This is a genomic window from Rhodoferax sp. P2_H8_2, assembly GCF_056403235.1.
Window position 1 is genome coordinate 1 of the sequence record NZ_JBFUFW010000012.1, and the last position, 55,396, is coordinate 55,396.

56 protein-coding genes and 1 tRNA gene (1 of these 57 cut by a window edge) are annotated in these 55,396 nt (G+C 59.5%); 23 read left to right on the forward strand and 34 right to left on the reverse strand.

Translation table 11 applies throughout. The features are described 5' to 3' along the window. Positions 1–244: hypothetical protein (locus tag AC1DV6_RS17005; protein ID WP_477979520.1), on the forward strand; the 244-nt coding region annotated here is incomplete at its 5' end. Positions 245–539: 295 nt separating this feature from the next. Here the strand turns inward: AC1DV6_RS17005 and AC1DV6_RS17010 are convergent. Next, the gene (locus AC1DV6_RS17010; protein ID WP_477979522.1) at positions 540–1,859 is read right to left on the reverse strand and encodes a serine hydrolase domain-containing protein; all 1,320 of its coding nucleotides are present in this window, start codon (positions 1,857–1,859) and stop codon (positions 540–542) included. A gap of 250 nt (positions 1,860–2,109) precedes the next feature. On the opposite strand from AC1DV6_RS17010, the gene AC1DV6_RS17015 reads away from it, so the two are divergent. Next, positions 2,110–2,868, forward strand: coding sequence for a substrate-binding periplasmic protein (locus tag AC1DV6_RS17015; protein ID WP_477979524.1), 759 nt, complete (start codon positions 2,110–2,112; stop codon positions 2,866–2,868). Between the two features lie 62 nt (positions 2,869–2,930). Here AC1DV6_RS17015 and AC1DV6_RS17020 read toward each other — a convergent pair whose 3' ends face one another. From AC1DV6_RS17020 to AC1DV6_RS17030, 3 genes are all read right to left on the reverse strand, one after another. Beyond that, positions 2,931–3,488, reverse strand: a complete 558-nt coding sequence (locus tag AC1DV6_RS17020) for a pseudouridine synthase (protein ID WP_477979526.1) — start codon at positions 3,486–3,488, stop codon at positions 2,931–2,933. 228 nt (positions 3,489–3,716) lie between these two features. Further along, positions 3,717–4,196: a hypothetical protein gene (locus AC1DV6_RS17025; protein WP_477979528.1), complete on the reverse strand. Its 480-nt coding sequence runs from the start codon at positions 4,194–4,196 to the stop codon at positions 3,717–3,719. A gap of 213 nt (positions 4,197–4,409) precedes the next feature. Beyond that, positions 4,410–4,643: a hypothetical protein gene (locus tag AC1DV6_RS17030; protein ID WP_477979530.1), complete on the reverse strand. Its 234-nt coding sequence runs from the start codon at positions 4,641–4,643 to the stop codon at positions 4,410–4,412. A 411-nt stretch (positions 4,644–5,054) separates the two neighbouring features. Between AC1DV6_RS17030 and AC1DV6_RS17035 the strand changes: the two genes are divergently transcribed. Next, positions 5,055–5,213 carry a DUF3309 family protein gene (locus tag AC1DV6_RS17035; RefSeq protein WP_477979532.1) on the forward strand — a complete coding sequence of 53 codons (159 nt, stop codon included), beginning with the start codon at positions 5,055–5,057 and terminating at the stop codon, positions 5,211–5,213. A 431-nt stretch (positions 5,214–5,644) separates the two neighbouring features. Here the strand turns inward: AC1DV6_RS17035 and AC1DV6_RS17040 are convergent, their stop codons facing one another. Both AC1DV6_RS17040 and queG read right to left on the reverse strand, forming a co-directional pair. Then, positions 5,645–6,445: a cysteine hydrolase family protein gene (locus AC1DV6_RS17040; protein ID WP_477979534.1), complete on the reverse strand. Its 801-nt coding sequence runs from the start codon at positions 6,443–6,445 to the stop codon at positions 5,645–5,647. Between the two features lie 21 nt (positions 6,446–6,466). Further along, complete coding sequence (queG, locus tag AC1DV6_RS17045; RefSeq protein WP_477979743.1) at positions 6,467–7,552, reverse strand: tRNA epoxyqueuosine(34) reductase QueG; 1,086 nt, start codon at positions 7,550–7,552, stop codon at positions 6,467–6,469. Between the two features lie 36 nt (positions 7,553–7,588). Here queG and tsaE point away from each other — a divergent pair, with 36 nt between their 5' ends. From tsaE to AC1DV6_RS17060, 3 genes are read left to right on the forward strand one after another with little or no spacing between them, the layout of a single operon-like run. Continuing rightward, positions 7,589–8,074, forward strand: a complete 486-nt coding sequence (gene tsaE / locus AC1DV6_RS17050; protein ID WP_477979536.1) for a tRNA (adenosine(37)-N6)-threonylcarbamoyltransferase complex ATPase subunit type 1 TsaE — start codon at positions 7,589–7,591, stop codon at positions 8,072–8,074. Further along, positions 8,071–9,438, forward strand: coding sequence for an N-acetylmuramoyl-L-alanine amidase (locus AC1DV6_RS17055; RefSeq protein WP_477979538.1), 1,368 nt, complete (start codon positions 8,071–8,073; stop codon positions 9,436–9,438). The genes tsaE and AC1DV6_RS17055 overlap by 4 nt, the downstream gene beginning before the upstream one ends. Positions 9,439–9,461: 23 nt before the next feature. Beyond that, complete coding sequence (locus AC1DV6_RS17060) at positions 9,462–10,478, forward strand: CE1 family esterase (RefSeq protein WP_477979540.1); 1,017 nt, start codon at positions 9,462–9,464, stop codon at positions 10,476–10,478. Between the two features lie 2 nt (positions 10,479–10,480). Here the strand turns inward: AC1DV6_RS17060 and AC1DV6_RS17065 are convergent, their stop codons facing one another. From AC1DV6_RS17065 to AC1DV6_RS17075, 3 genes are all read right to left on the reverse strand, one after another. Beyond that, positions 10,481–12,442, reverse strand: a complete 1,962-nt coding sequence (locus AC1DV6_RS17065) for a TonB-dependent receptor plug domain-containing protein (RefSeq protein WP_477979542.1) — start codon at positions 12,440–12,442, stop codon at positions 10,481–10,483. Continuing rightward, positions 12,439–13,086, reverse strand: a complete 648-nt coding sequence (locus AC1DV6_RS17070) for a VTT domain-containing protein (protein ID WP_477979544.1) — start codon at positions 13,084–13,086, stop codon at positions 12,439–12,441. The genes AC1DV6_RS17065 and AC1DV6_RS17070 overlap by 4 nt, the downstream gene beginning before the upstream one ends. 86 nt (positions 13,087–13,172) lie before the next feature. Then, complete coding sequence (locus AC1DV6_RS17075) at positions 13,173–14,087, reverse strand: LysR family transcriptional regulator (RefSeq protein WP_477979546.1); 915 nt, start codon at positions 14,085–14,087, stop codon at positions 13,173–13,175. 110 nt (positions 14,088–14,197) lie between these two features. On the opposite strand from AC1DV6_RS17075, the gene AC1DV6_RS17080 reads away from it, so the two are divergent. Genes AC1DV6_RS17080 through AC1DV6_RS17090 form a run of 3 tightly spaced genes read left to right on the forward strand, consistent with a single transcriptional unit; the run spans position 14,198 to position 18,393 of the window. Beyond that, entirely contained in the window at positions 14,198–15,796 is a 1,599-nt protein-coding gene (locus tag AC1DV6_RS17080) for a GMC family oxidoreductase (protein WP_477979745.1), read from the forward strand. A gap of 29 nt (positions 15,797–15,825) precedes the next feature. Next, positions 15,826–17,793, forward strand: coding sequence for an alkyl/aryl-sulfatase (locus tag AC1DV6_RS17085; protein WP_477979548.1), 1,968 nt, complete (start codon positions 15,826–15,828; stop codon positions 17,791–17,793). 15 nt (positions 17,794–17,808) lie between these two features. Then, positions 17,809–18,393 (forward strand): chalcone isomerase family protein, encoded by a 585-nt coding sequence (locus tag AC1DV6_RS17090; protein ID WP_477979550.1) that lies wholly within the window; start codon positions 17,809–17,811, stop codon positions 18,391–18,393. On the opposite strand, the gene AC1DV6_RS17095 is transcribed toward AC1DV6_RS17090, so the two are convergent. After that, on the reverse strand, positions 18,394–18,822 hold the full coding sequence (locus AC1DV6_RS17095; protein WP_477979552.1) for a hypothetical protein: 429 nt from the start codon (positions 18,820–18,822) through the stop codon (positions 18,394–18,396). Between the two features lie 118 nt (positions 18,823–18,940). Between AC1DV6_RS17095 and mutL the strand changes: the two genes are divergently transcribed. From mutL to lepB, 7 genes are all read left to right on the forward strand, one after another. Continuing rightward, a complete protein-coding gene (mutL, locus tag AC1DV6_RS17100) occupies positions 18,941–20,923 on the forward strand; it encodes a DNA mismatch repair endonuclease MutL (protein WP_477979554.1) in 1,983 nt (660 codons plus the stop codon). Between the two features lie 67 nt (positions 20,924–20,990). Beyond that, positions 20,991–22,184, forward strand: a complete 1,194-nt coding sequence (locus AC1DV6_RS17105; protein WP_477979556.1) for a multidrug effflux MFS transporter — start codon at positions 20,991–20,993, stop codon at positions 22,182–22,184. 156 nt (positions 22,185–22,340) lie between these two features. After that, complete coding sequence (locus tag AC1DV6_RS17110; RefSeq protein WP_477979558.1) at positions 22,341–23,495, forward strand: hypothetical protein; 1,155 nt, start codon at positions 22,341–22,343, stop codon at positions 23,493–23,495. A gap of 41 nt (positions 23,496–23,536) precedes the next feature. Beyond that, positions 23,537–24,952: an MATE family efflux transporter gene (locus tag AC1DV6_RS17115; protein ID WP_477979560.1), complete on the forward strand. Its 1,416-nt coding sequence runs from the start codon at positions 23,537–23,539 to the stop codon at positions 24,950–24,952. Further along, positions 24,949–25,920 carry a tRNA (adenosine(37)-N6)-dimethylallyltransferase MiaA gene (gene miaA, locus AC1DV6_RS17120; RefSeq protein ID WP_477979562.1) on the forward strand — a complete coding sequence of 324 codons (972 nt, stop codon included), beginning with the start codon at positions 24,949–24,951 and terminating at the stop codon, positions 25,918–25,920. Before AC1DV6_RS17115 ends, miaA begins: the two co-directional genes overlap by 4 nt. A 164-nt stretch (positions 25,921–26,084) precedes the next feature. Next, positions 26,085–26,423: a PspC domain-containing protein gene (locus AC1DV6_RS17125; RefSeq protein WP_477979564.1), complete on the forward strand. Its 339-nt coding sequence runs from the start codon at positions 26,085–26,087 to the stop codon at positions 26,421–26,423. Then, positions 26,420–27,103, forward strand: coding sequence for a signal peptidase I (gene lepB / locus AC1DV6_RS17130; RefSeq protein WP_477979566.1), 684 nt, complete (start codon positions 26,420–26,422; stop codon positions 27,101–27,103). Before AC1DV6_RS17125 ends, lepB begins: the two co-directional genes overlap by 4 nt. Positions 27,104–27,110: 7 nt before the next feature. Here the strand turns inward: lepB and AC1DV6_RS17135 are convergent, their stop codons facing one another. Further along, the gene (locus AC1DV6_RS17135; RefSeq protein ID WP_477979568.1) at positions 27,111–27,404 is read right to left on the reverse strand and encodes a DUF2917 domain-containing protein; all 294 of its coding nucleotides are present in this window, start codon (positions 27,402–27,404) and stop codon (positions 27,111–27,113) included. Positions 27,405–27,512: 108 nt separating this feature from the next. Here AC1DV6_RS17135 and AC1DV6_RS17140 point away from each other — a divergent pair, with 108 nt between their 5' ends. The 3 genes from AC1DV6_RS17140 (at position 27,513) to AC1DV6_RS17150 (ending at position 30,213) form a co-directional block, all read left to right on the forward strand. Then, positions 27,513–28,484, forward strand: coding sequence for a LysR substrate-binding domain-containing protein (locus AC1DV6_RS17140; RefSeq protein ID WP_477979570.1), 972 nt, complete (start codon positions 27,513–27,515; stop codon positions 28,482–28,484). A 170-nt stretch (positions 28,485–28,654) separates the two neighbouring features. After that, positions 28,655–29,257: an SH3 domain-containing protein gene (locus tag AC1DV6_RS17145; protein WP_477979572.1), complete on the forward strand. Its 603-nt coding sequence runs from the start codon at positions 28,655–28,657 to the stop codon at positions 29,255–29,257. Next, a complete protein-coding gene (locus AC1DV6_RS17150) occupies positions 29,254–30,213 on the forward strand; it encodes a M48 family metalloprotease (RefSeq protein WP_477979574.1) in 960 nt (319 codons plus the stop codon). Before AC1DV6_RS17145 ends, AC1DV6_RS17150 begins: the two co-directional genes overlap by 4 nt. Before the next feature lie 46 nt (positions 30,214–30,259). Here AC1DV6_RS17150 and AC1DV6_RS17155 read toward each other — a convergent pair whose 3' ends face one another. From AC1DV6_RS17155 to AC1DV6_RS17165, 3 genes are read right to left on the reverse strand one after another with little or no spacing between them, the layout of a single operon-like run. Next, complete coding sequence (locus tag AC1DV6_RS17155; RefSeq protein ID WP_477979576.1) at positions 30,260–30,787, reverse strand: DNA-deoxyinosine glycosylase; 528 nt, start codon at positions 30,785–30,787, stop codon at positions 30,260–30,262. Then, positions 30,784–31,440 (reverse strand): glutathione S-transferase family protein, encoded by a 657-nt coding sequence (locus AC1DV6_RS17160; protein WP_477979578.1) that lies wholly within the window; start codon positions 31,438–31,440, stop codon positions 30,784–30,786. The genes AC1DV6_RS17155 and AC1DV6_RS17160 overlap by 4 nt, the downstream gene beginning before the upstream one ends. Position 31,441: 1 nt before the next feature. Beyond that, positions 31,442–31,819 carry an MAPEG family protein gene (locus AC1DV6_RS17165; protein WP_477979580.1) on the reverse strand — a complete coding sequence of 126 codons (378 nt, stop codon included), beginning with the start codon at positions 31,817–31,819 and terminating at the stop codon, positions 31,442–31,444. 260 nt (positions 31,820–32,079) lie between these two features. Here AC1DV6_RS17165 and AC1DV6_RS17170 point away from each other — a divergent pair, with 260 nt between their 5' ends. The 4 genes from AC1DV6_RS17170 (at position 32,080) to AC1DV6_RS17185 (ending at position 36,020) form a co-directional block, all read left to right on the forward strand. Next, the gene (locus tag AC1DV6_RS17170; protein WP_477979582.1) at positions 32,080–33,855 is read left to right on the forward strand and encodes an ABC transporter transmembrane domain-containing protein; all 1,776 of its coding nucleotides are present in this window, start codon (positions 32,080–32,082) and stop codon (positions 33,853–33,855) included. 54 nt (positions 33,856–33,909) lie between these two features. After that, entirely contained in the window at positions 33,910–34,119 is a 210-nt protein-coding gene (locus AC1DV6_RS17175; protein ID WP_477979584.1) for a hypothetical protein, read from the forward strand. A 27-nt stretch (positions 34,120–34,146) separates the two neighbouring features. After that, positions 34,147–34,563, forward strand: a complete 417-nt coding sequence (locus AC1DV6_RS17180; RefSeq protein WP_477979586.1) for a hypothetical protein — start codon at positions 34,147–34,149, stop codon at positions 34,561–34,563. Between the two features lie 137 nt (positions 34,564–34,700). Continuing rightward, the gene (locus AC1DV6_RS17185) at positions 34,701–36,020 is read left to right on the forward strand and encodes a Glu/Leu/Phe/Val family dehydrogenase (protein WP_477979588.1); all 1,320 of its coding nucleotides are present in this window, start codon (positions 34,701–34,703) and stop codon (positions 36,018–36,020) included. Between the two features lie 85 nt (positions 36,021–36,105). Here the strand turns inward: AC1DV6_RS17185 and AC1DV6_RS17190 are convergent, their stop codons facing one another. The 20 genes from AC1DV6_RS17190 to pnp all read right to left on the reverse strand — a co-directional run. After that, the gene (locus AC1DV6_RS17190; RefSeq protein WP_477979590.1) at positions 36,106–36,693 is read right to left on the reverse strand and encodes an NUDIX domain-containing protein; all 588 of its coding nucleotides are present in this window, start codon (positions 36,691–36,693) and stop codon (positions 36,106–36,108) included. A gap of 34 nt (positions 36,694–36,727) precedes the next feature. Further along, complete coding sequence (gene nuoN, locus AC1DV6_RS17195) at positions 36,728–38,215, reverse strand: NADH-quinone oxidoreductase subunit NuoN (protein WP_477979592.1); 1,488 nt, start codon at positions 38,213–38,215, stop codon at positions 36,728–36,730. A 29-nt stretch (positions 38,216–38,244) separates the two neighbouring features. Then, a complete protein-coding gene (locus tag AC1DV6_RS17200; RefSeq protein WP_477979594.1) occupies positions 38,245–39,723 on the reverse strand; it encodes an NADH-quinone oxidoreductase subunit M in 1,479 nt (492 codons plus the stop codon). Positions 39,724–39,735: 12 nt separating this feature from the next. Beyond that, positions 39,736–41,769 (reverse strand): NADH-quinone oxidoreductase subunit L, encoded by a 2,034-nt coding sequence (nuoL, locus tag AC1DV6_RS17205; protein WP_477979596.1) that lies wholly within the window; start codon positions 41,767–41,769, stop codon positions 39,736–39,738. Between the two features lie 4 nt (positions 41,770–41,773). Next, positions 41,774–42,082, reverse strand: a complete 309-nt coding sequence (gene nuoK, locus AC1DV6_RS17210) for an NADH-quinone oxidoreductase subunit NuoK (RefSeq protein WP_477979598.1) — start codon at positions 42,080–42,082, stop codon at positions 41,774–41,776. Continuing rightward, a complete protein-coding gene (locus tag AC1DV6_RS17215) occupies positions 42,079–42,720 on the reverse strand; it encodes an NADH-quinone oxidoreductase subunit J (protein WP_477979600.1) in 642 nt (213 codons plus the stop codon). Before AC1DV6_RS17215 ends, nuoK begins: the two co-directional genes overlap by 4 nt. Positions 42,721–42,746: 26 nt before the next feature. Continuing rightward, positions 42,747–43,265, reverse strand: a complete 519-nt coding sequence (nuoI, locus tag AC1DV6_RS17220; RefSeq protein WP_477979602.1) for an NADH-quinone oxidoreductase subunit NuoI — start codon at positions 43,263–43,265, stop codon at positions 42,747–42,749. Between the two features lie 13 nt (positions 43,266–43,278). Next, positions 43,279–44,355, reverse strand: a complete 1,077-nt coding sequence (gene nuoH, locus AC1DV6_RS17225) for an NADH-quinone oxidoreductase subunit NuoH (RefSeq protein ID WP_477979604.1) — start codon at positions 44,353–44,355, stop codon at positions 43,279–43,281. Continuing rightward, positions 44,352–46,478, reverse strand: coding sequence for an NADH-quinone oxidoreductase subunit NuoG (nuoG, locus tag AC1DV6_RS17230; protein ID WP_477979606.1), 2,127 nt, complete (start codon positions 46,476–46,478; stop codon positions 44,352–44,354). The genes nuoH and nuoG overlap by 4 nt, the downstream gene beginning before the upstream one ends. 2 nt (positions 46,479–46,480) lie before the next feature. Continuing rightward, a complete protein-coding gene (gene nuoF, locus AC1DV6_RS17235) occupies positions 46,481–47,860 on the reverse strand; it encodes an NADH-quinone oxidoreductase subunit NuoF (protein WP_477979608.1) in 1,380 nt (459 codons plus the stop codon). After that, the gene (locus AC1DV6_RS17240) at positions 47,860–48,381 is read right to left on the reverse strand and encodes an NADH-quinone oxidoreductase subunit NuoE family protein (protein WP_477979610.1); all 522 of its coding nucleotides are present in this window, start codon (positions 48,379–48,381) and stop codon (positions 47,860–47,862) included. Before AC1DV6_RS17240 ends, nuoF begins: the two co-directional genes overlap by 1 nt. Beyond that, positions 48,378–49,631 carry an NADH-quinone oxidoreductase subunit D gene (locus tag AC1DV6_RS17245; RefSeq protein WP_477979612.1) on the reverse strand — a complete coding sequence of 418 codons (1,254 nt, stop codon included), beginning with the start codon at positions 49,629–49,631 and terminating at the stop codon, positions 48,378–48,380. Before AC1DV6_RS17245 ends, AC1DV6_RS17240 begins: the two co-directional genes overlap by 4 nt. 13 nt (positions 49,632–49,644) lie before the next feature. Continuing rightward, complete coding sequence (locus AC1DV6_RS17250) at positions 49,645–50,256, reverse strand: NADH-quinone oxidoreductase subunit C (protein WP_477979614.1); 612 nt, start codon at positions 50,254–50,256, stop codon at positions 49,645–49,647. Between the two features lie 21 nt (positions 50,257–50,277). Then, entirely contained in the window at positions 50,278–50,757 is a 480-nt protein-coding gene (locus AC1DV6_RS17255) for a NuoB/complex I 20 kDa subunit family protein (RefSeq protein WP_029708562.1), read from the reverse strand. A gap of 4 nt (positions 50,758–50,761) precedes the next feature. After that, entirely contained in the window at positions 50,762–51,121 is a 360-nt protein-coding gene (locus tag AC1DV6_RS17260; protein WP_477979617.1) for an NADH-quinone oxidoreductase subunit A, read from the reverse strand. A gap of 31 nt (positions 51,122–51,152) precedes the next feature. Continuing rightward, positions 51,153–51,237: transfer RNA gene (locus tag AC1DV6_RS17265), tRNA-Leu, on the reverse strand. Between the two features lie 119 nt (positions 51,238–51,356). Then, positions 51,357–51,713: a preprotein translocase subunit SecG gene (secG, locus tag AC1DV6_RS17270; protein ID WP_477979619.1), complete on the reverse strand. Its 357-nt coding sequence runs from the start codon at positions 51,711–51,713 to the stop codon at positions 51,357–51,359. Positions 51,714–51,750: 37 nt separating this feature from the next. After that, entirely contained in the window at positions 51,751–52,494 is a 744-nt protein-coding gene (gene tpiA / locus AC1DV6_RS17275; protein WP_477979621.1) for a triose-phosphate isomerase, read from the reverse strand. Then, on the reverse strand, positions 52,491–53,486 hold the full coding sequence (locus tag AC1DV6_RS17280) for an NAD(P)H-quinone oxidoreductase (RefSeq protein WP_477979747.1): 996 nt from the start codon (positions 53,484–53,486) through the stop codon (positions 52,491–52,493). Before AC1DV6_RS17280 ends, tpiA begins: the two co-directional genes overlap by 4 nt. Positions 53,487–53,555: 69 nt before the next feature. Beyond that, positions 53,556–55,396: the 3' portion of a polyribonucleotide nucleotidyltransferase gene (gene pnp, locus AC1DV6_RS17285; protein ID WP_477979623.1), read on the reverse strand. It continues 277 nt past the right edge of the window; 1,841 of the gene's 2,118 nt are visible here — the last part of the coding sequence; the start codon falls outside the window, past its right edge; it ends in the stop codon at positions 53,556–53,558.

The following is a 55,396-nucleotide window of genomic DNA, read 5'->3' on the forward strand; positions in this document are numbered from 1 at the left end:
GATTGACGTCATTTTCGGGACGCAAGAAATCAGTGTCTACGAACTGACTCAAGCGGGATTGAAGCCCAGCGAATTCAGTATAGGTAAACCAATCTACTCGCGTGGTATTTGGCTTGCAGGGAATCTGGCAATGCCCGATGCTGAGATTGCCCAGTGGCGCCGCGCCTTTGATCAGGTCTCTCAAGATGGCACTTATAGAAAAACTTTGCGTAAGTACCAAATCACTGAACGAACGTGTCAGTAAAGCCGCCCATCTGATACTCGCACTTTGATGTCAGCTCAGGGGCTATCCGCCGGAGCAACCGCTAGACAGCTTTGTCTCGATAGCGGCATAGGGTCATCTTTGAGATTGGTAGATGACCGGTTCGGAGATGTCAATTTAGTCTATGTCAACTTGCCAGCCAACTGACGTTCAGTGAAGTCTTTTTCCGCGCCCTGAGCTGGCATTGACCAGGCCAAGACTAAATAGGCACTGCCAACACAATGCAGACCTTCACGAAGTTGCCAGAGACTGGCCTGAGTAACCCTAGGGCTATTGCCTAGTTCTTGCGGTATTGCGCAGTGATGGCATCGATCAGGGCTTGTCGGATCCGGGCCGACTGAGGGTCAGTAGCGCCCGGCCAGGCGCTTTGCGTGACCACGACGATACTGAGCTCGGGATCGATCCACATGCCCTGACCAAAGATACCAGCGGCTCGGTAGGCCTTGCCGCGTGTCGTCCACCACTGCAGGCCATAGCCGCCGCGTCCCTGCATGCCCTCGGTGGCTTCGGGTGTAGTGGTGGTGGCCTGTTCCACCCAACCGTCCGGCACCACGGATTGCCCGTTTGGCAGGCGGGCACCGCGCATGAAGAACTCCGCGAAGCGGCCATAGTCACGCAGCGTGGCCGACAAGCAGCAGCCGGCGATTTCACCGCCGGAGCGGTCGATCATCCAGTAAGCGTCGCCCTCCATGCCCAATGGCTGCCATATCTTCTCGGACAGGTAATCGGACAGTGTCTTGCCGGTCGCCGCCCGCACCAGCGAGCCAACCAGGTTGGTCTCGCCGGTCTTGTAGACCCACTTGGTGCCAGGCGCGGCTTCACGCGGCAGGCGTGCCATGTACGTCACGACCGGATCCGAACCGTTGATCGAGGGCTCGTTGCCAAAGCGAGCGACGTCGGAGTTGGGGTCTGCATAGTCTTCGTTCCAGCGCACTCCCGACGTCATGTTGAGCACCTGCCGAATGGTGACGCCCTCGTAACCGGAGTTCTTGAGTCCCGGCAGGTAGGTGGTGATGGGGTCTTCAAGACTGCGAATCCGTCCGTCCTTGATGGCGGCGCCGACGAGAGTCGACGAAAAGGATTTGGCGACCGAAAAGCTGGTCCAGCGCATCTGCGGCGTCTGGCCCAGGCCGTAGCGCTCCAGCACCACTTGGCCATCCTTCAATACCAGCAGGCCTGCGGTGCGGTTACGCGTCATGTAGTCGTCGACGGTCCAGGTCTGGTCTCCGACCTTGAAAGTCACATCCAGTGGTTTGACGGCCACTGGCAGCGGCGTGGCCGTCGCGCCGCGCTTGATGAGGCGGGATGGGCGCAGGTCCTCCATGTGGGGGTATCCGGCCTTCTGCTGCTCGAAAGACCAGAACAATATCGCGCCGGCGGAGGGCGCAGCTGCCTGCGGAACATCAGCTTCGGCGGATTTTGCCGGTGGGAAAATCGACAGCAGTAACACAGCGCTGAAGGCCGCCCGCAAACACAGGAGCAAGGAACGCGCCTCAAAGGCCAGAAGGAGCCGCGTGGTAATGATTTTCTTCATGGTGTTGATCTCGTGTTCACACTGGGTGTACTTGGGCGAGCGCTGACGAGCCTGTGATGTCATGTCTGTCTTCAGGGCTGCGGTCGGCGAGTATATGCATTCGGAACGTGTCCGATATTCGAATAACCAAGTCTGGACAGATTCTTACGATCTTGCGAAGGTGACTGCGGCAATCGGCGAATGTCGGTTTACAGCATTGAAATCTACAGACATTAAGACCGCTTCGTCTCGGTAGTAGTTTCAGCTTGCTTTCATCTTTCCGTGCAACGAAAAGCAGTAACCTGTAACAAGGCCCTCGTGCTAAGCTGAAACGATGTTGGATAAAAAGCACTGGGTTCGCAGGCGCTTGCTGGCGATGGCGATGGCGGTTTACTTGGTTGCGCCTGCAGCATGGGCGCAGCAATCGCTACGCTTCGCGGCCCTGAGTACTTGGACCATGCCGTACGGCGAAGTGAAAGACAATCAGCTGGTCGGCGGCATCATGTTTGACTTGGCGCAGGCCCTGCAGAAACCGCTTGGCATGCCGGTGTCTATCGTCGTGCTTCCGCGCAAACGCATCGATCGGGCGTCGCTGGCTGGAGATATCGATCTGCGCTGTTACTTGACCCCAAAGTGGACAGACAGCCCGGACCAGTTTGTGTGGACCGGGCGGCTATTCGAGATGTCCGAGGTGCTGTTTGGCACCAACACCACTGAATTCGTCAAGAACCTTTCTGAGGTGACGGCGGGCGCGACCGTCAGCACCGTACTGGGCTATGTTTATCCCGTGCTAGATCCATTCTTTTCCGGCGGAATATTGATCCGAGAGGATACGGTAGACCAAGAGAAAGTGATGCGCAAGTTGAGCGTCGGACGTACGCGCTATGGCGTCAGTGACACGCTGGCGCTGCGCTGGTACCAGCGCAATACGCCGCAGCACCAACTGTCTGCGTGGAATGTGGTTATTTCTCGCAATGACTTCCAGTGCGGCATACCCAAGACGGGGCGTGTAACGCCTTCACGGATATTGGCGGCGTTGAAGGAGTTGAGGAAGTCGGGGCAGATAGAGGAGATTTTGCGGAAGTATCGATAACGACGATATCCGCTTTTGGATGGGGCGATATCTGCTGCGCGATGTCTTTGCGCGCAAAGGACTCAGGGAGCCGCGTCGAGCCAAGTACCCGGCGCCAGCCCTTCAAGGTTGTAGGGGCCAATGGCCGCGCGAATCAGCCTCAAGGTTGGGTGGCCAACGGCGGCGGTCATGCGTCGCACCTGACGATTGCGTCCTTCGTGGATCACCAGTTCAAGCCATGATGTCTGGATATTTTGTCGCACTCGAATTGGGGGTACCCGGTCCCACAATGCTGGCGCATCCACAAGCCCGCGTACCTGGGCCGGTCGCGTCAGGCCGTCGTTCAGTTGCACGCCCAGTCGCAAGGCCAATAGTGCTTCTTCTTCGGGTGTGCCTTCCACCTGAACCCAATAGGTCTTGGCCATCTTGAAACGCGGATCGGCAATGTGGGCCTGCAGCTTTCCATCATTGGTCAGCAGCAACAGTCCTTCGCTGTCGGCGTCCAGACGCCCGGCAGCGTAGACATCGGGCAAGTCGATAAATTCCTTCAGACCGCGCCAACGGCCTTCGGCCTGGAATTGGCTGAGCACGCCATAGGGCTTGTTGAATCGGATTAAACGCGGGGGACGGGAACGGCTCATGGTCGCCAAAGCATAGCAAACGAACGCGCCATATCTGAGGGTATCGGGATGTCCGGTTTAGGCATTGCAACCTGCGCAATGGCACTTCCGCTTCGTCTCGATTGCCGTAGCGTGCCAGTAACAGACATCTGGCTCGGGTGGTCGGCGCGCACATAAAAAAGGACAGGTCAAGACCTGTCCTTTTCTCGATGTGTTTGCAGGCGTGGCCTACAAACCATTGCATGCAAATTACTTGCTGCCGGCTGCTTTCACATCGGCCTTGGCTTCTGCCTTGACCGCGTTGGTTTCGACTTTGGCGACACTCTTGTCGGCAGCAGCGTTGGCCTTCACGGTCTCCACCTTAGCGTCTGCCTTGATCGCGGTCTTGTCGGATTTAGCATCAGCATTGGCGCTGGCTTTTTCAGCTTTGGCTGTGACTTTGGCTTTGTCTTCGGGGTCGGCTTTGGCAACTTTGGCTTTGGCCTTGGTTTTGATGTCCGCGGACTTGGTCACAGCCTTGGTTTTTTCTTCAGTGGCTTTGAGTTCTGCTTTTTCAACTTTGGCGTCGGCCTTTGCGTCAACTTTGGCTTCGCTTTTCACTGCAGTAGCGACCGCCTTTTCGGCTTTGACTTCTGCCTTCACCACAGCTGGAGTGGCCGGGGCTGAGGCTTGCGCGAAAGCAGCGCCAGTAAGCAAGGTGGCGATCAGAGTGGCGAGTAACTTATTCATGGAAGTCCTTTGAGTAAACGTGGTGTCATCAAACAAAAGTTTGGTGATCCGTTCTACAACGCACTTCGCAACTATTCAGTTGACACGCAAATTTTTCGAACCGACCCACGCGTCGTAGATCTCAATAGTTGCACAACTACCTTTTGATGCAGCCCCGCTCTTGGGTCGGGCGAGCGCCAATGCAGAAGGAGTCAGGCTCGATGCGGCACATGTTCAGTTCCCAGTTGGAAAGACGATTTGAAATTCCTCGTCGACTTTTCTTTGTACAGATGCTGCCAAGTCCAAAAAAACAAAGGGTTCGAACCACGCCACGTCAACACTCGTGAACTGTGAGCTGCTGTTTGGGTTGAGGTAGAAGCGCATTCCGGGTCTGAACTTTTCTTCGCGCTGCAGAACTTCGTTGAGTTGTGCAATGTATTCAGCCGGTGCTAATGTTGTCTTGGTCACATAGTTGCCTTGAGATTCGCATCCGCTACCTATCAACGCAAGACCGAAACCCTGCCAACAACGTCGATGCTAGAGAGCCTCCGATGTTGACTCGAACATGTCGACGACAAACGGGGTTTTGTCCTAGGACTTCATCCAATTGATGCGCATAGAAACCATCTGTTCGATACCGCACCGAAGCACCTGAGCTGCGTCATGGAGGGTCCGTTTGGCGGATGTCGGCGATGAACCGCTAATGGAGCGCTCCTGTTCCACGGATAGAACGTTTCAATGTCCAGCATGGTGTTCGCATAGAGTGCCCCAGCGCACGGACAACGCGGTCCAAACAGGAGATCCTACGTGCACTGATGCAGCTTGCGATCAGTAAGCCGCTTCCTGTAGTTGGCTTCTACCAAACTAGAGGAATTCGACATGAGCATTGCAACAATCTTGCTGATTATTTTGGTCTTGGCACTTATCGGTGTAATACCAGCTTGGCCACACAGCCGAGGATGGGGGTATGGCCCTACTGGTGGATTGGGGTTGCTGGTGATCATCCTGTTGGTACTTCTACTGGCCGGCAGAATTTGACGTTTGTCGATGCCGCATTGGCACCTGCGGGTTCACATCTCCTTATTGGGGGTGGAGAGGACGGAATGGATGAAATTTATTGCTTTACACACCGCGGCTACGACCTGCACTGTGCTCCTGTGCCGCAAGCCAATGGGCGTTTTGGGGCTCGGGTGATAGTTAGACGCGATGACCCCGGTGAAGTACAGCGAAGAGAATTCCCAGACTTGCCGGAATTTGACACCGCATATGTGGCCGTGGGGCACGCTCGCCTTGTGGGGGAATTCATCGTAGATGAACTACAGGATGGTCCAATTTATTGACGTAATGTCGGGATATTGGACTGAGGACATATCTTTTTCTACGAATGCTCCTCCACGAATTTTGAATGTCCGCTTTTCGGACGCTGCCAGGACAGGATCGAAGTCAGCTTCGCCTCGATTGCTGCCACCTCATCCGTTCAATTTCCCCACCTCCTGCGCTGCCACCCCATGCCGACGCGCCCGATCCAACATCGCGTCCGCAGCCTCCTCAAACCCACCGACTGGACTCATGCAGTCCGTCAAAAGCACAGTCTGACGCAGACGTTCTGGCGATAAGTTCGCCAGCATGTCGTCCACCGACGCGGCGACACAGTGGCTGGATGCTTCGCCAGCGACCAGTAGCGTGTTGTTGCCCTTGCCCAATCGATCCATCAGATCGCGGCGCAGCGCAGTGCGCGGATCATCCGCGCGCGGCACTTCGGCCTTGAAGGCGCTGTACTGCTCAGTCATCGTGTTCTGACCTTTGAGCACCTTGTCACAGATCTTGCCAGTCTGTGCTTCCCATTGCGCCAGTACATCGGACAGTGCCGACTGGATGTTGTGGCCCCAAGTGCCGACGACGCAGTGCACGGGCCAGACGACGAGCTGGCGCTTGGCGTTGGTCTCCAGCGCTTTCAGATACGCCAGCACTTCAGGCTCGCGCCCGCTGTGGCGCGGCTTGTACTTGCCTGCCTGCAGATCGGCAGCTGTGATGACGGTGAATGGGTCCACGGGCTTGCCATCGCCGTGCAGCCAGAAGCTGGTGCGCTCTATGCCAACGCTGGCGTGCGAGTCCAGCGTGACGGTGATGCTTGCGACCTCTTCCAAGTGTTGGCCCAGCCAGTGCGCCAGACGGCTCATGTCGGCATTGGCGCCGGTCACGGGCAATGCAGCGCCTTCAATGTCCAGGAAGTCGTTTTGTGGGTCGATGATGAGCAGGTCGTAGGCCATAGCTGTCTCCAAGAACAAAAATTAATGCAAAGCAGCTGGCGCTTGCAGCAGCGCCCACTCTGCGTGTTCGCGTACCAGCGCGCTGTCGTGCGCAAGACGCCGTTGTAGCGCTGCGCGTATTTGAGTGTTGTCCTGGCCACGCAGCGCGTTGCCACAGGCCACGGCCACATTGCGCAGCCAGCGCTCGTGGCCAATACGCCGAATAGGACTGCCTTCGGTCAGGCGCAGAAAATCGCCTTCGCTCCAGTCCAGCAACTGTGAAAGCATGGCGCCCGTCAGGCCTTCGCGCGGATCAAAGTCGGGCAAGGCACTGCGCTTGGCAAACTTGTTCCAGGGGCAGACCAGCTGGCAGTCGTCGCAGCCATAGATACGGTTGCCTATGGCTTCGCGGAACTCCAGCGGGATAGGCCCTGCGTGTTCAATGGTCAGATACGAGATACAGCGCCGCGCATCGAGCTGATGTGGCGCGACGATGGCCTGCGTGGGGCAGGCCGTGATACAGGCGCTGCAGGTACCGCAGTGGTCGGCCACAGGTTCGCTCTCGGGCAGCGGTACATCGACAAAGATTTCGCCGAGGAAGAACATCGACCCCGCATCGCGGTTCAGCAGCAGCGTGTGCTTGCCGCGCCAGCCAAGGGCACTGCGTGTAGCAAGTTCGACCTCCAGCACCGGCGCAGAGTCTGTGAACACGCGGTAGCCCAGCGGTCCGATATGTTCGGCAATGCGTTCGCTCAATTGCTGCAATCGTTTGCGCAAGACCTTGTGGTAATCCCGCCCCCGGGCGTATAGCGACACCGTGCCTTGGGCGGGCTTATCCAGCCGCGCAAGTTCCGTCTCGGTCCAGCCGTCTGGCGTATTTTTCGGGAGGTAATCCATGCGCGCGCTGATCACGCGCACCGTGCCCGGAACCAGCTCGGCCGGGCGGGCGCGCTTGAGGCCGTGGCGCTCCATATAGTCCATCTCACCGTGGCAGCCGGCCTCCAGCCAGGACAACAATCCGGGCTCGGCGGAGGCCAAATTTACCCCGGTCACGCCAATTTGGGAGAATCCAAGTTCCCGGGCCCAGTCCCCTATTTGCGAAACCAGTTGGTTCCCATCGAATTGCATACGGTTGATAGTCACCTCTCCATTGTAGAAAGCGCCGTGCGAAGCCTGCGCTGGCCGGATGAAACTGCCACGCATTTGTTCGCCGCCAGGCTGGCCGCGCAGCCCGCGCTGCATCATGCCTTCATTGCACTGCATGGCGATCTGGGCGCTGGCAAGACAACCTTTGTACGCCATCTGCTGCAATCGCTGGGTGTGACCGGGCGCATCAAAAGTCCGACCTATGCGGTAGTGGAGTCGTATTCACTGGACGCGATGGAGGTCTGGCACTTTGACTTCTACCGCTTCAGCGATCCGCGTGAATGGGAAGACGCAGGCTTTCGCGACATCTTCGCCAGCCCCGGCCTGAAACTTGCTGAATGGCCGGAGAAAGCTGTTGGTATGCTGCCGACACCCGATATGGATATTCACATTCGAACCGCAACTGATACCGAACGCGAAGTCACGCTCACTGCGCATACCGCTACCGGCCTCGCGCTATTGCAAGCCGTGCCGCAAACGACACCGCCGGGAGGCACTGTTTGAAGCGCCGCGACGTACTGCGCAGCGGCAGCATCGTGCTGTCGCTGGGTCTGCCGCATATCGCCTGGGGCGCCAACATCCTGACGGTACGCGTCTGGCCTGCCCCCGAATACTCCCGCGTCACCATCGAGTCCGACGCTGCGCTGAAGGCCACACAGAACTTTGTTGCCAACCCGCCGCGCTTGGCAGTGGACATTGAAGGCATCACGCTGAATCCGGCGCTCAAAGAGCTGGTGGCCAAAGTGAAGGCCGATGACCCCAATATCGCGGGCATCCGCGTGGGGCAGTTCAACCCGACCACAGTGCGCTTGGTGATTGACCTCAAAGCTCCGGCGCGTCCGCAAGTGTTCACCTTGGCGCCCGTCGCCGCATATCAGCACAGGCTGGTGTTGGACCTGTACCCCGAGGTGGAGGCCGACCCGCTGGAGGCGCTGATTGCCGAGCAGATGCAGCCGCCTGTCAAACCCTCACCCAAACCTTCGACGCCGCCCGTCAAACTGGGTGTGGACGCGCTGGATGAGCTGATCGCGCGCCAGACGGGAAAATTGCCCGCCGCGTCTGCTCCTAAATCAGGAGCTTCTCACGCACCATCTGCGGGCGCTTCAGCCCCAAAAGCCTCTGAATCCGAGTTTCCGATTACGGACCGGCTGATCATCATTGCGCTGGACCCCGGTCACGGCGGGGAAGACCCAGGAGCGATTGGCCCGGCGGGCACGCGGGAAAAAGACGTGGTGCTGAAGCTGGCGCATCTACTGCGCGAGCGCATCAACGCCACCACGATACGCGGCAACACGATGCGCGCTTACCTTACGCGCGATGCCGACTTCTTTGTGCCGCTGCAAGTGCGCGTGCAAAAGGCACGTCGGGTACAGGCCGACCTCTTCGTCAGCCTGCATGCAGACGCATTCTTCACGCCCGACCCACAAGGTGCCAGCGTGTTCGCGCTAAGCCAGAATGGCGCCTCCAGCAGCGCTGCACGCTGGATGGCGGCCAAGGAAAACAAGGCCGACCTGATTGGTGGCCTCAATGTAAAAACCAAGGACGCGACGGTGCAGCGCGCGCTCTTGGACATGAGCACCACGGCGCAGATCAACGACAGTCTCAAATTGGGCAAGAACGTGCTGGGCGAGATTGGCCGCGTCGGCAAGCTGCACAAGGCGCGCGTGGAGCAAGCTGGCTTTGCAGTGCTGAAGGCGCCCGATATCCCCAGCATCCTGGTCGAAGCCGCTTTCATCAGCAACCCATCGGAAGAAACCAAGCTCAACAGCGAGGACTACCAGAACCAGTTGGCCGATGCGCTGATGCGTGGCATCACCGCCTACTTTTCCAAGAACCCGCCGCTGGCGCGCAAGCGCACCACCAGCTAGGCACCACCACCAGGAGCAATGGCATGAAACGATGGTCCCTGATTCTTTTGCTCCTCGCCCTGGCCAGCCCCTGGCAACTGCATGCGCAGGAGAAGACGCTGCGCGAGCGCATCAAGGAACGGTTGGCTGAGCGCAAGCAGGAAAAGGGCAGCACCAGCAGCAACTCCGAGGCGATCACGCAGCCGGGCGACTACAGCTACACGTTGCAGCATGGCGATCTGAAACGCACCTACCTCGTACACGTTCCACCAAGCTACAAGCCAGAAACGCCCATGCCCGTGGTGTTTGCCTTCCACGGCGGCGGTGGCGACATGAGCCTGCAAGCCAATACCAACTACAACGTGGTCGGCAAGGCCGACAGTGTGGGCTTCATTGCAGTTTTCCCCAATGGCTACAGCCGCCTTCCCTCTGGCAAGCTAGCGACCTGGAACGCGGGCAACTGCTGCGCGCAGGCGCGTGACCGCAAGGTGGACGACGTGGGCTTTGTGCGCGCGCTGGTCGCGCAGGTGCAAAAGCAAGTAAACGTGGACCGGCAGCGCATCTATGCCACTGGCATGTCCAACGGCGGCATGATGAGCCATCGCCTAGCCTGCGAGATGGCGGATACGTTTGCGGCGATTGCGCCAGTGGCAGGCACCGAAAACACCCTGGAGTGCAAGCCCGCCAAGCCGATCTCGGTCTTGCACATCCATGCGAAGAACGACACGCATGTTTTGTACAACGGCGGTGCGGGCGAAGATGCGTTCAAGGACAAGAGCATGGTGACGGACTTTGTCTCCGTGCCCGAAACGGTACGCCGCTGGGCCGAGCGCAACCGCTGCACCGGGCAGCCCAAGCGCGTGCTGGAAGTTCCGGGCGCGTACTGCGAGGCCTACCAGCAGTGCGCCGATGGGGTACAGGTGGAGGTGTGCACCACCGAGACCGGTGGCCACTCCTGGCCGGGCGCAAAAGACGTTCGTTCTGGCAAGGAGCCGGCGTCACAGGCGATCAATGCCAACGATGTGATGTGGGACTTTTTTCAGCGCGTTCCCAAGCGCTAGATTCAAAGGTCCAGCTTCAGCGCGACAAAGGCTTGTCGGCGGAAATAAAAGGTCGGCAGAAAGTCCGGATAGTCCGGCCCTAGGTTCTGGACGGTAAAGGACAACTCTCCCTTGTGCGCACCCCAGCGCAGGCCTTTTGCAACACGCAAGTCCCAGCGGTTCATCGCCGGCGCGGGTACGCCGTCGCCAGGCATCTCAGGGATGCCTTCGCTGTGGCTGCCCATCACGCTGACATTCAAGTCACCCATCGTCTGGGAAAACATCAGTGATGCGCTGGAGAATCGGCTGCGCGGGTCGAGCTGGCCGTTGTCAATGAACATCTGGCTCAACGCAAATTGGCCGCCCTCCCAGGGACGCCATTTCAGCTGGTATTCCAGACCGTGGATGTTCAAAATGCTTTCACCACCACCGCTGAGAAAGTAGTTGGCGCCCAGCGTGTTGATGTAGTACTTGGTGTAGTCGTTGGCTTCCTTGCGCTCTTTGATGACATCTGTGATGTCCTCATTGAAGAGACGCACATCCAGGTTCATGTGCATTGCATCAAAGCTTCCCAAATACCCAATCTCCTGGGCATTGATAGCTTCGGGCCGCAACCCACCGCGTGACCGGAAATTCACAAACTCCCCATTGGGGAATCCGGCCGCTGCCAACTGCGGGGATCTGTAAACCTGGTTGCTGAAGTTTTCAAAGGTGCTGGGGGGCCGGTAGGCACGTGACACGCCAAACCGCAGGGTTTGCCCCTGTGCGACGTGCCAGTTCAGCATCGTGCGGGGAGAAAAAGTGTCGCCCGATACGCTGTTGCGTTCCCACATGCCGCCCGCATTGAACACCAGGCTTGGCGTCATGTGCCATTCGGCATTTCCAAAAAGGCGATAGAAGTCGGTCTCCAGCGCAGCGTCTGTGTCATACATGGCGCGCGACGCCAGGCTCTCGCGCCGCAACTCACCGCCCAGCACCACGCGCAGACTGGGATTTACGCGCATGGTCTGTTGCAGCGACAGGGCGTCGATATTGGCGCGCCCGCTGAAATCCATCACGATGTCGGTGTAGGTGGTATTCGGAACCCGGTCCTGCACCCACTCATCCATGTGCGAATACTGGAGTGCGATATCAACATCTGCGCTCAAGACCCGCTGCCAGTCGAATTGCGCAAACGAGGTTGAAATCCAGCGGGTTCGCACGCCAATGTCATCCGCTCCCTCAAATCCAACTGCCGCAGCAATCACGGATTGGCCCAGTCGAACCTCAACCCGGTCACCGGGTGTGATCTGTAGATCCGATCGGAAATTGATACGGTTCACACGGTCCCTGCCTGCGGCACCTGTTAGCCCGCCATCGGCACGCTGATCCAGCGTAATGCGAAATCCGCTTTGGTGGTTGCCCCACCCAAAACGCACCAGGGTGTCTTGAATGCCGTTGTCGCCGCCAGCAACACGCGCCGACGCACCCACGGTATCGGCCGTATCACGCGTGACGATATTGATCATGCCCAGAAAGGCGCGTGCACCATAGGCGGCAGCATTGGAGCCGCGAATCACTTCAATCCGCTCAATGTCATCAATGGCCACGGTCTGCAGGCCAGGGCCGGTGCTGCCCCACAAAAATGTGGAGTACACCGAGCGGCCATCCACCAGGACCTGAACCCGGTTTGAATAGTCACCCAGGTTGTTGTGATAACTGGCCTGTGGCGTATTGCTTTCAAACGAGTCACTGACACGAAATCCGGGCACAAAGCGCAGCAGATCCGCGACATCGCGGGCACCCGTCTGCCGAATCATCGCGCGATCGAGCACCGTCACGGCCCCGGGTGCCTCATCCAGACGTTGCGACAATCTGGAGACCGACAAAACTACGGGGACCTCGTCCAGAAAGTCCCGCTCCGAAACTCCGGGGTTGTTTTGTGCGTAGACCTGCGGCAGCCCGCAGATCAAGCACACAACCAAAACGGGAATCGCGTGCCTCATTGCTTCTTTGTCTTGAATCGGCTGCGCACTGCGCCACCAATGATCACCAATCCAGGAATCAGGATCATCGCCCAGATGATCTTGTCCAGGTGCAGCTTGACCCAGGGGATGTTGCCGAACAGGTAGCCGATGGTGATGATGCCGCCCACCCATAGCGCACCACCCAGTACATCGAAGAACAGGAAGCGCGAGCGCGTCATCTGTGCCACGCCCGCCACAAAGGGCGCAAAGGTGCGCAGGAACGGCATGAAGCGTGCGGCCACCAGCGTGATGCCGCCGTATTTTTCGTAAAACGCGTGGGCTTGGTTAAACGCGTTCTTGTTGAAATAGCGCGAGTTCTCCCACTGGAACACACGCGGCCCGAACCAGCGGCCAATCGCATAGTTGGACTGGTTGCCCAATACCGCTGCCGCAAACAGCAGCGCAACCGATGCCGTGAAATCCATCAGCCCGACACCACACATCGCGCCGACAACGAACAACAACGAGTCACCGGGCAAGAACGGCATGACGACCACGCCGGTTTCGACAAAGATAATCAGAAACAGCAGCGCATACACCCACAGGCCATAGTTCCGGACAAAGGCCTCCAGGTATTTGTCAACGTGAAGGATGAAATCCAGAGCGAAGGCGATAAGTTCCATGGGGTGCGATTATGGCTGTGGCTCTCGCCCTTTCGACTTGCACGCCCATTTTGCAGGCACGCCACTGGCATGCGGCCGGCGTGGGCTCAGGCCGACTGGGGATGTGCGCTGGTCTGCTGCGCGATGAAGTCCACCGCGAATTGCGCCATCGGCGAATAGCTGCGGCCTTTCAGCGACACGGTGGCCATGTCGGAATACAGTGGCGGCGCGTTGGCGATCTGCAGGCGCACCAGACGCCCCGCCTCTACATCGGCCACCGCACCGCCATCGGTGCAGCCGACTACGGTGTCGGTGGTCATAGCCAAATGCTTCAGCAGGTTCAGGTCATCACATTCGACCGCTAGCGGCGCCAGCGTGCCCTCGGGCAACCCCATCAGCGCGGCCAGCCCCAGCCGCACGGCTTCGGGCGTGCGCACGCTCCCAATACCGAAAGGCAGGATCGCTGGCGCTGGCACCGGTTGTGCGGACACCAAAGGATGGCCTGGCCGCACATAGAACCCGGCGGACAATTGCGCCACGCGGTTGATAAACAGGTCTTCCGCCGCGGCCACATTGCGCACATCGGCCATGTAGAAATCCAGCTCTTCGGCGCGCAAGTGCGCGGCCAGGTAGTCGGCGTTATTGACTTCGACCCGCACGCAGACGCCGGGAAAGTGTGTGCGTATTTCGGTCAACAGCGCGGGCACCAGCGTTGCAGCCGGATACGGGCCCACACCAAAGGCCAGATCGCCGATCAGCCGCTCGCGGTACAGGCCCACGTCGCGCTCCAGACAGCGGCTTTCGAACAAGAGCTTGCGCGCCCGCTCCACGACAAAGGCACCCGCATCGGTACACGTGGCTTCCAGCGTGCCACGGTCAAACAGTTTCAGACCCAGTTCTTCCTCCGCCGCCTGAATGCTGCGGCTGAAGGCGGACTGCGTCAGGTGGCACAACACTGCAGCCCGCCCGAAGTTGCGCTGGTCGGCCAGGCACACCAAGTGGTTCAAGCGCTTCAAATCCATGGCCCTGCCCCTTAAATGCATTCAATGCATTGATTTCGCATTAAAAATGCATTGGACGAATTCTGTCAGCAAACTGACAATAAATCCACAACGAGGAGACAAGCGTGGAAATGACAGAATTCGACTACGTCGTGGTCGGCGCCGGCTCGGCCGGATGCGTGCTGGCGGCCCGCCTGAGCGAAGACCCCAACGTGACGGTGTGCCTGCTGGAAGCCGGCGGCCCTGACAGCAGCGTACTGATCCACGCGCCCGCTGGTGTGGTGGCAATGGTGCCAACCAAGATCAACAACTACGGCTACGAGACCGTGCCCCAACCCGGGTTGAATGGTCGCAAGGGCTACCAGCCCCGCGGCAAGACGCTGGGCGGTTCCAGCTCCATCAACGCAATGCTTTACGTGCGAGGCAACCGGTGGGATTACGACCACTGGGCCGCGCTGGGCAACGCCGGCTGGAGCTACGACGAAGTGCTGCCCCTGTTCAAGCGCGCCGAAAACAACGAGCAATTCCATGATGGCTTTCATGGACAGGGCGGGCCGCTGAACGTGACCTACCCGCGCTTTGACAGCGCGTTAAGCCAGATGTTTCTGCATGCCGCTGCATTGAATGGCATCCCGTCCAACCCCGACTACAACGGTGCCAACCAGGAAGGCGCATTCCTGTACCAGGTCACCCACAAGAATGGCGAGCGCTGCAGTGCCGCCAAGGGCTATCTGACGCCCAACCTGAACCGACCCAATCTGAAGGTGATCACACGTGCGGTGACCGCCAAGATTGATATTCAGGATGGACGCGCCACCGGCGTGCAGTTCTACCAGGGCAACCAATTGCAGACCGTGCGTGCGCGCCGCGAAGTGGTGGTGTCTGCCGGAGCGTTCGGTTCACCGCAGCTGCTACAACTCTCCGGCATTGGCGCGGCAAACGATCTGCAGAAGCTGGGCATTGCCGTCAAGCGCGATCTGCCCGGCGTGGGCCAAAACCTGCAAGACCATATTGACTATGTGCAGAGCTGGCGTGTGCCCAGCGATACCGCCACGTTTGGCGTTTCGCTGCGCGGCACTGGCGCGATCTTGGCCGCGATGCGCGAGTGGCGCAACAAGCGCAGCGGCATGGTCACCAGCACCATCGCGTCGGCGGGCGCCTTCATTAAATCCAACCCCGCTGTGATCATTCCGGATCTGCAACTGGTGTTTGTGCTGGCGCTGGTGGACGACCATGCGCGCAAGCCGCATCTGGGCCACGGCATTTCCTGCCATGTGGACGTGTTGCGACCTTTCAGCCGCGGCACTGTTGGCCTGGCCAGCACCGACCCACGCGTGGCACCGGTGATTGACCCCCGATTTTTGTCGGACGAACGCGATGTCGCCTTGCTGGTCAAGGGTGGACGCATGCAACAGCGCATCATGGAAGCCAGCGCCTTCAACGACGTGCGCGGCAAGATGCTTTATCCGGTGCGCGCAGACGATGCCAAGGCGATGGAGCAGGACATTCGCAACCGCGCCGATACGCAGTACCACCCGGTAGGCACTTGCAAAATGGGCCCGGACAGCGACGCTATGGCCGTGGTCGATGCGCAGTTGCGCGTCAAGGGCATTGCAAGCTTGCGCGTGGTCGATGCGTCCATCATGCCCACGCTGATTGGCGGCAATACCAATGCACCGAGCATCATGATTGGCGAAAAGGCAGCAGAACTGATTCGCGCAGCACGCTGAAAACAAATAGCAATACCCGAGGAAACATTATGAAAATCACGAAACTCAACGCCGCCCTGCTCGCCGCCCTTGTGGTGCTGGCCGGTTGCAGCAAGAACACGGGCATCGGCGGCGCGGCCGGCGATGCCACACCAACCACGGTGGCCATCAACGCGCAGTTCGCCAAGGACCTGCCTCTGGCCGATCAGCAGGATTTTGAAGACGCCAAGCGCGGTTTCATTGCCAAGCCCACCGGCAAGATCACGACCGCCGACGGCACGGTGCTGAAAGATTTTGACGCGTACAACTTTCTCGATGGCAAGCCCGCCGACACCGTCAATCCCAGCCTGTGGCGCCACGCGCAGCTGAATGCCAATTTCGGCCTGTTCAAGGTGATGGAGGGCGTTTACCAGTTGCGCGGTTTTGACATCGCCAACATGACGCTGATCGACAGCAAGAACGGCTGGATCGTCGTAGACCCACTGACGGCGCCTGAAACCTCCAGCTATGCACTGGCCTTTGCGCGCCAACACCTGGGCAAGAAGCCAGTCGTCGCGGTAATCCTCACCCACGCGCACGCTGACCACTTCGGTGGCGTGCTGGGTGTGGTGACACCGAAAGAAGTCGCCGAGCGCAAGATTCCTATCGTGGCACCCGAAGGCTTCATGGAAGAAGCCACCAGCGAAAACATCATGGTCGGCACTGCGATGGCACGCCGCTCGCTGTACCAGTTTGGCCGCGACCTGCCTCGCAATGCCAAGGGCAATGTGGACACCGGTCTGGGCAAGGATGTGGCCTATGGCTCCATCGGAATCATTGCGCCTAACGCCTTGATTACCCAACCCGAGCAGAAGATGGACATCGACGGCGTGGGCTTTGTGTTCTATAACGCGCCTGGCGCTGAATGCCCGGCCGAAATGACCTTCAGCATTCCTGCCAAGCGCCTGTACGACGGCGCTGAAAACCTGTCGCAGACCATGCACAACCTGCTGCCCGTGCGCGGCGCGAAGGTACGTGATGCACTGCGCTGGTCCAACTACATGGACCAGGCGCTGATGCAGGCCAAGGATGCGGATGTCTACATGGCATCCCACAACTGGCCGATCTGGGGCAGCGCCAACATCCAGAAGCACATCACCATGCACCGGGATGTCTACAAGTACACGCACGACCAGACCGTGCGCCTGATCAACGCCGGATACACCATCAAGGAAATCCCCGACCAGGTCAAACTGCCCAAGTCGCTGGAGAACTACTTTGGCGCGCGCGGCTATTACGGTGACCTGCGCCACAACGTCAAGGCGGTCTACCAGTTCTACATCGGCGCCTACGACGGCAACCCCGCCAACCTGAATCCGCTACCACCGCAGGAATCCGCCAAGCGCTATCTGGAGCTGATCGGCGGTGCTGACAAGGCAGTGGCTGCTGCACAAGCGGCGTACGACAAGGGCGACTACCGCTGGGCCGCCGAGCTGCTGAACCAGGCCGTGTTTGGCGATCCTTCGAGCAAGCCTGCCAAGGAACTGCTGGCCAAGACCTATGACCAGATGGGCTACATGGCAGAAGCCGCTACCTGGCGCAACAGCTACCTGACGGCTGCACAGGAATTGCGCAACGGCCCACCCGCCAAAGCTGTGTCCAAAGCCATGCTGATGCAAATGCTGTTGCAGACTCCGATCGAGCGCTTCCTCGAAGCCATGGCCGCCGGTCTGAACGGCCCCAGTGCGGAAGGCAAAGACCTCAAGGTCAACCTGGTGCTGACGGATCTGAAGGAGTCTTACGTGCTGTGGATTGAAAACTCCGTACTGCACTTCAAGAAGTCCCCCGCCGAATCGGATGCCAACGCCACGTTGACGCTGACAAAAGAGATTTTCGTCAAGATGATTGCCGGCACTGCTGGGGTGAAGGACACCCTGCTGAGCGACGACTTGAAGGTGGGCGGCAGCAAGATCGACCTGGTGCGCTTCTTTGGCCTGATCGACAAGGCGCCGGGCACCTTTGCCATCGTGACCAAGTAGTACGTGGAGCTACGCATGAAGCAAATACGCAATCTGGTATGTGGAGTGGTCGCTGCGGGGTTGGCGTTCGCCGCCACCGCAGCGCCGCTGGAAGTCGCTGGCGTCACGGTGGAGCCCAGCGTGACCGTGGCTGGCACGCCGCTGGTGCTCAACGGTGCGGGTGTGCGCTTCAAGCTCTTCGCCAAGGTCAATGTGACCGAGATGCACGCCGTCAAGAAGTTCAATTCGCTGGACGAACTGATCGCCCTGCCCGGCCCCAAGCGCGTGACACTGACCATGCTGCGCGATGTGCCGTCCGACCTGATGGGCAAATCACTGGTGCGCGGGATTGAGGACAACTACCCCAAGACAGAAATGTCCAAGCTGGTTCCCAGCCTGATCCGCATCGGCGGCGTGTTCGCCGAGAACAAGCAACTGTCATCGGGCGACCGCGTGCTGATCGAATGGATTCCGGGCACCGGAACCGTGGTCAGCGTCAAGGGCAAGGTTCAGGGCGAGCCGTTCAAGGAGCCGGAGTTTTTCCGCGCGCTGATGTCGATCTGGTTGGGTCCGACACCTGTGGACTTCAAGCTGAAGGACGCCTTGTTGGGTCTGAAATAGTCAAGCCTGCGCGCTGAAGCGGGACACCACCGCCTGCTTCAGACGGTCCAGCGTGCCGGTTGCGGCTGGCTGCGCATGCGCCTGCTCGTAGGTGCGCATGATGTCCACCGCATTGGCGACAAAGCGCTCGGCGGGTGTGTTCGCCACTTCAATTCTGGACTTTCCTGCAAACATGCCGTCGGGGCCATAGGTGACAGGCGCCTGGGCGCGCTGTGCGGTATTCAGATCCAGCTTGACGCTTGCCTCCGAAGCGGGTTGCGGAGTGGTCGCCGATTCCGGCACGGTAGCCGCCGCGCGGTGCGCGCGTGAAGCAGCCGCGGAGCCCGAAGACGCGCCCTGCGCCTCCGTATCGGCAGCGTCAAGCAGCCCGGCGGTCACGCTGGGTGTCGCGGGCGGAAATAACAGTTGGCTGAGACGGTTGACTTGCATGGAGGTCCCCAAGAGTGGGCTGTTCCAGTATTCCAGTGCGGTCAACCGGCAAATGCCGAAATAAAGGGAGAAAAGACGGGCTTTTACCCGGGCTTTAGGTGCCGCCTAAAATGCTTTGGTGAACGCTCCCCTCCCCCCCACTGCGCACCAAGCCGCCCGCCGCCCGATCCGCGAACTCCCCGACGAACTCATCAGCCAGATTGCGGCTGGCGAGGTGGTGGAGCGCCCGGCCTCGGTGGTGCGCGAGCTGGTCGACAACGCGCTGGACGCGGGCGCGACCCAGGTCACGCTGAGGCTGCTGGCCGGTGGTGTGCGCCTGATCAGCGTGGAAGACGACGGCATGGGCATTCCGCAAGCGGAACTCCCCATTGCCTTCAAGCGCCACGCCACCAGCAAGATCGGCAGCCTGTCCGATCTGGAGTCGGTGGCGACAATGGGTTTTCGCGGCGAAGCGTTGGCCGCTATCAATTCCATAGCTGATTGCGCCATTCTTTCGCGGGCTAACGGCCTGAATGATGCTTATTTGCTGGATGGCCGTACCGGTGAATTGAAGCCAGTGGCGCGCAGCACCGGCACCACCGTCGAAGTCAAAGAACTGTTTTTCAGCACGCCCGCCCGCCGCAAATTTCTGAAGACCGACGCCACCGAACTGGCGCATTGCATAGAAGCCGTGCGCCGCCATGCGCTGGCACGGCCAGACGTGGGTTTTGCGATCTGGCACGAGGGAAAACTGGTCGAGCAATGGCGCAAATGCGATACCGCCGCAGATCCAGTGGCTGCGTTGGACCAGCGCCTGGCCGACGTGCTCGGACAAGATTTTCTCGCCAATAGCATTCGTGTGCAGTGGCCTCTGCGGGCCGTCGGCGCTACCGGGCAGCCCGCCGTGCAAGTCTGGGGCCGCGTCGGCATTCCAGATGCTGCGCGCTCGCGTGCCGACCAGCAGTTTTGCTACGTCAACGGCCGCTTTGTACGCGACAAGGTGCTCACACACGCGGCACGCAGCGCCTATGAAGACGTGCTGCACGGCAACCGCCAACCGGTCTATGCGCTGTACCTGTCCATGGACCCGACACGCGTGGATGTGAACGTGCACCCGACCAAGATCGAAGTGCGCTTCCGCGACAGCCGCGAAGTGCACCAGGCCGTGCGCCACGCGGTCGAAGACACGCTGGCCGCACCGCGCGCCATTACTGCTGGAGCCACAGAAGCAGGTCTGCCCCAGGCACCATCGCTCTTGGCTATGCCTGGCGCTTATGTATCCAAAGAGGCTGTAGCACCCATGTACAGTGCGCAGCCAGCTATCAAATTTGAAGCAAACGAAGAGCGCATCGGTCACCGTGTCAGTGATGTGGGGGCCTTGTGGCAACGCGCTCCCGAAACTCAAGAAGGCTGGGTGGCGGGGCGTTTTGCGCAGGTCAAGGAGGAGCCCGCGCAGCGGGCGGGGGACACGGAGCAAAACGCTCTGCCGCCCAGCCGTCGCGCCGGAGAAGAAAGCATCTGGCCGCTCGGCCGTGCCATCGCCCAACTGCAAGGTATCTACATCCTCGCAGAGAACACACAAGGCCTGGTGATCGTGGACATGCACGCGGCACACGAGCGCATCGTCTACGAACGCCTGAAGAACCAGCTGGAACTGACCGCACCTGATGGCACCGTGCATCCGCTGGCCAGCCAACCCTTGCTGATCCCCGCAACGTTTGCCGCCACCCCCGATGAAGTGGCGACCGCCGAAGCGCATGTCGCTACGCTATCCACGCTGGGCTTGGAGATCAGCCCGTTCTCACCCAAGACATTGGCCGTGCGCGCCGTACCCACGACGCTGGCACAAGGTGACGCCGTAGAGTTGGCCCGCAGCGTGCTGGCCGAACTGGCCCAACACGACGCCAGCACGGTGATCCAGCGCGCACAGAACGAAATCCTCGGCACGATGGCCTGCCACGGCGCTGTGCGCGCCAACCGCAAGCTCACCATCGAAGAGATGAACGCGCTGTTGCGCCAGATGGAAGAGACCGAGCGCTCCGACCAGTGCAACCACGGCCGCCCTACTTGGCGCCAACTCACTATCAAAGAGTTGGATAGCCTGTTTTTACGCGGGCGCTAACAGCGCTCGCATCTGCTCCAACGCTGCAGGTCACTGACCCGCGGCAACCGTCTTACTCCAGTACCCGATGAAAACCAACTTTTTCAAAACCGCCGTCGTCCTCGGGCTGATATCTGCCATTGGCCCGTTTGCGATTGACATGTACCTGCCCGCCCTGCCCTCTATCGGACAGACGCTGGGCGCCAGCATGGGCGCGGTACAGGCCAGCTTGATGGCTTTTTTCATCGCGCTGGGCATTGGGCAAATGGTCTACGGCCCGCTGTCCGACATGTTCGGACGCAAGCTGCCGCTGTACTCCAGCCTGCTGGTGTTTGGCCTGGGGAGCATCGGCTGCGCACTGGCGCCTGATATCCATACGCTAGTCGTGATGCGTTTCATCCAGGGCCTGGGTGCGAGTGCCGGCATGGTCATCCCGCGCGCTATCGTGCGCGACCTGCACACGGGCGTGGACGCCGCAAGGCTGATGTCCATGCTGATGCTGGTGTTCAGCGTCTCGCCCATCCTCGCGCCGCTGGTCGGCAGCCTGCTGATCGAATGGAACGGCTGGCGCACGGTATTCTGGGCCGTCACGCTGATTGCCATTTTCAGCACCGTGTTGTTGCGCACCAGCCTGCCCGAAACACGCCCTCCCGAACAGCGCCTGGACAGCTCGGTGCGCAGTGCGTTTGCCGCCTGGGGCGAATTGCTGCGCGATCGGCATTTCCTCGGCCTGGTGTTCATTGGTGCCTTTGGCATGGGCAGCTTTTTTGCCTACCTGGCCAACTCACCGTTTGTGATGATTGACCACTACGGGCTGACGCCGCGCCAGTACAGCATCGCGTTTGCGGTGAACGCAGCGTCGTTCATTGGCGTGTCGCAGTTCACCGGCAAGCTGGCCGCGCGATTCGGCCTGCGCAAGATGGTCAATGTGGCGGTGACCGGTTATGCGCTGGTCATGCTCTTCTTGTTGCTGCAAAACCTGGCCGGTGTGGATCGACTGGACGTGCTGATAGTCACCATGCTGATTGGCTTTGGCTTTTTGGGCCTGGTCGTACCTGCTACATCGGTGCTGGCGCTGGACAACCACGGTGCCATCGCCGGTAGCGCTTCGGCCCTGATGGGCACGCTGCAATTCCTGACCGGTGCGGTGGTGATGGCCATCACAGGCCAGTTTGTGGATGGCAGCGCACGTCCCATGGTGGTGGCCTTGACCAGCTGCGCACTGATTGCCTGGACCATCACACGCTTCACGCTGGGCGGCAAGCAGCCCGCAACGGCCTGAAAGTCACGCGGGCCATCCCGCAGCGCGCCTTATCCAGGTGCAAACGGCAATCTTTATGTCAACGGCAGGTAAAACGTCAGCCAAACATCGACCAATAGCTTGCTGGGCCACATGGCAATAGCTACATTTGCCGGGCACTTACAAGGAAGTCGTTGCATGCAGTTTTTCCCCTCGCCATTTTCAAAACGTCTGACTACGCTTGCCACGCTGCTGTGCCTTGGGGCCGGCAGTTCGGCTTGGGCGCAGGGCACGGGCGACGCCAAGCTGAAAATCTCGGGGTTTTTGTCAGTCATTGGCGGACAGGTATTGGACGGCACACTGGACGCCAACTACGCCGGGCTGAACCCCATCAATGGCCTGGCCTGCCCCTGCTACATCGCAGACTGGAGCAACGGCGGTGTTTACAACAAGGACTTCTCGCTGACACCCGAAAGCCATGCCGGCATTCAGCTCAATTACACGCTGACCGACAAGGCCAACCTGGTCGCACAAGTCGTAACCCGCGGTACCAATGGCACACCGGACTTGACCTGGGCATACGCCGGGTACAAGCTGAACAAAAACTGGGAAATGCAGGTCGGGCGCAAACGCATTCCGCTGTACTACTACTCCGATTTCCAGGATGTGGGCGTCTCCTACCCCTGGGTCAGCCCGCCCACCGAGCTGTATGGCTGGGACGCAACCAACTACAACGGCGCCAGCCTGCGCTACACCGCCAGCTTTGGTCAGACTAATGTGACCGCCAGCATGTTTGGCGGCCGCGAGGATGTCGACAAGTCGCTGTACTGGAAGCTGTACGACTATGACAACGTCAAGGTGAGCTGGAAAAATATTTTTGGCGCGGACCTCGAAGTCAACCGCGGCCCACTGACGGTGCGCGGCGTCTACATGACTGCCGATGTCAACACCAGTGGCCTGCCGGGTCCCTTGAGCGCCTACGACGCCAAACTGACGGCCTATGGTGTGGCCGCCAATCTGGACATGGACAGCTGGTTTGTGCTGTCCGAGGTCAGCAAGCTGACACGCGAATCGCCCATCTCCGGATACAGCTTCAGCGCACCGGCAGCCAGCATAGGCGTGGGCCTGCGGCTGGGCAAATGGACACCCTTCGTCAACTACGCGCAGTACGTGGAAAGCGCGGGCGACGTGGACTACATCCCGGTTACTTACCGCCGTACCTCGGCCACGCTGCGTTACGACCTGAACTCGAATAGCGGCATCAAGGTGCAACTCGACCGCAACCTGGACGTTACCAACAACCTGGGTGGCAATGTGACGGTGTTCCGCGTCAGTTACGACCGCGTTTTCTAAGCCCGCGGAAGGGGCTTGCACTCCGTGCTAGCCTTGGGTGAATGTTGAAAACGTATCAAGCTGCACTCCCCCTTCGCGAACGGGTCCTGATAGAAAGCAAAGCCCTTTGGCACCTGGCCTGGCCCATTCTGATTGGCCAGTTGGCCAGCATTGGCATGGCCGTCACCGACGTCGCCATGGCTGGCCACTCTTCCGCGCAGGATCTGGCTGGTGTCGGCCTCGGTGCGTCCGTCTGGGGCATCGTCGTCGTCACACTGATGGGGGTGATGATGTCGGTCAACCCCGTCATCTCCCACCACGTCGGCGCCAAGTCGTTCGACAAGGTTCCGCATGTGGTGCGGCAAGCGCTGTGGAAAGCGCTGGGCGTCGGCATCGTCGCGCTGGTCGCGGCCCAGATGTCGGCCTTCATCTTCGACGCAATGGACATCGAGCCGGCAGTGCGGGACATCGCCAAGGGCTTTGTGCGCATCACCAGCCTGGCCCTACCCGCGTTTGCCTGCTACCGCGTGCTGTACGGCTACAGCACCAGCCTGAACCAGACCAAGCCGATGATGGTGATTTCACTGATCGCACTGGTGCTCAACGGTCTGATCAACTGGGCGCTGGTGTTTGGCAACTTCGGCCTGCCGCGTCTGGGCGGCGTAGGCTGCGCTGTGTCGACCATGCTGTGCGTCTGGTTCACACTGGTCGCGCTCTTGTGGTGGATGCACCGCAGCGACGCGTACCGCGAGACCTGGCCGTTCACCCACTTTGAAGCGCCGCATTGGCCAGAGATCCGCAACCTGCTGCGCCTTGGCTTGCCGATTGGTCTGACCTACTTTGCCGAGACCAGCGCGTTCGGCCTGATCGCTTTGCTGGTCGCCAAATTTGGCAGCTACCAGGTGGGCGCACACCAGATCGCGCTGAACTTTTCGTCACTGGTGTTCATGCTGCCGCTCTCCATTGGCCTGGCGCTGCTGACGCGCGTGGGCCAGTCGCTGGGCGCGGGCGATCCAGTGGCTGCGCGGTTTCGCGCTTGGGTTGGCGTCAATCTGTCGCTGGGCTTTGCGGTGCTCGCTGCCGCAGGCATGGCCCTGTTCAACACGCAGATTGCTGCGGCCTATACGAACGACCAGCAGGTTGCGAAGTTGGCGGCAGAACTGTTGTTCTTCGCCGCGCTGTTCCAGTTATCGGACAGCACGCAGGTGGTCACCAGTTGCGCGATCCGCGGCTACAAGGTCACGCGCTCGCCGATGGTGATTCACATGACCGCGTTCTGGGGGTTCTCGCTGCCGCTGGGCTGCATCCTGGGATTGGCCCCGCAATGGATGCCCTTCGCGCCCGCTGTGCCGATGGAGGCGCAAGGGTTCTGGATTGCGCTGGTGGTGGGGCTCACCGTCGCGGCGCTGGGCCTGGTGGCGCTCTTACGCAAGGTGGCCCGCTCACGCATTCCCGCAACTATGCGCGCATCCACATGAAACCCGCGCTCTGCATTGCCGGCCCCACCGCCAGCGGCAAGACCGCGGCGGCATTGGCGCTGGCGCTGGAGTACGACGTAGAGATCATCAGCGTCGATTCGGCGCTGGTCTACCGCGGTATGGACATTGGTACGGCCAAGCCCAGTGCGGCCGAGCTGGCGACTGTGCCGCACCACTTGATCGATATTCGCGACCCGCTGCACGCCTACAACGCGCAGGCGTTTGTGCAGGATGCGCAAGCGCTGATCGCCGACATTCGCGCGCGCGGCAAACTGCCGCTGCTGGTCGGCGGCACGATGTTGTATTTCAAGGCGCTGTTTGACGGGCTGGATGCGATGCCCGCTGCCGATCCCGAAATTCGCGCCGAACTGGAAACCCAAGCCAAGGAAATCGGCTGGCCCGCGATGCATGCCGAGCTGGCCCGTGTCGACCCGATCACCGCAGCGCGCCTGGCCCCTGCTGACAGCCAGCGCATCCAGCGCGCGCTGGAGGTCTACCGGGTCTCCGGTCAACCTCTGTCCAGCTTCCATGCTATAAAAAGAGAAGCTGCTCACGCAAATTCCGCGGGGGCTACAGCCGATTTTCATCTGATTTCTCTGGAACCCGAGGACCGCGCCTGGTTGCACACGCGCATTGCGCAGCGCTTTGACACCATGCTGGAACAGGGCTTTGTCGACGAGGTGATTCGCTTGCGCGCGCGTGGTGATCTGAACCCCGACTTGCCCTCGATGCGCTGCGTGGGCTATCGGCAGGTCTGGGAAGCGCTGGATGCCGGCCTCGACCTGAACGATCCCAAAAGCAGGGCCCAGGTGCGCGACCTTGGCATCTTCGCCACCCGCCAACTGGCCAAACGCCAAATCACCTGGCTGCGCGCCATGCCGCAACGCGCAGTCGTCGCCTGCGACCAGCCGGACGCGCTGACGCAGGTGCAACAACGCGTGCGCGCGCTGCTGGCAGCGCCGGTCTGACGGGCTGCACAGCGGGTAATCCGCCCCACTGCCAATCTGGTCGGCTTTTTCTGCAATTGGTCGCACAAGGCGTGCACCGCCTCCTTAATGACTCTACAGTCCGTTCCATGGTCTACAGCGTGGCATGGTGCTACGGCCCAAGACCAGATTGACCGGAGAAAACCATGTCTATTGCCGACGAACTCTTGCGCCTCGAACAATTACGTGACCGTGGCAGCATCAGCCCCGAAGAATTTGCCCGTGCCAAAGCGCGCGTGCTGACTGGCACAGTGCCTCCGGAACCGCTGTTCCGCGCGCTGAACCAGTTCCGCCGCTCGACTACCGACCGCTGGATTGGCGGCGTCTGCGGCGGCCTCGCGGTCAGCACTGGCATGGACTCATGGCTGTGGCGCCTGGTGTTCGCGCTGCTGTTGCTGGCGGGTGGTACCGGCATCCTGGTGTACCTGGTGCTGTGGATTTTTGTGCCTGTGGACACGGTCACCCCTGTCAGCCAATACCCATGAGCTGGTCGGACCGCGTAAGGACGACCCTGCGCGAGAACCGCGGGTTTGTCGCCTTTCTGCTGCTGTTCGGTTTGTTCCGCACAGCGGTGGCCGACTGGAATCCGATTCCATCCGGCTCCATGCACCCCACGTTGCTGGAAGGCGACGTGGTGTTTGTGAACCGGCTGGCTTACGACCTGAAGGTTCCGTTGACCGACCACATACTGCTGCATTTGGGTGACCCCAAGCGGGGCGACATCGTCACGTTTTCGTCACCCAAAGACGGTACGCGGCTGATCAAACGCTTGGTCGCCATACCGGGCGACAAGGTCGAGATGCACAACAAGCTGCTGTTTATCAACGGCGCGCCGGCGCAATACCAGAGCGCGACGGTTGAACCGAACCACGATGCGCTGGATGCACCCTGGCAAGTGCAGCACATGCAGGAAACCGCGGGCGGTCATGCGCACGCGATCCAATGGCTGGGTGTTCCGGGGCGTGACAACTTCAAGCCCGTGACGCTGGGGGCCAATCAGTATCTGATGCTGGGTGATAACCGCGACAACAGTGCGGACTCGCGCTTTATTGGCCTGGTGTCGCGCGAATTGCTGATCGGCAAAGCGGTGCGTGTCATGGTGTCGGCGGACATCACCACCAACTGGATGCCGCGGCTGGAGCGCTTTGGTCAGGCGCTCCTTTGATCCGTAGTTAGCTTGCTTGATGCGCCGCGGCGGTGGCTTGTGCGGATTCCCACACCACATCCACCGTCGCCGCATCGCCCATGGGCCACGCTTCCACCACCACATCCTGCCGCGCAGGCATAGCCAACTCGGTGCCGGTGGTCAGCACCATATCTCCCGCCTCCTGTGAACCCATCGTCGCCCACACGCGGCCCGAAGTCACCCGCAACACGCCTGGGCGCGCCGCACGGAACGTCATCGCGCAACCCTTGCGCAATTGCACAGGGGCACTGGACTGGCTGGCATTGATGCTGAAAATCATGGTGAACTCCTTCGTAATCTGGGTTGAATGATCGCCTTTCACCATTGCACAGTCCAATGAAATCGGGCTATGCTATTGATTCCGTTTACGCATGAATAGAGACTTGCCATGGCCCGCCCTCCCAGCTCCCATTCCGAGACCCCGATGCGCAGCCGCCCGATTGCGGTCGGGCATTTGCGCGCGCTCGAAGCCGTCGCCCGGCACCTGAACTTTCGTGCTGCGGCAGAAGAGTTGTCGCTAACGCAAAGCGCGGTCAGCCGACAAGTGCAGTCGCTGGAAGACGAGGTCGGCGTGCCGCTGTTTTTACGGCACACACGCGCCGTGGAGCTGACCAGCGCCGGCGCACAACTGCTGCGCGCGGTGTTGCCATCGCTGGAACGCATTGACAGCGCAGTGCTCCAGGTGCGCCGCAGCAGCGGGCGCAAGAGCGTGGCGATCAGCACCTGGGCGTCGTTCGCGTCGATGTGGTTGATCCCGCGCCTTGAAGCCTTCCAGACCGAGTACCCCGATATCGACATCCGTATGGACGCGACCGACACCACGGTCGACCTCGAAACCAGCGACGCCGACATCGCGCTGCGTTACACACGTCCCCAATCTGCGCCTGCCGATGCGATCCGCCTGTTTGGTGAGCAGCTCACGCCGGTGGCAAGCCCGTGGTTGCTCAAGAGCGGCAAGCCATTGAAGAAAGGCGCAGACCTGGCCCAGTTTGCGTTGATAGAAGCCAGCGACACGCACCGTGTGCAAAACCTGGAATGGCTGACCTGGCGGCGCTGGCTGGATGCCAACGGCCTGCCCAAGCTGGAACCCAAACGCTGGATGTATTTCAACTATGCGCACCAGATCGCACAAGCAGCCCTCACCGGCCAGGGCCTGGCGCTGGCGCGTATGCCACTGGTAGCGGACAGTCTGGCGAACGGTGATTTGGTAGAGGTGTTGCCCGGCCATCGGCTGGACACCCCCATGGCCTACTACCTGATCGTCGGGCCGCGCAGTGGCAAGCGGCCGGAGATTGAGGCGTTTTGCAGCTGGCTGATGGCACAAGCGCAGATTACGCGGTTGGCAATTGGGGAGACTTGACTTCAATATTGCAAACGTGGCGTCCTGCCGGGGTGTGGCCGACTTTGTGCGCATTTGGCACACTGAGGCCCCACTCATCCCCCCATGCTCGGCGCTTCAACCCATGTAGCTAAAACCCAATTGCCTACCAACAAAAACTCCCCGACAATGCTCGGCTAAGGGCCTATGTAATGAAACCACTTCGCATCCTGCTACTGACTGCCGCCGCGCTATCCGCTACGTTGACGCAAGCACAAACCCCGGCACCGGCTGACACCATCCAGACAAAACGGGCTGCTGAGCTGCGCCAATCGCCCGATGAAAAATCGACCAGCGTCGCCAGCCTGCCTGCGCAAACCCTTCTTACCAAAACCACGCTGCGCCTTGGCCCGTGGATTCAGGTGAAAACTGCCGACGCAAAAACCGGCTGGGTACACATGTTCGATGTTGCCGTCGCTGGCAATGCCCCCGTGCCCACATCCAATGCCGCCACCGGCGCATTGCGCAGCCTGACCAATTTCTTTGGCGGCTCCTCGCAGCGCCCGGTTACCACAGCCACCTCAACTGTCGGCATCCGCGGACTGGGTGCGGAAGACATTGCCAACGCAACGCCCAACCTCGAAGCGCTAAAGCAAGCCGAAGCACTACGCCAGGATGCCGCGCAGGCCAAACGCTTTGCGTCGGACGCGCCACTGGCCACCCGCCAGGTCGACAACCTGCCAGAGCCCTCTACGTCTTCGCGCAGCAGCACACCGTCTGGCAGCAATCCGCAAAACGTGGGAGGTCTGCAATGAACGCACATTCCAAACGTCTGCTGGCCTGCACCGTCAGCGCCTGCCTGGTTTGCGGCTCCGCACTGGCGCAAAACGATGCGGCCAAGGCCTTGGGCAGTTTGTTCCAGAGCCTGACAAAACCCGCGGCACCCGCACAGAACAATTCGACCTTGAGCAACGTGCTGAACATCACTGTCGGCAACCAGAACAACAACGCCAACCCCGGTGATCTAGTGAGCATGCTGACGCAGTCGCTGGAAGACATTGACGAACCCAAAGAGATCGAGATAGGACGTCAGCTCGCCGCCATCCTGCTGGGCGCCAAGCCGCTGCATCCCGATATGGCGCTGCAGCGCTACGTCAACCGCCTGGGCCGCTGGCTGAGCCTACAGTCGCCCCGCCCCAACCTGCCGTGGACGTTTGCGGTGCTGGACGATGCGGGCTACAACGCCTTTGCCGCACCGGGTGGCTACATCTTTGTGACCAAGGGACTGATAGACCGCGTGGCCGATGAATCGGAATTGGCAGGCATCCTGTCACACGAGATTACCCACGTCGTCTCCAAGCACCACCTGAAGGCCATGCGCAAGAGCGCACAGACCGGGCTGCTGTCGCAACTGGCGGCGCAGCAGTTGAGCAACAAGCTGCCGGGCGGCCTGTCATCGCAACTGGTGGGATTGGGTCGCAATCTGTATTCCAAAGGCCTGGACCAGTCGGATGAACTGGAAGCCGACCGTACCGGCGTAGCCCTTGCGGCACGTTCGGGCTTCGATCCGTATGGATTGATCGCCGCGCTGCAGCAGCTGCGCACAGCCGCTCCTGACGATCCACTGTTTGCTTTGTCGCTGAGCACCCACCCTTCAGCGCAAATGCGGCTGGATCAACTGGAATTGGCGATGGGTTCCAAACTGGACGCCTATGTCGGCAAGCCACCGGTGACCATCGCGCAGCGGTTGGCGCGCAGCGGGGCGAAGTAGAAATCTTTCGCTGCCGCGATGGGATTGCTATTATTTTAGTAGCTGCTTACGCAAGTTTTTCGCGGGCTACGACCACTTTCCATTCCTCAAGCTTCTCGGCAAACGAACGCGATGCGTGCGCGGGGCTGGTGGATGGCAGGCGCGTGTATTGCAGCTGCAGCGTTTGCACGGCAGGTAACACATGCCGCACATAGGTTGTTTGCGCCGTTGCACCGTTGAAGAACACGGATTGAATCTTGGAATGGCTTGCGAAGAACGCAGCAAAGTCATTCGCCTCCACCGTATCGGCCTGAATGCTGGCGTCCAGGCTGCCAACGCGGTGGCACGAATGCATCACATCCCATAGCGCAATGCCAGAGGCTTGCATTGCAACGAGGCGATCCGCGTACGGCGCATCGGGCGCAAAGCCGAGCAGCGTTGCCATGATTTTCCAGAAATGGTTGCGCGGGTGTGCGTAGTACCGCTCTGCTTTCAGCGATTCACGCCCGGGCATGCTGCCGAGAATCAACACCTTCGCATCGCGGTTGGCGACCGGCGCGAACGACTCGGCAAAGTCTTCGTGCTTCTCTTTCATTCTTCAGGAAAGCGTTCACGCCACAGGGCCGCAAGACGCGGGTCTTCGTCCACGCGGCGCACCACCGGTGCCATGCGTGGCGCGACTTCGTAAAAGCGCTCTCGCCACGGACCGAAGCGGGAGACCACGGTGACATACAGGTCCAGCACCGATAGATCGTCACCAAGCAGGTAGCGGCCCGGCGTCAGTTGCCTGTCCATATTGTTCCAACAGAACGCAATCCGTTCGTGTACGGCGTTGACGACGGCTTCCCGCGCACTCTCTGGCGCACCGATACGCCGCACATCGGGCTTGATCCAGTGCAGCGAGTAGATGGACGAAGAGACGTAGACCATCCACCGCAGAAATTGGCGCCGCAGCGCGTCCTGTGGCGCTGGCGCAAGACCGTGCTCGGCATACAAATCAGCAAGGTAAATCAGTATGGCCGCACTCTCCGTCATGACCTCGCCACCGGGCATCACCAAGGTCGGGATTTGCCGCATGGGGTTGACCGGTGCCACACGATCACGCGCTTCTTCTTCGGCCCAGGTAGCACCTTCAATCACGGTATACGGAACGCCCAGCAGAGTCAGCGCCGCCTCAACAGCAGTCGAGCCGGAGGCCTGGGCACCGTAAAGCGTGAGGGTGGGCTGCGCCAGGTTCATTCGTTCCATACTAGCCTTGATAGGCACCCATGACAATGATGGCCCAGAGCCCCAATACCGCGAGGAAATTGACGGTAAAAACAGCGCCCCTCAGTCGAATGTTGCTGGTCAGTATTTGAACAAGGCTATGCAACACGCGACCCACAATAAAGACCCACGCCAGCACAAGCGAAAGTCCACTCGCTTGGGATTGCAGAAGTATCAGACAGGCCGCGTAGAAAAACAAAGGCCACTCAAACTGGTTCGACAGGTTGGCACTGATGCGCGGCTCAAGCTTCGCCCAAGGATTGCTGCCATCGGCACGGCGGCCAATGCCCCAAATCGCCGGAGCACGCACAACAGTGAGTAGCGCATACAGGAAGGCTGTCAGTGCGACGTGCGCTGCCATGGGAATCATGAGTGGATGCGACATACCTTATGAGCAACGCTAGTTGAGTTTCCGCCTTTTGTAGCCATCGGTTTATATATGACTTTCAAGCAATCAATTCCAAGATTGCCAGACAGATGGACACGCACCGTGCAACTGCCGATTCATTCGCTACAAATACAATAGCTGCTTACGCACATTCCGCGGGCGCCAGAGGCCAATTTCCCTCTGAACCTTCCCGCCACCTTGCGCCAGCCCCTTTCGCCCCCATTTAAGCCCCMATGACCCAAGAACGCGCCACTGCCAAAAATCCCAAATCTCTCAGTGGCCTTCTCCCCTTCCTGCGGCCTTACCGCGGGCGCATTGGGCTGGCGTTTCTGTTCCTGGTGCTGGCGGCGTTGGCAACCTTGGCCTTTCCGCTGGCGCTGCGCGGGTTGATTGACGGCGGGCTGGTGCATGAGGACAAGGGCGAGCAGGTGATGGCGATGCGCGAGCACTTTGGCCTGATGTTCGCCGTGGCAGTGGCGCTGGGTGTTTCTTCGGCAGCGCGCTTTTACATGGTCAGTTGGCTGGGCGAGCGGGTCACGACTGACTTGCGTAACGCGGTCTACAGCCATGTCCTGCGACAAAGCCCGGAGTTCTTTGAGACCACGCAGACCGGTGAAGTGCTGTCGCGCCTGTCGGCCGATACTGTGCTGGTGCAGACGGTGGTCGGCTCTTCGCTGTCGATGGGCTTGCGCAATGCGGTGATGGGCGCCGGTGCGCTGGCGATCCTGGTCTGGACCAACCCGTTTGTGATGGCGCAAGTCTTAGGCGTGCTGGTACTGGTCGTGCTGCCCAGCCTGTGGTTTGGGCGCCGCGTGCGCAAGCTATCGCGCGCTTCGCAAGACCGCGCGGCTGACTCCAGCGCGATTGCGGCCGAGGTGCTGAACGCGATCCCCGTGGTGCAAAGCTATACCGCCGAAGGCCGCGAGACGGACCGCTTCACACTGGCCAACAGCAACGCGTTTGACACAGCGATACGGCGCACCAAGACGCGCTCCATGCTGACCGCCTTCATCATCATCGCCACCTCGGCCGCGCTGTTGTGGGGTCTGTACCAGGGCACACAGGCGGTGGCGTCCGGGCGCATCAGTGCCGGGCACCTGGGGCAGACGGTGGTGTACGTGATCATTCTGGCCAGCGCGTTTGCGGTGTTGGGCGAGGTCTATGGCGACCTGCTACGCGCGGCGGGTGCGACCGAACGATTGATGGAATTGCTGAACACACAGTCGCCCATCACTTCACCATTAAAACCGGCTGTGGCGCCCACCCCGCAAGCGGGAAGCGCTATTAAATTTGAAGCAATCGGGTTTCACTACCCGTCGCGTCCGCTGCAGTTGTCGCTGGACGATTTTTCGCTCAACGTGCACGCCGGGCAGACGGTGGCCATCGTTGGCCCCAGCGGCGCGGGCAAGAGCACGGTGTTCCAGTTGCTGCTGCGTTTTTACGATCCACAGTCGGGCACCACGCTGCTCGATGGCGTGGACACACGCACGCTTTCGCTCGAAGCGCTGCGCCAGCGCATTGGCATCGTGCCGCAAGACGCGGTGATCTTCTCCAGCAGCGCGCTGGAGAATATTCGCTACGGCAAACCTGAAGCCACCGACGACGAAGTGCACGCCGCGGCCAAGGCTGCGTTCGCCGACGATTTCATCCGCCAGTTGCCGCAGGGCTATGACACCTTTTTGGGCGAGCGCGGCGTGCGCCTGTCCGGTGGCCAACGCCAGCGCATTGCGATTGCACGCGCGATGCTGAAGAACCCGCCGCTCTTGCTGCTGGACGAAGCCACCAGCGCGCTGGACGCCGAGAGCGAGCGCATGGTGCAGGCGGCGCTGGAGTCCGCGATGCGCGGGCGTACGACGCTGGTGATCGCCCACCGGCTGGCCACGGTGCAAAAAGCCGATCACATCGTCGTGCTGGACCACGGCAAGTTGATTGAGCAGGGGACGCATGCCGAACTGGTGGCCAAAGGTGGCGTTTACGCCGGACTGGCAGCACTGCAATTCAACGCTTGAAGACGGCGGCATCGGGGCGTAAAATCGTTTCGACACCCTTCACAGGAGCATCGTATGGACGCAAGCAAGCTCGCCGCCAAATCCGCCGCCCAGTCGCTGGTTTCGGCCCGCAAGGTCGAAGCCGCTAACCAATTGCGCGCCGACTCCAAACCCAAGGAAACGCCCAAACCTCAGGCGACCCAAGAAGCCAGCAAGCCCAAGCCTCAGCCCACGACCAATAGCCAGGGCCAACGCATTGGCATGCGGCTGAACGTAACTGCATAAAGGCTACCTAGCCGACAGGGCGACGCCGTGCTTGCCTTACCCGCTACCTCCAGCGCTACGCCTTCACTGCAGGCGACGCTGAACCGCAATCGCCTGCAGCAAGCGCGCCAGGAAGCGGACCAACTCGAAGCCCAGGCACAGAACCTGCGCAACCAGGCGGACCAGGCCGAGGACCAAGCCATCAAAGGGCAAGACAAGGTACGCAACCTGTCTACCCAAACCGCCAGTAGCAGCGATACCAGCGACGCCACCTACAACGCAGCCGTCAAGCCCAGTGTGTCGGATCTGCCGGTAAAAACGCAAGACTTTCTGACACGTATGTACACCGAGACCAGCCCCCAGTTTGCGGCCAGCGGCAACGCTCTCAAAGCCAAGGCCAATAGCGCTCCCGTGCTGAACACCCAGGGGCAGGCCACCGGTCGCATTCTCAATATCGAGGCCTGATCTGCGCTTTGCGCATAGTTACCGCACGATTTCATACTTTATGATTTTTTTGCATTAAGCGAGAAAATCTTGGCCTTGGACGAAGGCACAGCGCCCCACTAAAGTGCGGGCTTCGACAAATCCCACGAGGAAACTTCATGTCCCAGCCCAAAGGTGTTACCGCACCCTACGCCAACGCTTACAACCACCCCCTGCCTTCCTACCTGCAGGCCGACAACCTTGGCCCCTGGGGCATTTACCTGCAGCAGGTGGATCGCGTGATCCCCTATCTCGGCCATTTGGCCCGCTGGGCAGAAACGCTGAAGCGCCCCAAGCGTGCGCTGGTGGTGGACGTGCCGATCCAGTTGGACAACGGCACTGTGGCCCACTTTGAAGGTTACCGTGTGCAACACAACACCTCGCGCGGCCCTGGCAAGGGTGGCGTGCGTTTTCACCAGGACGTGACCATGTCCGAAGTGATGGCGCTTTCTGCCTGGATGTCCATCAAGAATGCGGCAGTGAACGTGCCTTACGGCGGCGCCAAGGGCGGTATCCGCGTGGACCCCAAGACGCTGTCAATGGGCGAACTGGAACGCCTGACACGCCGCTACACCAGCGAGATCGGCATCATCATCGGCCCCACGAAAGACATCCCGGCACCTGACGTCAACACCAATGAGCAAATCATGGCGTGGATGATGGACACGTACTCGATGAACGAAGGCTCCACATCGACCGGCGTGGTGACTGGCAAGCCGATCGACTTGGGTGGCTCACTCGGTCGCCGTGAAGCGACTGGACGCGGTGTATACACCGTAGGCGTGGAAGCGGCTCAGCATATTGGCCTGGATGTGTCCAAGGCACGCGTCGCAGTACAAGGTTTCGGTAATGTGGGCGGCATCGCCGGCAAGCTGTTTGCCCATGCTGGCGCACGCATCGTCGCAGTGCAGGACCATGGCGGCACGATTTACAAGGAATCCGGTCTGGACGTTCCTCTGCTGCTGGAACACGTGGCCCAGCATGGATCGGTCAAAGGCTTTGAAGGCGCTGAAGTCATCGCCAACGATTCTTTCTGGGACGTCGAGTGCGACATCTTGATCCCGGCCGCACTGGAAGGCCAGATCACCGCCGACAACGCAGGCCGCATCAAGGCCCGCATGGTGATCGAAGGCGCCAACGGCCCAACGACTCCGGCAGCTGACGACATCCTGCACGACCGCAACATCCTGGTGTTGCCGGACGTGATTGCCAATGCCGGCGGCGTGACGGTCAGCTACTTTGAATGGGTACAGGATTTCTCTAGCTTCTTCTGGAGCGAAGACGAGATCAACGCCCGCCTGGTGAAGATCATGAAGGACGCATTTGCCGGTGTGTGGAACATTGCGCAAGACCACAAAGTTTCCTTGCGGACTGCAACCTTCATCATTGCCTGCAAGCGCATCTTGCATGCGCGCGAGTTGCGCGGCTTGTATCCTTGATGGTCTAACACCAGCGCCGGGCCGCCCCAAGCTGGTGTTGGCCCCCTCGGGGGGCAGCGACCCGCATAGCGGCGGAGCGTGGGGGCTAGATGGCGCGCTGCCACTGCAGGGGCCAGCTTCCGGCCAGCACCTGCTGCAACCACAGCGCGCCTGTCAATGTCTTGGCGTCGGTGACTTTGCCGTCCCGGCACCAAGCCATCAGCTCAACGGGATTGGCTTCAAAGACGTCGAGAAACTCGCCTTCGTCGAGCTGGCGTTCGCCTGCTTTGAGCCCGCGGGCAAACCAGATTTCTATGACTTCGGTGGAGTACGCGATGACCGGATGCAATACGCCGGCGCGCGCCCACTCAGTGGCGGTGTAACCGGTTTCCTCACGCAACTCGCGCTGGGCACAGGCCAGGACAGGCTCATTGGGGTCCAGCTTGCCCGCTGGAAATTCAATCATCACTTGCCCCACCGGGTAGCGGAACTGCCGCTCCATGATGACCCGACCATCGTCCAGCATGGGGATAACCATCACCGCGCCGGGGTGCACAAAGTATTCACGCACCGTAGGTTGGCCATTGGGCAAAGTGACTGTGTCGCGTAGCGCGTGGAGGAATTTACCCTTGAGAAGTTCCTCCCGGCTCTGGAAGACCTCCGTCAGGTGGTCGTCGTGCTTGGGGTCGCGCATGGTGTGGCGGACAAACAGATCTCCGCGAACGGACTCAGGTGCCCAGCATCTGCAATACGGACTCCCGGCACAGTGCCAGCAACCCTTCAGGCAACACGCCCAGGATGAACACCAGTGCGCCGTTGAGGGTCAACACAATGCGCACATCCAAGGGTGCGATCACCGAAGTCGCGGTAATGGGTTCATCAAAGTACATGACTTTGACCAGACGCAGGTAATAGAAGGCGCCGATCAACGACATCATCACAGCGAAGATCGCGATACCGATATGGAAGGCGCTTCCGGAAGAAATCAGCGCTTGCAGCACAGACAGCTTGGCGAAGAAGCCGACAAACATGGGGATACCAGCCAAAGAGAACAGACAGGCAGACATTACACCTGCATACAGCGGACTACGGCTGTTCAGCCCAGCGAAATCGGCGATCTCTTCGCTCTCAAAACCTTCGCTGGACAAGAGCATCAGCACACCGAAGGCAGCCAACGTGGTCAGCACATAGGTGATGACATAGAACATGGCCGAGCTGTAGGCATTGGCGGCGGACGCGATGTTGCCATCCACCACGCCGGACATCACGCCCAGTAGCACAAAGCCCATCTGCGAGATGGTGGAGAACGCCAGCATGCGCTTCACATTGGTCTGCGCAATGGCTGCCAGGTTACCGATGAACAGCGAGCTTACGGCTAACACCAGCAGCATCTGCTGCCAATCAATCGCCAGTGGCAACATCCCCTCGACCAGCAAACGCATAGTGATTGCGAATGCTGCGAGCTTGGGTGCGCCGCCAATCATCAGCGTAATGGCCGTGGGAGCGCCCTGGTAGACGTCAGGAATCCACATGTGGAAAGGCACCACGCCGAGCTTGAATGCCAAACCAGACACGATGAATACCAGGCCAAATACCAGAACCTGGTGGTTCACCTCGCCAGAAGAGATGGCCTTGAACACGCCATTGATATCCAGCGTACCGGTAGCGCCATACAGCATGGACATGCCGTACAGCAGGAAGCCGGATGCCATCGCGCCGAGCACAAAGTACTTCATCGCAGCTTCGGTGGCCGTTGCGTTGTCGCGGCGCAGGGCCACCAGTGCATAGCTGGAGAGCGTCAGCAACTCCAGGCCCATGTAGATCACCAGGAAGTTGTTGCCCGAGATCATCACGAACATGCCGAGCAACGCAAACAGGCTCAACGTAAACAGTTCGCCACCGCGCAGCATGTCGCGTTGGCCCGCGTACGGACGGCCATAAACCAGGGTCACCATTACGGCGATCGTTGCAAAACACTTGAGCCAGTTGCCCATGGAGTCGCTAACCACCATGTTGCCGAAGCCATAGTAGGTCGCGCCGCCAGACGCATAAACAGCTTGCACCAAGGCCACCACGGCCAGCGTCAGCAATGTCATGCCATAGGTAACGGTACGCAGCGGTGTCTTCACGCGCAGGTCCAACATGGCAATGGCGCAGGCCATCACCATCAAAATGATTTCCGGGTAGACCGTGATCCAGCTGATTTTGTCAATCATCGTGCTTCTCTCAATTCAGTGTGATCAGTTCAGCCAGGGAGCTTGGAAAGGGCAACATGCTTGAGCAGTTGCGCCACCGAGGCATCCATCACATCGGTAAACGGTTTGGGGTAGATGCCCATGTACAGCACGGCTGCGGCCAGCAAGGCCAGCATCACGAACTCGCGTGCGTTGATGTCCTTCAGGTCTTTGACGTCGTCGTTGGCGACAGGACCCAGATAGACGCGCTTGAACATCCATAACGTGTAGGCGGCGCCAAAAATCAGCGCACTGGCGGCGGCAAAGCCCACCCAGAAGTTGAACTTCACAGCACCCAAGATCACCATCCACTCGCCCACAAAACCAGCAGTGCCCGGCAAGCCGCAATTGGCCATCGCGAACAACAAGGCAAAGGCTGCGAACTTGGGCATGGTGTTAACGACACCGCCATAGGCAGAAATCTCACGCGAATGCACGCGGTCGTACAGCACACCAATGCAGAGGAACATCGCGCCAGACACAAAGCCGTGCGCAATCATCTGCACCAGACCACCAGAAATACCCACATCGTTGAAGATGAAGAAGCCAAGCGTCACAAAGCCCATGTGTGCGACGGACGAGTAAGCGACGAGCTTCTTCATGTCCTGCTGCACCATTGCAACCAAGCCCACATAGACCACGGCGATCAGCGACAGCGCGATCATGAAACCTGCGTATTCATGCGCCGCATCGGGGGCGATGGGCAGCGAAAAGCGCAGGAAACCGTAAGCACCCAGCTTCAACATGATGGCGGCCAGCACTGCAGAGCCGCCGGTAGGCGCTTCCACGTGCACATCGGGCAGCCAAGTGTGCACCGGCCACATTGGCACTTTCACCGCAAACGCGGAGAAGAACGCAAAGAACAGAAGGGTCTGCGCCTTGCCGCTCAGCGGCAGAGCGTGCCAAGTCGCCAGATCAAAACTACCACCCGACTGGATGTACAGATAGATCAGCGCAACCAGCATCAGCAAGGAGCCCAGCAACGTGTACAGGAAGAACTTGAACGCCGCGTAAATCTTGTTGGGGCCGCCCCAGATACCGATGATCAGGTACATCGGGATCAGTGTGGCTTCGAAGAACACATAGAACAGAAGGCCGTCCAATGCGCTGAACACGCCAATCATCAGGCCACTCAAAATCAGGAACGCGCCCATGTATTGGTTGACACGGCGAGTAATCGACTCCCAGCTGGCGATCACCACGACCACATTGATGAAGGCCGTCAGCAATACGAACCAGAACGAAATACCGTCCAGACCGATGTGATAGCTCACATTGAAGCGCTCAATCCACGATGCCTTCTCGACAAACTGCATCGCTGCGGAGGCCGTATTGAATTGCGTGTACAGCGGCAAGGTCACCAGGAAACTGACCAGCGCGCCAATCAGCGCAACCCAGCGCACCGCACCGGCCTGCTCATCGCGGCCCAGTGCCAGCAACAGAATACCGAACGCAATTGGCGTCCAGATGGCAAGGCTCAACAATCCCATGTTTTTCTACTCCTACTTGTTGAGCAACACAAAATACGTCATGAGCATGAAGATGCCCAAGATCATGGCCAGCGCGTAGTGGTACAGCATGCCGGATTGCAGCTTGCGCACAACGCCGGAAATCCAGCCTACAAGCTTCCATGAACCGTTGACCAGCGTACCGTCGATGATGGCCTGATCGCCGCCCTTCCACAGACCGGTACCCAAAGCGCGCGCGCCGCGTGCCAGGATGTTTTCATTGATCCAGTCCAGGTAGTACTTGTTTTCCAGCAGTGTGAACACCGGCATGAACGTGCGCTTGATCGCTGCTGGAATTTCGGGTTTGACCATGTAGAACACATACGACACTGCCACGCCGGCAAGAGCCAACCAGAACGGCGCTGTGCTGAAAGCATGCAGGGCCATTTGTAGCGGGCCGTGGAACATCTCAGCCAACTCTGTCATCGCATGGTGAGCCCCGGCATTGACAAAAATCGCGTCCTTGAAGAATTCGCCAAACAGCATCGGCTGGATGGTCATAAAACCAATTACCACCGAAGGAATCGCCAACAGCACCAACGGCACCGTCACGACCCACGGAGATTCGTGTGGCACATGGTGGTGATCACCATGGCCGTGATCGTCATGGGCAGCGTGGTCATCATGGTGCGCATCGGGATTCTGATCGAACCGCTCTTTGCCGTGGAACACCAGGAAGTACATGCGGAACGAATAGAAGGCGGTCACAAACACACCCGCCAGCACAGCGAAGTGCGCGAAACCAGCACCGGGCAGATGGCTTTCAGCGACAGCCTCAATGATGCTGTCCTTGGAGTAAAAGCCGGCGAACAGCGGTGTACCGATCAAGGCCAGCGAGCCCAATAGCGAAGTGATCCAGGTGATAGGCATGTACTTGCGTAGGCCGCCCATCCATCGGATGTCCTGGTTGTGGTGGCAACCCATGATCACCGAACCGGCACCGAGGAACAACAGCGCCTTGAAAAATGCGTGGGTCATCAGGTGGAACACGGCAACAGAGTACGCCGATGCGCCCAGGGCGACTGTCATGTAACCCAACTGAGACAGCGTGGAGTACGCAACCACGCGCTTGATGTCGTTCTGGATGATGCCCAGGAAACCCATGAACAGCGCGGTGATGGCACCAATCACCAGCACAAAGTTCAGCGCAGTGTCCGACAACTCAAACAGCGGCGACATGCGCGCCACCATGAAGATGCCAGCCGTCACCATCGTCGCAGCGTGGATCAGCGCAGAAATGGGTGTCGGGCCTTCCATCGAATCGGGCAACCAGACGTGCAACGGGAACTGAGCCGACTTGCCCATCGCGCCGATAAACAAGCAAATGCAGATTACAGTGATCAGCATCCAGCTGGTGCCGGGGAAAGCCAATGCACCCAACTCACCGCTCTTGGCAAATACTTCGCCGTAGTTCAAGGTCCCGGCGAAAGCGACGATCAGACCAATGCCCAGAATGAAACCAAAGTCACCGACGCGGTTGACCAGGAACGCCTTCATGTTCGCAAAGATGGCGGTTGGCTTGTTGAACCAGAAACCGATCAGCAGGTAAGACACTAGGCCCACCGCTTCCCAGCCAAAGAACAACTGCAGCAGGTTGTTGCTCATCACCAGCATCAGCATAGAGAAGGTGAACAGCGAGATGTAGGCGAAGAAGCGGTTGTAGCCGTCGTCTTCTTCCATGTAGCCAATGGTGTACAGATGGACCATCAGCGATACGAAGGTCACGACGCACATCATCATGGCGGTAAGGCCATCGACCAAAAAGCCGATTTCCATCTTCAGGCTGCCAACCTGCATCCATGTGTAGATGGTTTCGTTGAAACGCGCACCGTCCACGGCGACCGAATACAACGTCATCGCAGACAGTACAAAGGCAATGAACACGCCCAGGATAGTCAACGAATGCGTGACGCGGCGGCCAATCACATTGCCACCAAACTTGGTTCCAAACACGCCCGCCAGTGCGGACCCCACCAGGGGTGCCAGCGGTACCGCCAGCAGAGTGCATGCAGAGAGGGTTGCAGACATTGTTTTAACCCTTGAGCGTATTGAGTTCGTCCACGCTGATGCTGGACTTGTTGCGGAACAGCAGCACCAGAATCGCGAGGCCAATGGCGGACTCGGCGGCGGCAACCGTCAGAATGAAGAACACGAAGATCTGGCCGTGCATGTCGTTCAGGTAATACGAGAACGCAACAAAGTTGGTATTCACCGCCAGCAGCATCAGCTCAATCGCCATCAGCAACACGATCAGGTTGCGGCGGTTCAGGAAAATGCCTACAACCGACAGTGCAAACAACATCGCGCCGAGCGACAGAAAGTGTCCGAGTGTGAGTGTCATGCCTTGGTCTCCCCTTCAGCAGCAGGTGTGGGCGCAGGTGCTGCCTGGGTGGCAGCCATCTTCACTACGGTCATCCGGTCACGCGACTTGACGCGTACTTGATCTCCCGCGTGGACATACTTGCTGTCCTTGCGGGCGCGCAGTGTCAGTGCGATGGCGGCAATCATCGCTACCAGCAAGATGGCGGCGCCGACTTCCAACGGATACAGATACTGGGTGAACAGCAGCTTGCCCAGCTCCTTGGTGTTGGAGGTTTGCAGTGCATTGGTTGCGGCAACAGGGTCATCCACAGGGCGGAAGCCGCCCATCAGTACCCATGTCATTTCCCAGGCAATGACCAAGCCAATGATGGCGGCCAGCGGAAAGTGCTTCCAGAAACCCGCGCGCAGGTTCTCGATGTTGATATCCATCATCATCACGACGAACAGGAACAGCACCATCACCGCACCCACATACACCAGCACCAGCGTGATGGACAGGAATTCGGCTTTCAGCAGCATCCAGATCATCGCGGCCTGGAAGAAGGTCAGCACCAGAAACAGCGCGGCGTGCACGGGGTTGCGCGCCGTGATGACGCGAAACGCGGCAAACAATAGCACCGCAGAGAAGGCATAAAACAGACCGGTCGTAATACTCATGGTTCAGATACTTTCTTGAGCAGCGATCAACGGTACTTGGCGTCCGCCTGTTTTGCGGCAGCGATTTCTTTTTCGTAACGATCGCCTACGGCCAACAACATGTCCTTGGTGAAGTACAGGTCGCCGCGTTTTTCACCGTGGTATTCCAGGATGTGGGTTTCCACAATGGAGTCGACCGGGCAGCTTTCTTCGCAGAAGCCGCAGAAGATGCATTTGGTCAGATCGATGTCGTAACGTGTGGTGCGGCGAGAACCGTCTTCGCGCACATCGGATTCGATCGTGATAGCCATCGCCGGGCAGACCGCTTCGCACAGTTTGCAGGCAATGCAGCGTTCTTCGCCGTTGTCATAGCGGCGCAGCGCATGCAGGCCACGGAAGCGAGGCGACAGCGGCGTTTTTTCCTCAGGAAACTGCACCGTCACCTTGCGGCGGAACAGGTAGCGGCCGGTCAGGGCCATGCCCTTGAACAATTCCAGCAGCAGGAAGCTGGACAGAAAATCACGCAGCGAAAAGGCTGGAGTGCGGTTGATAACAGATGAAGTCATGTGAGTAGCCCCTTCACTTCCAGATGTTCCAGGAAGTCTGCATCCAGGCGCCGATGAACAGCAACCAGACCAGAGTCACAGGGATAAATACTTTCCAGCCCAGACGCATGATCTGGTCGTAACGGAAACGGGGGAAGGTGGCGCGCACCCAGATAAACAGGCTGACGACAAAGAACGTCTTCAGTCCCAACCAGATCCAGCCGGGAATAAAGTCCAGCGCCGCCACTGGCGACAGCCAGCCGCCAAGGAACATCACCGTGGCCAGTATGGAGATTAGCCACATGTTCACGTATTCAGCCAGATAGAACATCGCAAACGACATGCCGGAGTACTCGACCATGTGACCAGCGACGATTTCAGCTTCGCCTTCGACCACGTCAAACGGGTGGCGATTGGTTTCAGCCAGACCCGAGATGAAATACACAACAAAGACTGGCAACAGCGGCAACCAGTTCCAGGACAGGAAACCCAGTCCCTGCTCCACCATCATGCCCTTGCCCTGGCCCAACACGATTTCGGTCATGTTCATCGTGCCGGACACCATCAGCACAATCACCAGGCAAAAGCCCATCGAGATTTCGTAGCTGACCATTTGCGCCGAGGCGCGCATCGCACCCAGGAACGAATACTTGGAGTTGGAAGCCCAACCCGCGATCACCACGCCGTAGACCTCCATCGAGGTAATGGCCATCAGGAACAGCAGACCGGCGTTGACATTCGCCAAAACGGTTTCCGGACCAAATGGCACAACAGCCCAAGCCGCCAGTGCCGGCATGATGGTCAAAATCGGGCCGATAAAGAACAGGCCCTTGCTGGCTTGCGTGGGGACCAGGATTTCCTTGGTCATCAACTTCAGCGCGTCAGCAATCGGCTGCAGCAAGCCCAAAGGCCCAACTCGGTTCGGTCCCACGCGGACCTGCATCCAGCCAAGGAACTTGCGCTCCCACAAAGTCAGATAGGCCACCAGACCCATCAGCGGCAGCACGACCACGATGATCTTGATCAGCGTCCAGACAATGGGCCAGATGAGGCTGACCCACAGCGGGAAGGCAAACAATCCCAAACCAAAGTTGTACAGCGCGTCAATCATGCTGCCACCTCTTGCAAACGGGCATCTGCCGTCAGTTGCAGCGCAGGCGCTCTACGCACAATGCCGTCGAGCTGGTAAATGCTGGCGCTGGCAGGCTCACCAGATGTGGCGGCCACATCGATGGATGCCTTACAGGCATTGCTCAGCAAAGCAGCAGGAACTTGCTCTGGCACACCGCCATTGGCTGCGTGCATATCGGTCAGCACATCTTGCGACGACTCGAAATCAAAGCCAGGCAACTCCAGCAGATTCGCGAGCACGCGCAATACTTTCCAGGCCGGACGCGTATCACCCAAAGGCTTCACGACGGCGTGGAAACTCTGCACACGGCCTTCAGCGTTGACGAAGGTGCCGGATGTTTCGGTGAATGGCGCAATCGGCAGCAGCACGTCGGCACAGTCCATGTTCGCCTTGAACGGGCTCAGAGAGACAACCATCTGGCAAGTGGCCAGTTTCTTCACCGCATCTGCGCCGTTGGCTGCATCAAACTTAGGCTCGGTATTCAACAACACGGCCGCCTTCAGCGCACCGCCGAGCATTTGTCCAGCGTTCAGACCGGGCGCAGCGGGCTGGGCTTTCGCCAGTTGCGCGCCAACGGTATTTGCAGCTTCGGTCAGATAGCCGACGGTAGCGCCCGTCTGCTCACCAATCCAGTTGGCCAGTGCCAGCAAGCTGCTCGCTTTAGCGTGGTGCGCGGCGGCGTTACCCAACAAGATCGCTTTGCGTTCGCCACCCAGCAGGCTCTTCGCAATCGCTTGTGCGGACTCAGTCGCGTTGCCGCTAGCGGGCGCAGCAACGCCCTTCTCTGCAGCGACTGCTGAGGCGATATCTGCCAGCGCTTGTACCCATTGACCGGAAGGCGCAACCAGCGTGTTGGCGATACGCATAGCCCAATCTGGCGCTGTAGCACCCAGCACATTCACCGCGCAGCCGGTCTTCGAGGCTTGGCGAATACGCTGTGCAAACAGCGGATGGTCTTTGCGCAGGTTGGAGCCAACAACCAGAGCACGCTGCAATTGCGTCAATGATGCGATGGAGGTACCCAGCCAGCGTGCGCCCTCGCCTGCTGGCGCGAACTCCGCATTGCGCAAACGGTAGTCAATGTTGTCGCTGCCCAGGCCGCGCACCAAAGCGCCTGCCAGATGCAGTTCTTCCAAGGTGCTGTGCGGGCTGACCAAGGTACCAATGGCGGCTGCGCCATGGTCGCTCTTGATCTGCTTCAGGCCGTTGGCCACGTATTCGAGTGCGGTCTGCCAGTCGACCGATTTCCACTCACCGCCCTGCTTGATCATGGGCGTGGTCAGACGTTCGTCGCCGTTCAGCGCTTCATAAGAGAAACGGTCGCGGTCAGCAATCCAGCATTCGTTGATCGCTTCGTTTTCCAGCGGTACGACGCGCATCACCTTGTTGTTTTTGACCTGGATGATCAGGTTGGAACCGGTGGAGTCGTGCGGGCTGACTGATTTGCGGCGCGACAGTTCCCAGGTGCGGGCGCTGTAGCGGAACGGCTTGCTGGTCAGCGCGCCGACCGGGCAAATGTCAATCATGTTGCCGGACAGCTCGGAGTCGACCGACTCACCGATAAAGGTTTCGATCTCGGCATGCTCACCGCGGTGCGACATGCCCAGCTCCATCACGCCGGCCACTTCCTGGCCGAAGCGCACGCAGCGGGTGCAATGGATGCAGCGGCTCATTTCCTGCATGGAAATCAGCGGGCCTACATCTTTGACCGGCACAACGCGCTTTTCTTCTTCGTAACGCGAAGAAGACCCACCGTAACCGACGGCCAAATCCTGTAGCTGGCACTCACCGCCTTGGTCGCAGATAGGGCAATCCAAAGGGTGGTTGATCAGTAAAAACTCCATGACCGACTTCTGTGCCTTGATCGCCTTATCGCTCTTGGTGCGAACGATCATGCCTTGCGTCACCGGCGTTGCGCAGGCCGGCATGGGTTTGGGCATCTTCTCCACATCAACCAGGCACATGCGGCAGTTGGCCGCGATGCTCAATTTCTTGTGATAGCAGAAATGCGGGATGTAGGTGCCGGCCTTGTCGGCGGCATGCATGATCATGCTGCCTTCAACAATGTCTACCTTCTTGCCGTCGAGTTCGATTTCAATCATTGTTAGCTTTCCACCGCCGCATTGACCATGCTGGACTTGTGCTCGATCAGATGCGCAAACTCATGCCGATAATGTTTGATCATGGCGCGAACAGGCATGGCCGCTGCATCGCCGAGCGCGCAAATAGTGCGACCCATGATGTTCTCTGACACGTTGTCCAGCAGATCCAGATCGCTCGGGCGTCCCTGGCCATTCACGATACGGTCCACCATGCGCGACAACCAGCCTGTGCCTTCGCGGCAAGGCGTGCACTGGCCGCAGGACTCGTGCATGTAGAAGTAGGACAGACGTTGCAGCGCCTTGACCATGCAACGCGTTTCGTCCATCACGATCACAGCGCCGGAGCCCAACATGGAACCCGCCTTGGCGATGGAGTCGTAGTCCATCGTGCATTCCATCATGATGGAAGCAGGCAGAACAGGTGAAGACGATCCGCCAGGGATCACGGCCTTCAGTGCCTTACCGCCTTTGACGCCACCAGCGAGTTCCAACAACTTGGAAAACGGTGTGCCCATAGGGATTTCGTAATTGCCGGGACGCTCGACGTCACCGCTGACCGAGTAGATTTTGGTACCACCGTTGTTGGGCTTGCCGCATTCGAGGTAAGCCTGACCGCCGTTGCGAATGATCCAGGGAACTGCGGCAAAGGTTTCGGTGTTATTGATCGTGGTCGGCTTGCCGTACAGGCCAAAGCTGGCTGGGAACGGTGGCTTGAAGCGGGGTTGACCCTTTTTGCCTTCCAGCGATTCCAGCAAAGCTGTTTCTTCACCGCAGATGTAAGCGCCAAAGCCATGGGACGCATGCAGTTGGAAGCTGAAGTTGCTACCCATGATGTTGTCGCCCAACATGCCAGCGGCGCGCGCTTCTTCCAGCGCCGCTTCGAAGCGGTCATAGGCTGAGAAGATTTCGCCGTGGATGTAGTTGTAGCCCACCGAAATGCCCATCGCGTACGCGGCAATCGCCATGCCTTCGATCACGATGTGGGGGTTGTATTCGAGGATGTCGCGGTCCTTGCAGGTACCGGGTTCGCCTTCGTCGGAATTGCAGACGAGGTATTTCTGACCCGGGAACGAGCGGGGCATGAAGCTCCACTTCAAACCGGTCGGGAAGCCAGCGCCGCCGCGTCCGCGCAGCGCAGATTCCTTGACGGTTGCAATGACTTGGTCTTGGGTCATGCCCACGACGCCAGCGTCGTTCGGTGCGGAGCCATCCTTGCCCAAAATCTTGCGCAGCGCTTGGTAGCCACCACGCGCTTCGTAGTCTTTCAGGCTCCAGTTGGAACCATTCAGCCCGGCATAAATCTGGGGATTGATGTGGCGGTCATGGAAACAGGTTTGAACGCCTGTGGCCTTGAATTGATCGAGGATCTTGTCGACGCTCATCACTTGGCTCCTTCGGCGCGCAGGCTGTCAACCAATTGGTCCAGCTTGTCGTCGCTCATGAAACTGCACATATGGCGGTCGTTGACCAGCATCACAGGCGAGTCGGCGCAAGCGCCCAAGCATTCGCTTTGTTGCAGTGTGAACATGCCGTCAGCAGTTGTCTCACCCATATGGATGCCCAGCTTCTTTTCCAGATGGTGCAGCGCGTGCTGACCATTGCGCAACTGGCACGGCAGATTGGTACAGACATTGAGCTTGAACTTGCCCAACTTGCGCTGGTTGTACATGTTGTAGAAGGTCGTGACTTCGTGCACGGCCATAGGTGCCATATGCAGGTAGTCGGCGATCAGCTTCTCACTGTCGGTGCTGACATGACCCAACTCCTGCTGAACGATGGCCAGGCAGGCCATCACGGCAGATTGGCGGCCCGTGTCGTTGTCGGGATATTTGGCGACTTCTTTGGCGAAGCGCGAAAGAGTGGTGTCCGACAGCTTCGCTGCGGGAGTTGCATCAGAGATCATCGATCAATCTCTCCAAAAACAATGTCCATGGTGCCGATGATGGACACCGCGTCCGCAATCATGTGCCCACTGGCCATTTCGTTGAGCGCCGCAAGATGCACGAAGCCTGGCGGGCGAATCTTCAGGCGATAAGGCTTGTTGGCGCCATCGCTGATCAGGTAAATGCCGAACTCACCCTTGGGGTGTTCCACCGCCGCATAGGCTTCGCCTGCAGGCACATGGAAGCCCTCGGTGAACAGCTTGAAGTGGTGGATCAGCTCTTCCATGTTGGTCTTCAAGGATTCGCGCGACGGCGCGGCGATCTTGTGGTTGTCGGTGATGACTGGACCTGGGTTGGCCTTCAACCAGTCCACGCACTGCTTGATGATGCGGTTGGACTGCTTCATCTCTTCCATGCGCACCAGGTAGCGGTCGTACACGTCGCCGGTTTTGCCCACGGGGATGTCGAAATCCAGTTTGTCGTACACGTCGTAGGGCTGCTTCTTGCGCAGATCCCATTCGATGCCGGAGCCACGCAGCATCGGGCCGGTGAAGCCCAGGTTCAGCGCGCGCTCGGGGCTGACGATGCCGATATTGACGGTACGCTGCTTCCAGATACGGTTCTCGGTCAGCAGCGTGTGGTATTCCTCAAGACACTTGGGGAAGCGCTGCGAGAAGTCGTCAATGAAGTCCAGCAGGGAGCCCTGGCGGTTTTTGTTCAGCTCGGCGACGCCCTTGGCGTTACGCACCTTGCTGGCCTTGAACTGCGGCATGGTGTCGGGCAGATCGCGGTAAACGCCACCCGGCCGGAAGTAGGCCGCATGCATGCGTGCGCCGCTGGCGGCCTCGTACATGTCAAACAGGTCTTCGCGTTCGCGGAAGGTGTAAATCAGGATGGTGGAGCTACCGCAATCGTTGCCGTGCGAACCCAGCCACATCAGGTGGTTCAGCAGGCGCGTAATTTCGGAAAACATCACACGGATGTACTGCGCGCGAACCGGCACTTCCAAACCCAGCAGCTTTTCGATTGCCAGGCAGTACGCATGCTCGTTGCACATCATGGACACATAGTCCAAGCGGTCCATGTAAGGCAGCGACTGGATGTAGGTCTTGCTTTCGGCCAGCTTTTCGGTGGCGCGGTGCAACAGGCCGATGTGCGGATCGGCGCGCTGGATCACTTCGCCATCCAGCTCCAGCACAAGGCGCAGCACGCCGTGTGCAGCCGGGTGCTGCGGTCCGAAGTTCAGGGTGTAGTTTTTGATTTCAGCCATGCAATTCTTCTGCTTACTGCAGGCCTCCGCCGTAGTTGTCTTCACGGATGATGCGCGGCGTGATTTCGCGCGCTTCGATCGTCACTGGCTGGTACACCACGCGCTTGGATTCTGCGTCGTAGCGCATTTCCACGTGGCCCGTGGTCGGGAAATCCTTGCGAAACGGATGGCCGATGAAACCGTAGTCGGTCAGAATGCGACGCAGGTCGTTGTGGCCTTCAAACACGATGCCAAACAAATCGAAGGCTTCGCGCTCAAACCAGTTGGCGGAGTTCCAGATGTCGTTGACGGAATCGACGATGGGCATGTCGTTGTCAGTGGCAAACACCTTCAAACGCAGGCGCTGGTTCAGGCTGACCGACAGCAAGTGCGAGACCACGCAGAAACGCGGACCTTCGTTGACCTTGTCTCCGTATTCGGAGTAATCCACGCCGCACAAGTCGATCAACTGCTCGAACTGGCAGCCGGGCGCATTGCGCAGGATTTGTGCGGCTTCGTGGTAGTCAGAAGCAGCGACCATCACCTTGACTTCGCCAAGGTCCACAGAGATGCGCTTGACCTTGTCACCCAGCGCGGTCTGCACGGCGGCTAGAGTGTCCTCGGGGCGAACGGAATAAACAGTCATGAATTTCCTATCGGCGTAATTTCAAGCGCGGGCAATGGTTTCGGTGCGGCGGATCTTCTGCTGCAATTGCAGAATGCCGTACAGCAGTGCTTCCGCGGTTGGTGGGCAACCGGGCACATACACATCCACGGGCACAATGCGGTCGCAACCGCGGACCACGGAATAACTGTAGTGGTAGTAGCCGCCGCCATTGGCGCAGGAGCCCATGCTGATCACCCAGCGGGGCTCGGACATCTGGTCATAGACCTTGCGCAGCGCGGGTGCCATCTTGTTGCACAGCGTGCCGGCGACGATCATCAGATCGGACTGGCGCGGGCTTGCGCGAAATACTTCGGAGCCGAAGCGGCTGATGTCGTAACGCGCAGCAGCAGCGTGCATCATCTCAACCGCACAACAAGCCAGACCAAATGTCATCGGCCAAATGGAACCAGTCTTGGCCCAGTTCATCACCGAGTCGTAACTCGTAGTGACGAAGCCTTCTTTCAGTACGCCTTCAATCATTGCATTACTCCCAGTCCAGAGCGCCTTTTTTCCACATGTACACAAAGCCGATCGTCAACACGATCACGAACTCTGCGCCCACGAGGAAGCCCATCAGGCCGATTTCCTTGAGGCTCACCGCCCAAGGAAACAGGAAGGCCGTCTCCAGATCAAACAAAATGAAAAGAATGGCTACGAGGTAGTAGCGAACGTCGAACTTCATGCGGGCGTCTTCAAACGCCTCGAAGCCGCATTCATAGGGGGAGTTTTTGGCGGCATCGGGACGATTCGGTCCGAGGATATAGCCCAGTACCTGGGGTACTACGCCAATGCCGATGCCAACCAAGATGAACAGGAGGACGGGAAGGTATTGATCGAGGTTCATCTTGGGATTCTGATCACCGTAACTAAATTAATGGTGCCGTCGGCGAGACTCGAACTCGCACAGCTTTCGCCACTACCACCTCAAGATAGCGTGTCTACCAATTTCACCACGACGGCGGCTCTCTTCATTGTCAGAATTGCGTGAGGAACCTTGCGGCGTTTGCTCATCTGACAACTAGGAGTTTACCCTGAAAACACCTTACGCCCCGGAGGGCCAAGGCATTTTCAGAGGGGATTTACTTAGACGGAATCTGGGCTGCGCCGGAGGCTGGCACCTCAGGTGCGGCAGCCGATGCAGGAGCAGCCGGCGTCACAACCGCAGCGCTTTCCAGCACGCTGCCGGAACTGGCAGGACGCAGGTTGCCAAAGTAGGCCAGAGCCAATGTGCAGACAAAGAACACCGTGGCCAGCACGGCCGTCGTGCGGGACAGGAAGTTGGCGCTGCCGCTGGCACCAAACAGGCTGCCGGAACTGCCGCTGCCGAAGGCTGCGCCCATGTCGGCACCCTTGCCGTGCTGCACAAGGATCAAGCCAATCATGCCCAAGGCGGACAGCATCTGCACGGTCAAAATAATGGTCAAAACTGCGTTCATCATCTACTCCTAAATTGATAGCTGGCTGCGCACGCTGTTAGCGGGCTGCAGCGATAATTGATAAAAAATCCGGGGCTTTGAGGGCAGCGCCCCCAACCAGCCCACCATCGATGTCCGGCTGGGCCAGCAATTCGGCGGCATTGGCAGCGTTCATGCTGCCGCCATACAGAATCTGGATGCGATCTGCGTGTTCGTTCGCTGCGTGCAGTTGCGCGCGCAACACCGCGTGCACTTCCTGCGCTTGCGCTGGCGTGGCGGTCTTGCCCGTGCCAATTGCCCACACAGGCTCATACGCCACGACGATTTCACTGATGCAATGGCCATTGGTGTGGATCACGGCTGCCAGTTGGCGTTTGACCACTTCTTGCGTCTTGCCCGCTTCGCGCTCGGCCAGCGTTTCGCCCACACAAACGATAGGCGTCACTCCATGTGCCAATGCGGCCTTGGCTTTGTCTGCCACCAGTGCATCGGCTTCCCCATGGTACTGGCGACGCTCCGAGTGGCCGACGATGGTGTAACGCACGGCGAAGTCTTTCAGCATCGTCGCCGACATTTCGCCGGTATAGGCACCAGACTCGTGGGACGACACATCCTGCGCGCCCAAGTCGATCTTGCTACCGGCCACCAGTGTCTGTAGTTGCGCCAGATACAGAGCAGGCGCGCACACGGCAACGCCGCAAGCCCAGTCCGCAGACCCGGCCAGCAGCGCCTTGATCAGTGCCTCGTTGGCAGCCAGGCCACCGTTCATCTTCCAGTTTCCGGCAATCAGCTTGCGTTTCATGCGGCGCTCCAGTTCAGAACAATCTTCCCAACGTGCTGGTTCGATTCCATCAACGTGTGGGCTGCTGCGGCTTGCGCTGCCGCAAACACGCTGTGGACCACCGGTTTGATGGCGCCCGACTCCAGATGGGGCCAAACCTGCTGGCGGCAAGCGGCGGCAATCGCGGCCTTGAAGGCTACCGGCCGCGCACGCAGCGTGGAGCCGGTAATCGTCAAACGCTTGCGCAGCACCAGACCGGCATTGATTTCGCTTTGCACGCCGCCCTGCACCGCAATGATGACCAGGCGGCCATCGTCTGCGAGGCAAGTAACCTCTTTGGCCACGTAACTGCCCGCGACCATGTCCAGAATCACATCGGCACCGCGGTTGCCCGTGATGCGCAGTACTTCGGCCTGAAAGTCTTGCGTTTTGTAGTTGATGGCGTGGTCTGCACCGAGCGCACGGCAAGCATCGCACTTGGCATCGCTGCCCGCGGTTGCAATGACGGTTGCACCAAAGGCCTTTGCCATCTGGATCGCCGTCACGCCAATGCCACTGGAACCACCTTGCACCAGCAGGGTCTCCCCTGCTTTCAGATGGCCCCGGTCAAACACATTGCTCCACACGGTGAAGAAGGTCTCCGGCAGGCTAGCGGCTTCCAGATCAGAGAGTCCTGCCGGTATCGGCAGACATTGACCGACAGGCGCCACGCAGAGCTCTGCGTAACCACCGCCACTGACCAGCGCACAGACGCGGTCACCCACTTTGAAACCGGCTTGCGCCATCGCTGCAGCATCGCCATCGACGATGACACCCGCCACTTCCAGCCCGGGAATGTCTGACGCACCCGCAGGCGCTGGGTAGTGCCCACCGCGCTGCAATACATCAGGACGGTTCACGCCGCTGGCCGAGACGCGGATGCGCAACTCCCCTGCGCCTGCTTGAGGCTCAGGGCGATCTGCCAGACGCAAGACGTCCGGCCCACCAAATGTTGCGATCTCGATGACTTTCATGGCAAATCGGCCGGTAGCGCCCGCGCTATGTGCGCAAGCAGCTACCGATTTCATAGCAGACTAGTTTGCTTAGTTCTGCTCAGCAGGCTGTTCCTGGCGGTCCAGCAAAGCCTTCATGGACAGCTTGATGCGGCCCTTTTCGTCGGTTTCCATGACCTTGACCTTGACGATCTGGCCTTCGGACAGGTAGTCCGTAACTTTCTCGACGCGCTCGTGGGCGATCTGGCTGATGTGCAGCAGACCGTCTTTGCCGGGCAGCAGGTTAACCAGTGCACCGAAGTCCAGAATCTTGGTGATCGGGCCTTCGTAGACCTTGCCGATTTCGACTTCGGCGGTGATCTGCTCAATGCGGCGCTTGGCTTCTTCAGCCTTGGCTGGATCAGCGGAAGCGATGGTGATGGTGCCGTCTTCTTCGATGTTGATCTGCGTACCGGTTTCTTCGGTCAGTGCACGGATCACGGAGCCGCCCTTGCCGATCACGTCACGGATCTTCTCGGGGTTGATCTTCATCGTGAACAGGCGAGGAGCGAAGTTGGACACTTCAGTCTTGGCTTCGGCCATCGCTTCTTGCATCTTGCCCAGAATGTGCATGCGCGCTTCCTTGGCCTGGGCCAATGCGACTTGCATGATTTCCTTGGTAATGCCCTGAATCTTGATGTCCATCTGCAGCGCGGTAATGCCGTTGGTGGTACCGGCAACCTTGAAGTCCATATCGCCCAGGTGATCTTCGTCACCCAGGATGTCGGTCAACACGGCGAAGCGGTTGTCTTCCTTGATCAGACCCATGGCGATACCAGCCACGTGGGCCTTCATCGGAACGCCAGCGTCCATCAGCGACAGGCAGCCGCCGCAGACCGAGGCCATCGACGATGAGCCGTTGGACTCAGTGATTTCGGACACAACACGCATGGTGTACGGGAAGTCTTCTTTGGAAGGCAGCACCGCAACCAGAGCGCGCTTGGCCAGACGGCCGTGGCCGATTTCGCGACGCTTGGGCGTGCCCACGCGACCGGTTTCGCCAGTGGCGAACGGAGGCATGTTGTAGTGCAGCATGAAGCGGTCTTCGTATTCGCCGCTCAAAGCGTCGATACGTTGTGCATCACGCTCAGTGCCCAGTGTCGTGACGACCAGAGCTTGCGTTTCACCGCGGGTGAACAGTGCGGAACCGTGGGTACGGGGCAGCACGCTGTTGCGGATTTCGATGGCGCGCACAGTGCGTGTGTCGCGGCCGTCGATACGGGGCTCGCCCGCCAGAATCTGGCCGCGAACGATCTTGGCTTCGATTTCGAACAGCAGACCTTCGATGGCCACTGCGTCAAACGCAGCGCCGTCGGCCTTCAGGGCGGCCATGACTTCAGAATAGGCAGCGCGGCAAGCCTGTGTGCGGGCTTGCTTGTTGCGGATTTGGTAGGCGGCTTCCAGCTTGGCTTTGGCCAGGCCGTCGATCTTGGCGATCAGGGCTTGGTCCTTGGCAGGGGCTTTCCAGTCCCACACCGGCTTGCCAGCGTCACGCACCAGTTCGTGGATCGCGTTGATGGCGATCGCACCTTGCTGGTGGCCGAACACAACGGCGCCCAACATGATTTCTTCGGACAGTTGTTGGGCTTCGGACTCGACCATCAGCACAGCGGCTTCGGTACCGGCAACAACCAGATCCATGATGGAATCTTTGCGCTGGGTCTGGCCAGGGTTCAACACGTACTCGCCATTGACGTAACCGACGCGGGCTGCGCCGATAGGGCCATTGAACGGCACGCCAGAGATGGACAGCGCGGCGCTCACTGCGATCATTGCAGCGATGTCAGCATCGACTTCAGGGTTCAACGACACAGTGTGGATTACCACGTGCACTTCGTTGAAGAAGCCTTCTGGGAACAGAGGGCGGATCGGGCGGTCGATCAGGCGGGAAG

What these genes read in the sequence shown, in the direction of transcription:
- nuoL (WP_477979596.1), bottom strand. Translation starts at nt 41,769, where the DNA reads ATGTCTGCAACCCTCTCTGCATGCACTCTGCTGGCGGTACCGCTGGCA.
- AC1DV6_RS17260 (WP_477979617.1), bottom strand. Translation starts at nt 51,121, where the DNA reads ATGAACCTCGATCAATACCTTCCCGTCCTCCTGTTCATCTTGGTTGGC.
- AC1DV6_RS17060 (WP_477979540.1), top strand. Translation starts at nt 9,462, where the DNA reads ATGAAACGATGGTCCCTGATTCTTTTGCTCCTCGCCCTGGCCAGCCCC.
- AC1DV6_RS17200 (WP_477979594.1), bottom strand. Translation starts at nt 39,723, where the DNA reads ATGGGATTGTTGAGCCTTGCCATCTGGACGCCAATTGCGTTCGGTATT.
- nuoH (WP_477979604.1), bottom strand. Translation starts at nt 44,355, where the DNA reads ATGATTGACGCGCTGTACAACTTTGGTTTGGGATTGTTTGCCTTCCCG.
- AC1DV6_RS17280 (WP_477979747.1), bottom strand. Translation starts at nt 53,486, where the DNA reads ATGAAAGTCATCGAGATCGCAACATTTGGTGGGCCGGACGTCTTGCGT.
- AC1DV6_RS17170 (WP_477979582.1), top strand. Translation starts at nt 32,080, where the DNA reads ATGACCCAAGAACGCGCCACTGCCAAAAATCCCAAATCTCTCAGTGGC.
- AC1DV6_RS17105 (WP_477979556.1), top strand. Translation starts at nt 20,991, where the DNA reads ATGAAAACCAACTTTTTCAAAACCGCCGTCGTCCTCGGGCTGATATCT.
- AC1DV6_RS17015 (WP_477979524.1), top strand. Translation starts at nt 2,110, where the DNA reads ATGTTGGATAAAAAGCACTGGGTTCGCAGGCGCTTGCTGGCGATGGCG.
- AC1DV6_RS17145 (WP_477979572.1), top strand. Translation starts at nt 28,655, where the DNA reads ATGAAACCACTTCGCATCCTGCTACTGACTGCCGCCGCGCTATCCGCT.
- AC1DV6_RS17215 (WP_477979600.1), bottom strand. Translation starts at nt 42,720, where the DNA reads ATGAGTATTACGACCGGTCTGTTTTATGCCTTCTCTGCGGTGCTATTG.
- queG (WP_477979743.1), bottom strand. Translation starts at nt 7,552, where the DNA reads ATGCAATTCGATGGGAACCAACTGGTTTCGCAAATAGGGGACTGGGCC.
- AC1DV6_RS17250 (WP_477979614.1), bottom strand. Translation starts at nt 50,256, where the DNA reads ATGACTGTTTATTCCGTTCGCCCCGAGGACACTCTAGCCGCCGTGCAG.
- AC1DV6_RS17185 (WP_477979588.1), top strand. Translation starts at nt 34,701, where the DNA reads ATGTCCCAGCCCAAAGGTGTTACCGCACCCTACGCCAACGCTTACAAC.
- AC1DV6_RS17190 (WP_477979590.1), bottom strand. Translation starts at nt 36,693, where the DNA reads ATGCGCGACCCCAAGCACGACGACCACCTGACGGAGGTCTTCCAGAGC.
- AC1DV6_RS17010 (WP_477979522.1), bottom strand. Translation starts at nt 1,859, where the DNA reads ATGACATCACAGGCTCGTCAGCGCTCGCCCAAGTACACCCAGTGTGAA.
- nuoG (WP_477979606.1), bottom strand. Translation starts at nt 46,478, where the DNA reads ATGATTGAAATCGAACTCGACGGCAAGAAGGTAGACATTGTTGAAGGC.
- AC1DV6_RS17020 (WP_477979526.1), bottom strand. Translation starts at nt 3,488, where the DNA reads ATGAGCCGTTCCCGTCCCCCGCGTTTAATCCGATTCAACAAGCCCTAT.
- nuoF (WP_477979608.1), bottom strand. Translation starts at nt 47,860, where the DNA reads ATGAGCGTCGACAAGATCCTCGATCAATTCAAGGCCACAGGCGTTCAA.
- AC1DV6_RS17135 (WP_477979568.1), bottom strand. Translation starts at nt 27,404, where the DNA reads ATGATTTTCAGCATCAATGCCAGCCAGTCCAGTGCCCCTGTGCAATTG.
- miaA (WP_477979562.1), top strand. Translation starts at nt 24,949, where the DNA reads ATGAAACCCGCGCTCTGCATTGCCGGCCCCACCGCCAGCGGCAAGACC.
- AC1DV6_RS17165 (WP_477979580.1), bottom strand. Translation starts at nt 31,819, where the DNA reads ATGGCAGCGCACGTCGCACTGACAGCCTTCCTGTATGCGCTACTCACT.
- AC1DV6_RS17125 (WP_477979564.1), top strand. Translation starts at nt 26,085, where the DNA reads ATGTCTATTGCCGACGAACTCTTGCGCCTCGAACAATTACGTGACCGT.
- lepB (WP_477979566.1), top strand. Translation starts at nt 26,420, where the DNA reads ATGAGCTGGTCGGACCGCGTAAGGACGACCCTGCGCGAGAACCGCGGG.
- AC1DV6_RS17175 (WP_477979584.1), top strand. Translation starts at nt 33,910, where the DNA reads ATGGACGCAAGCAAGCTCGCCGCCAAATCCGCCGCCCAGTCGCTGGTT.
- AC1DV6_RS17070 (WP_477979544.1), bottom strand. Translation starts at nt 13,086, where the DNA reads ATGGAACTTATCGCCTTCGCTCTGGATTTCATCCTTCACGTTGACAAA.
- AC1DV6_RS17065 (WP_477979542.1), bottom strand. Translation starts at nt 12,442, where the DNA reads ATGAGGCACGCGATTCCCGTTTTGGTTGTGTGCTTGATCTGCGGGCTG.
- nuoK (WP_477979598.1), bottom strand. Translation starts at nt 42,082, where the DNA reads ATGACACTCACACTCGGACACTTTCTGTCGCTCGGCGCGATGTTGTTT.
- nuoN (WP_477979592.1), bottom strand. Translation starts at nt 38,215, where the DNA reads ATGATTGACAAAATCAGCTGGATCACGGTCTACCCGGAAATCATTTTG.
- nuoI (WP_477979602.1), bottom strand. Translation starts at nt 43,265, where the DNA reads ATGACTTCATCTGTTATCAACCGCACTCCAGCCTTTTCGCTGCGTGAT.
- AC1DV6_RS17140 (WP_477979570.1), top strand. Translation starts at nt 27,513, where the DNA reads ATGGCCCGCCCTCCCAGCTCCCATTCCGAGACCCCGATGCGCAGCCGC.
- AC1DV6_RS17110 (WP_477979558.1), top strand. Translation starts at nt 22,341, where the DNA reads ATGCAGTTTTTCCCCTCGCCATTTTCAAAACGTCTGACTACGCTTGCC.
- AC1DV6_RS17160 (WP_477979578.1), bottom strand. Translation starts at nt 31,440, where the DNA reads ATGGAACGAATGAACCTGGCGCAGCCCACCCTCACGCTTTACGGTGCC.
- AC1DV6_RS17025 (WP_477979528.1), bottom strand. Translation starts at nt 4,196, where the DNA reads ATGAATAAGTTACTCGCCACTCTGATCGCCACCTTGCTTACTGGCGCT.
- AC1DV6_RS17035 (WP_477979532.1), top strand. Translation starts at nt 5,055, where the DNA reads ATGAGCATTGCAACAATCTTGCTGATTATTTTGGTCTTGGCACTTATC.
- AC1DV6_RS17240 (WP_477979610.1), bottom strand. Translation starts at nt 48,381, where the DNA reads ATGATCTCTGATGCAACTCCCGCAGCGAAGCTGTCGGACACCACTCTT.
- AC1DV6_RS17115 (WP_477979560.1), top strand. Translation starts at nt 23,537, where the DNA reads ATGTTGAAAACGTATCAAGCTGCACTCCCCCTTCGCGAACGGGTCCTG.
- AC1DV6_RS17150 (WP_477979574.1), top strand. Translation starts at nt 29,254, where the DNA reads ATGAACGCACATTCCAAACGTCTGCTGGCCTGCACCGTCAGCGCCTGC.
- AC1DV6_RS17095 (WP_477979552.1), bottom strand. Translation starts at nt 18,822, where the DNA reads ATGCAAGTCAACCGTCTCAGCCAACTGTTATTTCCGCCCGCGACACCC.
- AC1DV6_RS17090 (WP_477979550.1), top strand. Translation starts at nt 17,809, where the DNA reads ATGAAGCAAATACGCAATCTGGTATGTGGAGTGGTCGCTGCGGGGTTG.
- AC1DV6_RS17245 (WP_477979612.1), bottom strand. Translation starts at nt 49,631, where the DNA reads ATGGCTGAAATCAAAAACTACACCCTGAACTTCGGACCGCAGCACCCG.
- AC1DV6_RS17075 (WP_477979546.1), bottom strand. Translation starts at nt 14,087, where the DNA reads ATGGATTTGAAGCGCTTGAACCACTTGGTGTGCCTGGCCGACCAGCGC.
- AC1DV6_RS17255 (WP_029708562.1), bottom strand. Translation starts at nt 50,757, where the DNA reads ATGATTGAAGGCGTACTGAAAGAAGGCTTCGTCACTACGAGTTACGAC.
- AC1DV6_RS17040 (WP_477979534.1), bottom strand. Translation starts at nt 6,445, where the DNA reads ATGGCCTACGACCTGCTCATCATCGACCCACAAAACGACTTCCTGGAC.
- AC1DV6_RS17085 (WP_477979548.1), top strand. Translation starts at nt 15,826, where the DNA reads ATGAAAATCACGAAACTCAACGCCGCCCTGCTCGCCGCCCTTGTGGTG.
- AC1DV6_RS17155 (WP_477979576.1), bottom strand. Translation starts at nt 30,787, where the DNA reads ATGAAAGAGAAGCACGAAGACTTTGCCGAGTCGTTCGCGCCGGTCGCC.
- AC1DV6_RS17080 (WP_477979745.1), top strand. Translation starts at nt 14,198, where the DNA reads ATGACAGAATTCGACTACGTCGTGGTCGGCGCCGGCTCGGCCGGATGC.
- secG (WP_477979619.1), bottom strand. Translation starts at nt 51,713, where the DNA reads ATGAACGCAGTTTTGACCATTATTTTGACCGTGCAGATGCTGTCCGCC.
- tpiA (WP_477979621.1), bottom strand. Translation starts at nt 52,494, where the DNA reads ATGAAACGCAAGCTGATTGCCGGAAACTGGAAGATGAACGGTGGCCTG.